Annotated in this window: 54 protein-coding genes and 1 tRNA gene (2 of these 55 only partly in view); 26 read left to right on the top strand and 29 right to left on the bottom strand. The window is 70.6% G+C overall.

Going from position 1 to position 54,846, the window contains the following annotated elements; translation table 11 throughout:
• From ACKUB9_RS12290 to ACKUB9_RS12280, 3 genes are all read right to left on the bottom strand, one after another.
• Positions 1–1,135, bottom strand: the 5' portion of a protein-coding gene (locus ACKUB9_RS12290; RefSeq protein ID WP_407522279.1) for an alkyl/aryl-sulfatase. 860 nt of this gene lie to the left of the window's left edge; only the first 1,135 of its 1,995 coding nucleotides appear in the window; its start codon is at positions 1,133–1,135; its stop codon lies beyond the left edge, outside the window.
• A 96-nt stretch (positions 1,136–1,231) separates the two neighbouring features.
• Positions 1,232–2,734: an aldehyde dehydrogenase family protein gene (locus ACKUB9_RS12285; protein WP_407522277.1), complete on the bottom strand. Its 1,503-nt coding sequence runs from the start codon at positions 2,732–2,734 to the stop codon at positions 1,232–1,234.
• Positions 2,735–2,821: 87 nt separating this feature from the next.
• Positions 2,822–3,769 carry a helix-turn-helix domain-containing protein gene (locus ACKUB9_RS12280; RefSeq protein ID WP_407522274.1) on the bottom strand — a complete coding sequence of 316 codons (948 nt, stop codon included), beginning with the start codon at positions 3,767–3,769 and terminating at the stop codon, positions 2,822–2,824.
• Positions 3,770–4,120: 351 nt separating this feature from the next.
• On the opposite strand from ACKUB9_RS12280, the gene ACKUB9_RS12275 reads away from it, so the two are divergent.
• A complete protein-coding gene (locus ACKUB9_RS12275; protein ID WP_407522272.1) occupies positions 4,121–4,408 on the top strand; it encodes an MTH1187 family thiamine-binding protein in 288 nt (95 codons plus the stop codon).
• Positions 4,409–4,414: 6 nt separating this feature from the next.
• Here ACKUB9_RS12275 and ACKUB9_RS12270 read toward each other — a convergent pair whose 3' ends face one another.
• A complete protein-coding gene (locus ACKUB9_RS12270) occupies positions 4,415–6,370 on the bottom strand; it encodes a sensor histidine kinase (protein WP_407522270.1) in 1,956 nt (651 codons plus the stop codon).
• Positions 6,371–6,554: 184 nt separating this feature from the next.
• Here ACKUB9_RS12270 and motA point away from each other — a divergent pair, with 184 nt between their 5' ends.
• The 8 genes from motA to ACKUB9_RS12230 all read left to right on the top strand — a co-directional run bounded on the left by motA (position 6,555) and on the right by ACKUB9_RS12230 (position 11,983).
• On the top strand, positions 6,555–7,427 hold the full coding sequence (gene motA / locus ACKUB9_RS12265) for a flagellar motor stator protein MotA (RefSeq protein WP_407522268.1): 873 nt from the start codon (positions 6,555–6,557) through the stop codon (positions 7,425–7,427).
• A 1-nt stretch (position 7,428) separates the two neighbouring features.
• A complete protein-coding gene (locus ACKUB9_RS12260) occupies positions 7,429–8,346 on the top strand; it encodes a flagellar motor switch protein FliM (protein ID WP_407522266.1) in 918 nt (305 codons plus the stop codon).
• On the top strand, positions 8,327–8,623 hold the full coding sequence (locus ACKUB9_RS12255) for a hypothetical protein (protein ID WP_407522264.1): 297 nt from the start codon (positions 8,327–8,329) through the stop codon (positions 8,621–8,623). Before ACKUB9_RS12260 ends, ACKUB9_RS12255 begins: the two co-directional genes overlap by 20 nt.
• Positions 8,624–8,657: 34 nt before the next feature.
• A complete protein-coding gene (gene fliN, locus ACKUB9_RS12250; RefSeq protein ID WP_407522262.1) occupies positions 8,658–9,035 on the top strand; it encodes a flagellar motor switch protein FliN in 378 nt (125 codons plus the stop codon).
• Positions 9,036–9,051: 16 nt separating this feature from the next.
• Positions 9,052–10,086, top strand: coding sequence for a flagellar motor switch protein FliG (locus ACKUB9_RS12245; RefSeq protein ID WP_407522260.1), 1,035 nt, complete (start codon positions 9,052–9,054; stop codon positions 10,084–10,086).
• Between the two features lie 56 nt (positions 10,087–10,142).
• Positions 10,143–11,207, top strand: a complete 1,065-nt coding sequence (flhB, locus tag ACKUB9_RS12240) for a flagellar biosynthesis protein FlhB (protein ID WP_407522258.1) — start codon at positions 10,143–10,145, stop codon at positions 11,205–11,207.
• Positions 11,204–11,650 carry a BspJ family T4SS effector nucleomodulin gene (locus ACKUB9_RS12235; RefSeq protein WP_407522256.1) on the top strand — a complete coding sequence of 149 codons (447 nt, stop codon included), beginning with the start codon at positions 11,204–11,206 and terminating at the stop codon, positions 11,648–11,650. Before flhB ends, ACKUB9_RS12235 begins: the two co-directional genes overlap by 4 nt.
• 105 nt (positions 11,651–11,755) lie before the next feature.
• Positions 11,756–11,983 (top strand): hypothetical protein, encoded by a 228-nt coding sequence (locus ACKUB9_RS12230; protein WP_407522254.1) that lies wholly within the window; start codon positions 11,756–11,758, stop codon positions 11,981–11,983.
• On the opposite strand, the gene ACKUB9_RS12225 is transcribed toward ACKUB9_RS12230, so the two are convergent.
• Positions 11,958–12,365, bottom strand: a complete 408-nt coding sequence (locus tag ACKUB9_RS12225) for a response regulator (RefSeq protein ID WP_407522252.1) — start codon at positions 12,363–12,365, stop codon at positions 11,958–11,960. The genes ACKUB9_RS12230 and ACKUB9_RS12225 overlap by 26 nt on opposite strands.
• A gap of 378 nt (positions 12,366–12,743) precedes the next feature.
• On the opposite strand from ACKUB9_RS12225, the gene ACKUB9_RS12220 reads away from it, so the two are divergent.
• Positions 12,744–12,833: transfer RNA gene (locus ACKUB9_RS12220), tRNA-Ser, on the top strand.
• 364 nt (positions 12,834–13,197) lie between these two features.
• On the opposite strand, the gene ACKUB9_RS12215 is transcribed toward ACKUB9_RS12220, so the two are convergent.
• The 3 genes from ACKUB9_RS12215 to ACKUB9_RS12205 form a co-directional block, all read right to left on the bottom strand.
• Positions 13,198–14,022, bottom strand: coding sequence for a Bax inhibitor-1/YccA family protein (locus tag ACKUB9_RS12215; protein ID WP_407522250.1), 825 nt, complete (start codon positions 14,020–14,022; stop codon positions 13,198–13,200).
• 201 nt (positions 14,023–14,223) lie between these two features.
• Positions 14,224–16,812, bottom strand: a complete 2,589-nt coding sequence (locus ACKUB9_RS12210; RefSeq protein ID WP_407522248.1) for an ABC transporter permease — start codon at positions 16,810–16,812, stop codon at positions 14,224–14,226.
• 10 nt (positions 16,813–16,822) lie between these two features.
• A complete protein-coding gene (locus ACKUB9_RS12205) occupies positions 16,823–17,530 on the bottom strand; it encodes an ABC transporter ATP-binding protein (RefSeq protein ID WP_407522437.1) in 708 nt (235 codons plus the stop codon).
• Between the two features lie 190 nt (positions 17,531–17,720).
• Here ACKUB9_RS12205 and ACKUB9_RS12200 point away from each other — a divergent pair, with 190 nt between their 5' ends.
• From ACKUB9_RS12200 to ACKUB9_RS12190, 3 genes are all read left to right on the top strand, one after another.
• Complete coding sequence (locus ACKUB9_RS12200; RefSeq protein WP_407522246.1) at positions 17,721–18,323, top strand: arylesterase; 603 nt, start codon at positions 17,721–17,723, stop codon at positions 18,321–18,323.
• 7 nt (positions 18,324–18,330) lie between these two features.
• A complete protein-coding gene (thpR, locus tag ACKUB9_RS12195; protein WP_407522244.1) occupies positions 18,331–18,870 on the top strand; it encodes an RNA 2',3'-cyclic phosphodiesterase in 540 nt (179 codons plus the stop codon).
• Between the two features lie 287 nt (positions 18,871–19,157).
• Positions 19,158–22,400, top strand: coding sequence for a PAS domain-containing protein (locus ACKUB9_RS12190; protein WP_407522242.1), 3,243 nt, complete (start codon positions 19,158–19,160; stop codon positions 22,398–22,400).
• A gap of 18 nt (positions 22,401–22,418) precedes the next feature.
• On the opposite strand, the gene coaA is transcribed toward ACKUB9_RS12190, so the two are convergent.
• The 13 genes from coaA to ACKUB9_RS12125 all read right to left on the bottom strand — a co-directional run bounded on the left by coaA (position 22,419) and on the right by ACKUB9_RS12125 (position 33,226).
• A complete protein-coding gene (gene coaA, locus ACKUB9_RS12185) occupies positions 22,419–23,408 on the bottom strand; it encodes a type I pantothenate kinase (RefSeq protein ID WP_407522435.1) in 990 nt (329 codons plus the stop codon).
• Positions 23,409–23,422: 14 nt separating this feature from the next.
• Positions 23,423–23,746, bottom strand: a complete 324-nt coding sequence (locus tag ACKUB9_RS12180) for a phosphoribosyl-ATP diphosphatase (RefSeq protein ID WP_407522240.1) — start codon at positions 23,744–23,746, stop codon at positions 23,423–23,425.
• Between the two features lie 61 nt (positions 23,747–23,807).
• Positions 23,808–24,599, bottom strand: a complete 792-nt coding sequence (gene hisF, locus ACKUB9_RS12175; RefSeq protein WP_407522238.1) for an imidazole glycerol phosphate synthase subunit HisF — start codon at positions 24,597–24,599, stop codon at positions 23,808–23,810.
• Between the two features lie 11 nt (positions 24,600–24,610).
• A complete protein-coding gene (locus tag ACKUB9_RS12170; RefSeq protein WP_407522236.1) occupies positions 24,611–25,072 on the bottom strand; it encodes a DUF29 domain-containing protein in 462 nt (153 codons plus the stop codon).
• A 27-nt stretch (positions 25,073–25,099) separates the two neighbouring features.
• Complete coding sequence (gene hisA, locus ACKUB9_RS12165; RefSeq protein WP_407522234.1) at positions 25,100–25,852, bottom strand: 1-(5-phosphoribosyl)-5-[(5-phosphoribosylamino)methylideneamino]imidazole-4-carboxamide isomerase; 753 nt, start codon at positions 25,850–25,852, stop codon at positions 25,100–25,102.
• Positions 25,853–25,891: 39 nt separating this feature from the next.
• Positions 25,892–26,554, bottom strand: coding sequence for an imidazole glycerol phosphate synthase subunit HisH (gene hisH, locus ACKUB9_RS12160; RefSeq protein WP_407522232.1), 663 nt, complete (start codon positions 26,552–26,554; stop codon positions 25,892–25,894).
• Positions 26,555–26,579: 25 nt separating this feature from the next.
• Positions 26,580–27,068, bottom strand: a complete 489-nt coding sequence (locus tag ACKUB9_RS12155) for a DUF2628 domain-containing protein (RefSeq protein WP_407522230.1) — start codon at positions 27,066–27,068, stop codon at positions 26,580–26,582.
• A 135-nt stretch (positions 27,069–27,203) separates the two neighbouring features.
• Positions 27,204–27,806 (bottom strand): imidazoleglycerol-phosphate dehydratase HisB, encoded by a 603-nt coding sequence (gene hisB, locus ACKUB9_RS12150; protein WP_407522228.1) that lies wholly within the window; start codon positions 27,804–27,806, stop codon positions 27,204–27,206.
• 76 nt (positions 27,807–27,882) lie between these two features.
• Complete coding sequence (locus ACKUB9_RS12145) at positions 27,883–28,752, bottom strand: S-methyl-5'-thioadenosine phosphorylase (RefSeq protein ID WP_407522226.1); 870 nt, start codon at positions 28,750–28,752, stop codon at positions 27,883–27,885.
• A 72-nt stretch (positions 28,753–28,824) separates the two neighbouring features.
• Positions 28,825–29,718, bottom strand: a complete 894-nt coding sequence (locus ACKUB9_RS12140; RefSeq protein ID WP_407522224.1) for a cytochrome c1 — start codon at positions 29,716–29,718, stop codon at positions 28,825–28,827.
• 104 nt (positions 29,719–29,822) lie between these two features.
• Positions 29,823–31,109 carry a cytochrome b gene (locus ACKUB9_RS12135; RefSeq protein ID WP_407522222.1) on the bottom strand — a complete coding sequence of 429 codons (1,287 nt, stop codon included), beginning with the start codon at positions 31,107–31,109 and terminating at the stop codon, positions 29,823–29,825.
• 31 nt (positions 31,110–31,140) lie between these two features.
• Positions 31,141–31,704 (bottom strand): ubiquinol-cytochrome c reductase iron-sulfur subunit, encoded by a 564-nt coding sequence (petA, locus tag ACKUB9_RS12130; protein ID WP_407522220.1) that lies wholly within the window; start codon positions 31,702–31,704, stop codon positions 31,141–31,143.
• A gap of 235 nt (positions 31,705–31,939) precedes the next feature.
• On the bottom strand, positions 31,940–33,226 hold the full coding sequence (locus ACKUB9_RS12125; protein ID WP_407522218.1) for an MFS transporter: 1,287 nt from the start codon (positions 33,224–33,226) through the stop codon (positions 31,940–31,942).
• A 301-nt stretch (positions 33,227–33,527) separates the two neighbouring features.
• Between ACKUB9_RS12125 and ribH the strand changes: the two genes are divergently transcribed.
• The 4 genes from ribH (at position 33,528) to ACKUB9_RS12105 (ending at position 37,918) form a co-directional block, all read left to right on the top strand.
• Positions 33,528–34,085, top strand: coding sequence for a 6,7-dimethyl-8-ribityllumazine synthase (gene ribH / locus ACKUB9_RS12120; RefSeq protein ID WP_407522216.1), 558 nt, complete (start codon positions 33,528–33,530; stop codon positions 34,083–34,085).
• Positions 34,082–34,552, top strand: a complete 471-nt coding sequence (gene nusB, locus ACKUB9_RS12115) for a transcription antitermination factor NusB (protein ID WP_407522214.1) — start codon at positions 34,082–34,084, stop codon at positions 34,550–34,552. Before ribH ends, nusB begins: the two co-directional genes overlap by 4 nt.
• Before the next feature lie 6 nt (positions 34,553–34,558).
• The gene (gene thiL / locus ACKUB9_RS12110; RefSeq protein ID WP_407522212.1) at positions 34,559–35,557 is read left to right on the top strand and encodes a thiamine-phosphate kinase; all 999 of its coding nucleotides are present in this window, start codon (positions 34,559–34,561) and stop codon (positions 35,555–35,557) included.
• Positions 35,558–35,776: 219 nt separating this feature from the next.
• Positions 35,777–37,918 (top strand): sodium-translocating pyrophosphatase, encoded by a 2,142-nt coding sequence (locus ACKUB9_RS12105; protein WP_407522210.1) that lies wholly within the window; start codon positions 35,777–35,779, stop codon positions 37,916–37,918.
• A 177-nt stretch (positions 37,919–38,095) separates the two neighbouring features.
• Here ACKUB9_RS12105 and ACKUB9_RS12100 read toward each other — a convergent pair whose 3' ends face one another.
• From ACKUB9_RS12100 to ACKUB9_RS12070, 7 genes are all read right to left on the bottom strand, one after another.
• Entirely contained in the window at positions 38,096–38,509 is a 414-nt protein-coding gene (locus ACKUB9_RS12100) for a nucleotidyltransferase domain-containing protein (protein WP_407522208.1), read from the bottom strand.
• Between the two features lie 99 nt (positions 38,510–38,608).
• Positions 38,609–39,253 (bottom strand): riboflavin synthase, encoded by a 645-nt coding sequence (locus tag ACKUB9_RS12095; RefSeq protein ID WP_407522205.1) that lies wholly within the window; start codon positions 39,251–39,253, stop codon positions 38,609–38,611.
• Positions 39,254–39,255: 2 nt separating this feature from the next.
• A complete protein-coding gene (ribD, locus tag ACKUB9_RS12090) occupies positions 39,256–40,329 on the bottom strand; it encodes a bifunctional diaminohydroxyphosphoribosylaminopyrimidine deaminase/5-amino-6-(5-phosphoribosylamino)uracil reductase RibD (RefSeq protein WP_407522433.1) in 1,074 nt (357 codons plus the stop codon).
• A 26-nt stretch (positions 40,330–40,355) separates the two neighbouring features.
• Positions 40,356–40,946, bottom strand: a complete 591-nt coding sequence (nrdR, locus tag ACKUB9_RS12085; RefSeq protein WP_407522203.1) for a transcriptional regulator NrdR — start codon at positions 40,944–40,946, stop codon at positions 40,356–40,358.
• Between the two features lie 114 nt (positions 40,947–41,060).
• On the bottom strand, positions 41,061–42,362 hold the full coding sequence (gene glyA, locus ACKUB9_RS12080; RefSeq protein ID WP_407522201.1) for a serine hydroxymethyltransferase: 1,302 nt from the start codon (positions 42,360–42,362) through the stop codon (positions 41,061–41,063).
• 289 nt (positions 42,363–42,651) lie between these two features.
• Positions 42,652–42,873: a SlyX family protein gene (locus ACKUB9_RS12075; protein ID WP_407522199.1), complete on the bottom strand. Its 222-nt coding sequence runs from the start codon at positions 42,871–42,873 to the stop codon at positions 42,652–42,654.
• Positions 42,874–42,950: 77 nt separating this feature from the next.
• Positions 42,951–44,228 carry a L,D-transpeptidase family protein gene (locus tag ACKUB9_RS12070; RefSeq protein ID WP_407522197.1) on the bottom strand — a complete coding sequence of 426 codons (1,278 nt, stop codon included), beginning with the start codon at positions 44,226–44,228 and terminating at the stop codon, positions 42,951–42,953.
• 326 nt (positions 44,229–44,554) lie between these two features.
• Here ACKUB9_RS12070 and ACKUB9_RS12065 point away from each other — a divergent pair, with 326 nt between their 5' ends.
• The 8 genes from ACKUB9_RS12065 (at position 44,555) to ACKUB9_RS12030 (ending at position 53,244) form a co-directional block, all read left to right on the top strand.
• A complete protein-coding gene (locus ACKUB9_RS12065) occupies positions 44,555–44,914 on the top strand; it encodes a hypothetical protein (protein WP_407522195.1) in 360 nt (119 codons plus the stop codon).
• Positions 44,915–44,974: 60 nt separating this feature from the next.
• Complete coding sequence (locus ACKUB9_RS12060; protein ID WP_407522193.1) at positions 44,975–45,952, top strand: copper chaperone PCu(A)C domain-containing protein; 978 nt, start codon at positions 44,975–44,977, stop codon at positions 45,950–45,952.
• Positions 45,953–46,123: 171 nt separating this feature from the next.
• Positions 46,124–48,214: a TonB-dependent receptor family protein gene (locus ACKUB9_RS12055; protein ID WP_407522191.1), complete on the top strand. Its 2,091-nt coding sequence runs from the start codon at positions 46,124–46,126 to the stop codon at positions 48,212–48,214.
• A gap of 49 nt (positions 48,215–48,263) precedes the next feature.
• Positions 48,264–48,530 carry a hypothetical protein gene (locus ACKUB9_RS12050; RefSeq protein ID WP_407522189.1) on the top strand — a complete coding sequence of 89 codons (267 nt, stop codon included), beginning with the start codon at positions 48,264–48,266 and terminating at the stop codon, positions 48,528–48,530.
• Between the two features lie 70 nt (positions 48,531–48,600).
• Entirely contained in the window at positions 48,601–49,881 is a 1,281-nt protein-coding gene (locus ACKUB9_RS12045) for an O-acetylhomoserine aminocarboxypropyltransferase (RefSeq protein ID WP_407522187.1), read from the top strand.
• A gap of 282 nt (positions 49,882–50,163) precedes the next feature.
• A complete protein-coding gene (locus ACKUB9_RS12040) occupies positions 50,164–51,405 on the top strand; it encodes a sensor histidine kinase (protein ID WP_407522185.1) in 1,242 nt (413 codons plus the stop codon).
• Positions 51,406–51,521: 116 nt separating this feature from the next.
• Entirely contained in the window at positions 51,522–51,929 is a 408-nt protein-coding gene (locus ACKUB9_RS12035) for a response regulator (RefSeq protein WP_407522183.1), read from the top strand.
• Positions 51,930–51,945: 16 nt separating this feature from the next.
• Positions 51,946–53,244 (top strand): O-acetylhomoserine aminocarboxypropyltransferase/cysteine synthase family protein, encoded by a 1,299-nt coding sequence (locus ACKUB9_RS12030; protein WP_407522181.1) that lies wholly within the window; start codon positions 51,946–51,948, stop codon positions 53,242–53,244.
• A gap of 61 nt (positions 53,245–53,305) precedes the next feature.
• On the opposite strand, the gene ACKUB9_RS12025 is transcribed toward ACKUB9_RS12030, so the two are convergent.
• On the bottom strand, positions 53,306–54,061 hold the full coding sequence (locus ACKUB9_RS12025) for an RNA methyltransferase (RefSeq protein WP_407522179.1): 756 nt from the start codon (positions 54,059–54,061) through the stop codon (positions 53,306–53,308).
• Positions 54,062–54,545: 484 nt separating this feature from the next.
• Between ACKUB9_RS12025 and ACKUB9_RS12020 the strand changes: the two genes are divergently transcribed.
• Positions 54,546–54,846 carry the 5' end (the start) of an NADP-dependent isocitrate dehydrogenase gene (locus ACKUB9_RS12020; RefSeq protein ID WP_407522177.1) on the top strand. Its footprint extends 914 nt past the window's final position, so 301 of the gene's 1,215 nt are visible here — the first part of the coding sequence; its start codon is at positions 54,546–54,548; its stop codon lies off the right edge, out of view.

Genomic DNA, 54,846 nt, shown 5'->3' with positions numbered 1-54,846 from the left:
GATCATGGATGAATTTGTAAAGATCCCTCTGCTTCGACAGAAAATTCTTGATGCGTGGGCTGCTCCAGACCGGCCAGGTATGTGAAGCAATCAAGACCTCCGCCTTGTCGCCGTAGGCCTGAAGGGCCGTATTGAGATTCTTGGCCCAAATATTGCTATCCCGAATTTCAGCGCCTCTCAGCGTATAAACATTATGAAGAAGCTGAGTGGCGATCTCAGCCATGTCCAAGACTTTGAACTGCGGAAAATACATGATCATTTCTGCGGGTGCTTCCGTACCCGGCGTGAGCATGAAGTCAATTTCAACGCCATCGATCACTCGGTGCTCGAAAGGCTGAACGATCGAGTCGGTGGGCGGAATAAGTGTGATGACGCTGCGTGAGAGATCTTTGCCGAGGCCGCTATCAACAAGACCTTTCTCGTTGCGCGGCAAAAAGAATCCGAACTGATACTGCAGGCGTCGCGCCTGTGCGTTCCCGGCGAGGATGTTTTCGCTGACAGCTGGCTCAAGAAAATCTCGCGGAGCGATGATCTTCACCTTGCCCGATTTCACGTCGTCCTCGGAAACCAGCCCGCGAACGCCGCCATAGTGATCGGGGTGGCTATGCGTATAGATGATCGTGTGAATGGGTTTCCGAGGCCGCTGACTGAAGTAGAACTCGATGGCGTTGCGCGCCGCTTCAGCCGTGAACAATGTGTCAATAATGATAAGTCCCGTGTCTCCTTCAATCACAGTCATGTTGGCCAAATCAAAGCCGCGGATTTGATAGATTTTATCCGTGACTTTAAACAGGCCAAAAATCGCATTCAGCCTTGAAAGACGCCATAAGCTCGGATTGACAGAATCAGGAGCGGTGGGCGATGCGGTAAAATCGAAGATTTTGCTACTATAAATGACACGACCGTCCGGTGCTTTGACGAGAACTTCTTGTGGAGCCGCAACGAAGCCCCGACGCGCTTCCTCGAAGCTGCTCTCATCGTGGAATGGCAGCTGCTGGAAGAGGGAGGCATTCGACTGCTTCGTGGCAGCTTCCGCGTTGCTCGGCATGCGAGTCTGTGCCTGAGCGGCGTGGCCGGACAGCGCCAGCGCGAGGGCGAGCGGGGCGGCACGGCGGGTCACGGTCGAGTATGGCACGGTGTTCCTCCACAATGAAAATTTTAGTTCGTGCCGTGAAGAATAGCGCGAATACGATGAAGCGCTAAAAGGCACGGAATTTCTCATGGCGCGATGTTATGTATATCGCATGATGATGGTCTTGTTCTCAAGATATGCATCCAAAGCGGCGCGCCCATGCTCCTTGCCAATGCCCGATTGCTTGTATCCTCCGAAGGGAACGTTCACATCCAACGTATTATGTGTATTAATCCAAACAGTTCCGGCCTTCAGGGCGGTGGAGACGGATAGCGCCCTCGAGAGATCGTTGGTCCAAACCGAAGCGGCCAGGCCGTATCGCGTGTCGTTAGCCAAGCGGATTGCTTCGTCGGCGTCGTCGAATGGGATGGCCACCACCACGGGTCCGAACACTTCCTCACGGACCAGCTCGGCCTCAGGTGCCAAGCCTCGGAAGATGGTCGGGGCTACGTAGAAGCCCTCGTCCGGAACCGGCCGCGTTCCGGCCACGCGCACGCCGCCGTCCCTGACGGCGCGATCGATGAAGTTTGTCACTCGCTCGCGATGGCGCCCGGACAGCAGGGGTTGGACCTGTGCTGAGGCCTCTCGTCCGGAACCGAGTGTCAGTGCATCGGTCACAGCGGCAATCGAGCCGAGGGTCCGTTCAAAAACCGAACGTTCGATCAGAAGGCGTGACGCCGAGGTGCAAACTTGCCCGCTGTTGAAGAACATGCCAAGCCCCGCCATCAGCGGTGCCGAATTCTCGTCGGCATCCGCGAAGACGATCATTGGCGATTTTCCGCCGAGTTCGAGGGTGAACCGCGCCATGCGATCGACGGCAGCGTGGCCGACGAGCTTGCCGACCTCGGTCGAGCCAGTAAAGGTCAGTTTGTCGATACCGGGATGATTGACGAGGGCCGATCCCGTCGTCCCGCCCCTTCCAGTCACGATGTTGACGACGCCGCTGGGAATTCCGATTTCATCGACAAGGCGAGCGAATCGAAGCAAGGATAGAGGGGTTTCTTCTGCGGGTTTGATGATGATTGTGCAGCCGCACGCAAGTGCCGGTGCAAGCTTCCAAACCGCGATGAGAAGTGGAAAATTCCAAGGTACGATCGCACCGACGACGCCCACAGGTTCGCGTACCGTCATGGCGAAGTGGCGGCTGCCGGGAGGAACCGGGATCGATGTTGCGAGCGTCGAACCCTCGATCTTCGTGGCCCAGCCTGCATAGTATCGCAGCCAATCGATGCACCCGGCAATCTCGACGTTGCGAGCCACTGTGACCGACTTGCCGCTTTCCAAGCTGACGACCTCGGCCAGCAGATCCGCATCACGCTCGACTGCGGCAGCGAGGTCGAGGAGCATCTTTTCACGGTCGGCTGGTCGAATGCGCGCCCAGGGGCCCTCTAGCGCCCGTCGTGCGGCCGTGACCGCAGCATCGACGATAGTCGCATCGCATTCGGGCAGTTGGGCGATAATCCGGCCGTTGGATGGGTCCTCGACGGTGAAATAGTCTGCCGTGCTGGTGGCTGTGAACTTACCGCCAATGTATGCATTGTGTGGCTCGGCCAGGAAAGCCAACGTTGCATTGCCAACAGCTGAGTCTGGCTGAGCGGACATGTGCGTTCCCTGAGTCGTTTTCGTCCCTGGGACTGGCTTACTCGCTCCTTCTGGCCGACGTCAGCCTCAATCCGGCTGCAGGCAGGGTCAGTCAAGTGAAAGTGCAGCGTCGGACAAATGCGCGGCGCGGTATGCGCTCGGGGTCATTCCGAACCGCTGTTTGAAAAGGCGTGAGAAATGGGCAGCCGAGCTGAAACCTGTCGTGAAAGCTATCTCTGACATTGACAGGGAGGTTGCGACAAGGCCTGCGCGGGCTTTGGACAGGCGCATCTCCTGAACGTAGCGTTCCGGTGTGGTTCCTTCTGCCTCGAAGGCGCGATAAACATAGCGAACGGAGCAGCCCATGCGGTGAGCGATATCTGCAACGGAAACAGCGCCTTCTATGTGATTATCGAGATGTGCTTTAATGCGCGCAAGCAGAAGGTCGAGTGACGTCTGCGGAGGTGCATCTCCTCCCTCTTCGGCGAGAGCCGCGATAAGCCGCTCCAGCACTCCGCCGACGATGACTTCCGCGGAGCCTGCAAGTGTTTCGTGTTCTCGATCGACGGCTGCGAGATATGTCTCCACCACGCCTGTTAGGCCCCGTGTGCCCGCATTGAGCAAGCGGGGTTGGCTGAGCCTGCGAAGAGCCCGCGGCGAGAACGCGCTACGCTCGATCTGAACAACGATTTGCCGTACTGCTGTCATGTTCGCGACCGCGTAAGCACGAGTTGGATCATAGAGAACCGAAGCCCCAGACCCGAGATCCCGACTTACACCGCCTTGCCGCAGCGTAGAGCGCCCTTCCAATTGAACGATAAGCTTGACAGCGTCAGGATCGAAACTCCGAGCTGAGACCCGCCGTCCCGATATGATATTCGCACTTGCCTCGAAACGAGACAGGCGGCAGCCACCGAGGACGCTCGTCCTGAGCTGTGCGTAGCAGCCGGCCTGAGCCAAAAACCGCTGGCGGATGCGGCCGAATACGTCCGTACAGAGCGTGCGGAACCCTTCGATGCCTGCCCCTCCGATCGAGGTGACGAATGGGGTGCCCACGGCGCACCTCCTGGTTTCTCTCCCGGGCCGATCCATTAGCATGAGGGGACCGAGCCGCGAAAGCATCCGCCTCTCACGGCGGAAGGCCGAGCCCGGGCCTATCTCTGGAAGAGATGTCGCTTGGCGGTTGCAGGAGCGCCCGCCCGTGCGTCGATGCCCCGGGCGGCGACGCGGTCGATGGGCGGCATCTTGGGGTCGGGGCGACTCTGGCAGCCCGCATCGGCCGAGCCGAGAGCCTCCGCCATGGACGACGGCCTTGCGCGGCGGTGCCTCTGGCCGGACAGTCCGGGCCGCCGGGATGCACGCGCATTCCAGAAGGACGCGAATCCGCTCGCGCGCCGGGGAGGAACCATGAAAGTCGTCGCCGACCTGTGCATCGTGCCGATGGGCGTGGGCCCGTCGGTCTCGCCCTACGTGAAGGAGATCAAGGCGATCATCGACGCGAGCCCGCTCAACGCGGAGATGCATGCCAACGGCACCAACATCGAGGGGGAGCTCGCCGACATCTGCCGCCTCGCCGAGGCGTGCGAGGCGCGCCTGCACGAACTCGGCGTGCAGCGCGTCTTCTTCACCATGACCTTCTCGTCCCGCCGGGACAAGGAGCAGGCGATGGCCGACAAGCTGCGCGCCGTGCAGTAGGCGGCGTCAGGCGGCGCGGGACGGGGCGCCCGCCTCCAGGGGGGCGACGAGCGGCAGGGTCAGCACGAAGCGGCTGCCCTCCCCCGGCGCGGAGGCGAGCGTGATGCGGCCTCCGAGCTGGTGGGTGACGATGTTGAAGGCGAGGTGCAGGCCGAGCCCGGTGCCGCCGCTGTCGCGCCGCGTGGTGAAGAACGGCTCGAAGGCGCGCCGCGCCACCTCCTCGGACATCCCCACCCCGTCGTCGCTGACGGTGATCACGACCCGGTCGCCGCCCGAAGGCGCGGTGGAGAGCACGATGCTGCCCCCCTGGCGGTCGCGGAAGCCGTGGCGCACGGCGTTGAGGAAGAGGTTGGTGAGCACCTGCCCGAGCGGCCCGGGAAAGCTGTCCATCACGATCCCGGGGGCGAGGTCGAGGTCGAGCGCCACGCGGGCGCCGCGCAGCTCCGGGCGCAGGCTGGCGGCGATCTGCTCGCAGGTCTGGCCGAGGTCGAACTGGCGCCGGTTGTCCTGGCTGCGGTCCACCGCGACCTGCTTGAAGGATTCCACGAGGTCGCCCGCGCGCAGCAGGTTGGCGACGAGCTGCTTGCTCGCCTCGCGCACGGCCGCGATGAAGTCGAGGAGCTGGGAGCGGCGCAATTGCCCCGCCTCCAGGTCCGCGCTCACCGCCGCGCAGCGCTGGCTCAGCGTCGAGGCGACCGTGAGGCTGATGCCCACCGGGTTGTTGACCTCGTGCGCCACCCCGGCGACGAGGCCGCCCAGCGCCGCGAGCTTTTCCGCCTCGATCAGGCTCTCCTGCGCCTCGCGCAGGTCGCGCAGGGTCGCCTCCGCCTGCTCCTTGGCCCGGCGCAGCTCCTCCTCGGCCCGCAGCCGGGCGATGGCGTTGGCGCGAAACACCTCCACGGCCGCCGCCATGTCGCCGATCTCGTCGCGCATCTCGGCGCCCGGCACGCGCCGGTCGTAATCGCCCGCCGCGATCCCCCGCATGGCGCCGCTCAGGCCCCGCAGCGGGTCGCTGATGCTCTTCGACACCGCCGTGCCGACCACCGCCACCAGGATCACGAAGGCGAGCGCCACCCCGCCGAGCTTGAGGGCCGCGGCCTCCAGCGTGCGGTCGAAGCGGGCCTGGGCGGCGTGCTCCACCGCGCGCACATGCGTCGCCATGCCCTCGATCGCGCCGGTCATCGCGTCGGCATTGGCGTCGATCTCCTCCCGCAGCAGGCGCGCCTGGGTCGCGACCTCGGCCGCGAGCGCGTCGACGCCGCGGCCGAAGGCGTCGGCGCGCGCGTCGAGGGCCGTGAGGGCCTTGCGCTGCACCTCGGTCGCGGCGAGGTCGAGCATCACCGGGACGGTCCGGCGGATCGCCGCGGCGGCGCGGCGCATCTCGTCGGCCGCCTCCGCCGAGGCGGCGACCTGGAAGGCGTTGGCGGCCAGCATCATCGCGTGGAAGGATTCGCGCGATTTGGCCAGCGGCGGCCAGATCTGCGAGGGCTGGGCACCCGACCCCTCGATCACCGCGTAGAGGCCCGACATCTCCCGGGCGGGCTGGGCCATGCCGGTCTCGTAGGTGTCCCAGATCCGCGCGCGGGTGTCGCGCAGGGCCGAGAAGCCGTCGATGAAGCGCTCCGTCACCTCGCGCAGCCGCTCGGCCGGCGCGGCGATCAGGGGATCGAGCCGCGCCTGCACGCGCAGCCGGCCGATCAGCGTGTCGCGCAGGTCGCCGATGCGGGCGAGCACGTCGGGGTGGGCCTGCCCGATGTAGCGGTGGATCAGGGTCTGCAGCCGCTCGGTGTCGCGGTCGAGCTGGTCGAGGAAGCGCTCGGTCTGCCGGACCTGGCGCAGATCCGCCCAGGCCCGCGCGAGCACCTGCGCCCCGTCCCAGATCAGCAGGATGAGCACGACCGCCAGGGCGGAGTTGAGCGCCGCGATCGCCAGGATGCGCCAGCGGATGGGCCAGGCCCGCATGGTGCGCTGCAAATACCGCCCCTTCATCCGCAGGGTCTTCCCCGTCTCGCCCGCTGCGTTTGTCCCGGGAGCCGCGCCGCTTGTCAAAGCCGGGCGGCGCGGATCCTCAGCCCCGCGCAAGCCTGCCGCCCTAATCGGCAGGGCGGGCGGTTCGCCGGACGGCCATCATCGGGAGGCTGCGACAGTGGGCGTACTCATCGGCTTGGTCATCGCGGTCGGCTCCATGCTCGGCGGCTTCGTGGCGATGGGCGGCCACCTCGAGGTGATCTGGCAGCCCTGGGAGTTCGTGATCATCGGCGGCATGGCGGTCGGCACCTTCGTGATCGCCAACCCGATGAAGACGGTGGTGGATTCGGGCAAGGGCATCGTCGAGGCCCTCACCGACCGGGTGCCCAAGCGCAAGGACTACCTCGCGCTCCTCGGCCTGCTCCACGCCCTGATGCGCGAACTGAAGGCCAAGCCCCGCAACGAGGTCGAGCCGCATCTCGACGACCCGGCCAATTCCGAGATCTTCAAGGCCTATCCGGACATCGCCAGGAACCAGGAGCTGGTGATGTTCATCTGCGACTACGCCCGCCTGATCCTGATCGGCAACGCGCGTCCGCACGAGATCGAGGCGCTGATGGACGAGGAGATCGGCACTCACAAGCGCGACGCGCTCAAGCCCTACGCCTCGCTCACCACGGTCGCGGAGGCGCTCCCCGCGCTCGGCATCGTGGCCGCCGTGCTCGGCATCGTGAAGGCGATGGGCGCCCTCGACCAGTCGCCGCAGATCCTCGGCGGCCTGATCGGCGCGGCGCTGGTGGGCACGTTCGTGGGCATCTTCCTGTCCTACGGCATCCTCGCGCCGCTCGCCATCAAGGTGAAGACCACGCGCGACAAGCAGTCCCGCGTCTACGTCATCGTCAAGCAGAGCCTGCTCGCCTACATGAACGGCGCCCTGCCGCAGATCGCCATCGAGCACGGCCGCAAGGGCATCTCCTCGGCCGACCGGCCGACCATCGACGAGGTCGAGACCGCCGCGGTCGGCGGCGGCGCCCAGCGCGAGGCGGCCTGACATGCCCGCCCCCGACGTCCGCAAGAGCCTGCTCGACGGAGGCGGCCTGTCCCTCGACAGGATGCCGATGCTGAGCATCATCTTCGACCGCCTGGCGACGGCCTGCGCCGACAACCTGAAGCACCTCGCGGTCTCGCCGATCTTCTACTCGCTCTCCAGCGTCGAGACCGAGGCCTTCGGCGACCTCCTCGAACCCTACGAGGCGAACGCCGTCGCGGGCATCTTCTACTCCCCGCAATGGGACAGCCACATCCTGGTCGGGCTCGACCGCGACTTCGTCTTCACGATGGTCGAGGTGCTGCTCGGGGCCGACGGCTCCGAGCCGCCGGTCGAGGACGCGCGCAATTTCTCCAGCATCGAACTGCGCGTCGCCCAGATGACGCTGGAGCAGATCGGCAAGGCGCTCGAATCCTCCTTCGCCCTCGTCTCCCAGACGACGCTGAAGCTGGAGCGGACCGAGACGCGGATGGACTTCGCGATCATCGGCCGGCGCTCGAACAAGGCGGTGGCGGCGAAGTTCCTGCTCCAGGCGCTCAACCGCGGCGGGGAGATGTTCCTTATCATCCCGCAATCGGTGCTCAACCCGATGCGCCAGAGCCTCTCGAAGGTGCTGACCGGCGAATCCACCGTCCGCGACCCGCGCTGGGAGCGCCAGATCGCCGCCGAGGTGAAGAAGACCGAGGTGACGCTGCGCGCGGTGCTGGAGGAGCGCACCCTGACGCTCGGCGAGATCGCCGACCTCAAGATCGGGCAGGTGCTGCCCCTCGACGCGACGCCGAAGAGCCGCGTCAAGCTCGAAGGCAAGGACCAGCCGCTGTTCTGGTGCGAGATCGGCCAGGCGAACGGCGCCTACGTGCTGCGGGTCGACGAGGTCATCAACCAGGAGAAGGAGTTCATGGATGCCGTCCTCGCTCGTTGACGCCGTCCTGCTCGGCGCCCTGGTGCTCACGAGCGCCTGCGTGCTGCCGATGTACCTCAAGCTCAAGCGCCTCGACCGCATCCAGGCCGAGTACGGCCGGGCCTTCGCGCAGACGAGCGACGCCCTGCGCCACGCGGGCGAGACGATGCGCAGCTTCGCGGGCGAGGGCCGCGAGATCCTCGTCGCCCTCGAAGCCAAGATCGACGAGGCCCGCGCCACCCTGGCGGACCTCGAAGCCGGCCGCCGCGCGCTGGCGTCCCGCGAGCCGCGCGCCTGACCTCCCCTGATCCGAGATCCCGCGAGACCGTCCGATGAGCCGGAACCCCTTCGACGACGCGCCCGACCTGTCGGCGGCCCATGCCGACGCGCTGTTCGGGAACGCGGCGTCTCCCGCCCCGCAGGACGAGCCGACGATCGGCTCGGGCCGCAACCTCGATTCGGTCCTGCGCATCCCGGTGCTGATCCAGGTGGTGCTGGGCTCGGCCACCATGCCGGTCGCCAACCTGATGAAGCTCGGGCGCGGGGCGGTGGTGCCTCTCGATCACCGGGTCGGCGAGCCCGTCGACATCATGGTGAACGGCCGCGTCATCGCCCGTGGCGAGGTGGTGGTGGTCGAGGAGGACAACTCGCGCTTCGGTGTGTCGCTGACCGAGATCGTCGGCCCGGCGGGCGCCGACGCGCACGGCTGAGAGCGGAGCAGGCGGGATGAGCGTTCCGGTCCCGGCGCCGCGCGGCGGCCTTCCGCGCCTGCGCGCGGTCGACGAGGTGGCGACGCTCCTGCTCGCCATGGGCAAGCCCGCCGCGGGCCGCCTGCTGAAGTACTTCGACGAGGACGAGATCAAGCTCATCACCCGCTCGGCGGTGAAGCTCGGGCCGGTCAGCCCCGCCCTCCTCGACAGCCTCGTGGACGCCTTCGTGTCGGAGTTCTCGCACGGGGCGAACCTGCTCGGCACCGTGCACGAGGTCGAGAAACTCCTCAGCGGCCTGCTGCCCCCGGAGCAGATCGCCGAGATCCTGGCCGAGGTGCGCGGCAACAACAGCAAGCGCTCGGTCTGGGAGCGGCTGTCGGGCGTCTCCGAGACGGTGCTGGCGAGCTACCTCGTCAAGGAGCACCCCCAGACCGCCGCCCTGATCCTGTCGAAGATCAAGCCCTCGACGGCCGCCAAGGTGATGGGGCACCTGCCCCAGCCCCTGCGCAACGGCCTGATGCGGCGGATGCTGGCCTTCAAGCCGATCGTCGACGACACGCTGCGCGCCATCGAGAAGGTCATCAACGACGACCTGATGGTGAACTTCGCCCGCAACGCCGGGGCCGACACGCACGGCAAGATCGCCGACATCATCAACAAGATGGAGCGCGAGCAGATGGACGACGTGCTGTCGAACCTGACCGAATCGCGTCCGAAATCCGCCGAGATCCTCAAGGGCCTGCTGTTCACCTTCGAGGACATCGTCAAGCTCGCGCCCCGCGCGCGCACCACCCTGTTCGATGCGGTGCCGAACGACCGCCTCGTCCTGGCCCTCAAGGGCACGCCCGCGGAGTTCCGCGAGACGATCCTGGGCGCGCTGTCGGCGCGCGTGCGCCGCATGATCGAGCACGAGCTGAACGGCGGCGAGCCGGCCGCGCAGCGCGACGTGCTGGACGCGCGCCGCGCCATCACCGACCTCGCCCTCGACATGGCCGGGCGCGGCGAGATCGAACTCAATGCCGGGGACAGCGATGAGACCTTCGTGCGCTGACGCGCGCGCCCGCGCGCGCCCGGCCCTGACCGTGCCGCTCGCCCGGGCGGCCGCGCATGGCTGAGGAGGTCGATCACGAGAGCAAGACCGAGGCCGCCACCGAACGGCGGATCCGGGACGCGATCGAGAAGGGCGACGTGCCGTTCTCGCGCGAGGCGCCGATCCTCGCCTCGGTCGTCGGGCTCCTGATCGTCCTCACGCTGTTCGTGCGCGGGCGCGCGGCGGACCTGGCGCGGGATCTCGCGCCCCTGTTCGACCATCCGCGCGGCTTCGCGCTGGAGAACGGGCAGGACGCGATGCTGCTGCTGCAGGGGGTGGCGGTGGCCACCGGGCGCTTCCTGCTCCCCGTCGTGCTGGTCCTGGCGGTCTGCGGGCTCTCGGCCTCGGTGTTTCAGAACCTGCCGCGGTTCGTGGGCGAGCGCATCCGCCCGCAATGGTCGCGGGTCTCGCCGCTCGCCGGCTGGAAGCGGGTCTTCGGGCGCCAGGGCCAGGTCGAGTTCCTGAAAGCGCTCTTTAAGTTCCTCGCGATCAGTGTGGTTTCCCTGCTGCTGCTGCGCTCAGAGCAGCACAAGGTCGTGAACGCCATGTCCGTCGATCCCAGCCAGGTTCCGGAACTCATCCTGACGCTGGCGATCCGCCTCGTCTCCGCGGTCTGCATCGCCACGATCGTGCTGGTCGCCGCCGATCTGATCTGGGCGCGCCTGCGCTGGCAGCGGTCGCTGCGGATGTCGCGCCAGGAGATCAAGGACGAGCACAAGCAGATCGAGGGCGACCCCATGGTCAAGGCCCGCCTGCGCTCGCTCGCCCAGGACCGCACCCGCAAGCGCATGCTGGCCGCGGTGCCCCGCGCCACCGTGGTGATCGCCAACCCGACGCACTTCGCCGTGGCGCTGCGCTACGAGCGCGACGAGAGCCCCGCCCCCCTGGTGGTCGCCAAGGGGCAGGACCTCATCGCCCTCAAGATCCGCGAGATCGCCGAGGCCAACGGCATCCCGGTGATCGAAGACAAGCCTCTGGCAAGATCGCTGTACGACGCTGTCGAAGTCGACCGGACGATCCCGGCGGAGTTCTACCGCGCCGTGGCTCAGATCCTGTTCTACCTGTTCGCGAGGTCGCGATGATGGCGTACGCCCACGAGCCGACGGCCGGGTTCCCGGCGCCCGCCGACCTGCTGGCCGCGGCCGAGCATGTGTTCGCGAGCGAGATCCGCGACTTCATCGCCGAGTTCTGCCTGCTCGACGGCAGCGTGCTGATCGGCTGGGTGCGCGACGACCGGCACGCCAACATCGCCGACCTCGTCTCCTCCTCGGCCGAGCTCTTCTTCAAGGAAGCGACCCTCACCTACGGCGCCGCGGCCGACGTGAGCTTCTCCTGGGGCCGCTCGCCCACGGTGGTCCTCGACATGGAGTTCGGCACCGAGGCCGTGACGGTCTTCTTCAAGCTCGTCCTCGACGGGCTCTACGTCGGGGTCGCCATCGACCGGATCCTCGGCGCGACCGAGCCCTCCCTCGACCTCGACCGCTTCGCCGTCGCGCTCTCGACCGCCCGGGTCGGGCGGGCCTGAGGCGGATCGCGGTAACCCGCGATTCACCCTGACCGGCCCCGGGCTGGACCGCCCCGGCCCCGGCGGCGTTGAGTGGGCGATCCGTCCCCGCGCCGAGGAGCCATCATGCAGGACTTGTCCCGCGCCACGCCCGTGACGATCCGGCTGGGGCCGCGCACGATCACCGGCACCGTCCGGGCGGTCGGCGAGGCGCTGCACTGGCCCGCGGCGGCCGACGCGCCCTCGCGCCGGCTGCGCCACGTGGTGCTCGATCTCGGAGAGGCGGGCGCCCCGGTCGAGCTCTGGCTGGCCGAGGAGGATCCCGCCCTCAGCCCTCCCCCATCACGGTCTTGAGCAGGTCGAGGATGTCGTCGCCGCGGCAGGGCCGGGCGATGAACTGCGCGCCCGGCGGCATCCGGGCGGGATCGGGCTGGGCGCGGCCCGACACGATCACGGTCGGCAGGCCCGGGCGCAGATGGGCGGCCGTGCGGGCGAGGTCGAACCCGTCCGTCTTGCCCGACAGCTCCACGTCCGTGATGAGCGCGACGATGTCGCGGCGGGTCTCCAGCAGGCTCACGGCCCGCTCGGCCGAGGCGGATTGCAGCGCCTCGAAGCCCGCCGCATCGAGGACGTCGCTCAGATCCATGATGGTCAGCGCCTCGTCCTCGACCACCAGCACGACGGGTCGCTCGCCCACTCCGCCTCCGGTCTCATTCCCCACGATGACGTCCTCCATACGCGCGGCCCGTCCGGGTGCCGCCCGAGGGGCGAACCATGCGGAGGGCTGGACTGATCTTGCGCCGATCCCCGGCCCCGAGCCGTGCGCCGGCCGATGATCGAAACGAGAAACGGCCGGCTCCGGTTTCCTCGGAGCGCCGCCGTGCCGCCGCCGAAGCGGACGACCTTGCCGACCCAGTTTGGGCAGACCCGCCGGGTTGTCCACCCCGCGCAAGGCCTGCGGCCTCCCCCTGACGGGACCTCTGCGGCCTTCCTGCCACAGGCCCGCGCCCGGCCGCGCCGCGGCCCGCGCGGTTGCGCTTGCGCCCGGCCCCGCGCCCCGCTAGAGGACGGCCTCCCCCCGATGCGGCCGCGACGCCGCGTCGGCGACGGGTCCGGAGAGGTGGCCGAGTGGTTGAAGGCGCACGCCTGGAACGCGTGTATACGGGCAACCGTATCGAGGGTTCGAATCCCTCTCTCTCCGCCATCTGACTCCGAACGGCCGTTCCACTCGCTCAGACCGATAGCCGGATCGCTGCCCGTTCGAGATCGCGGCGCGCCGGCGACGCGCCGGTGAGTGGTGAGCGACTGTTCCATCCCGGTCCAAGCCGACATCCCGCGCCGTCGTCGCTCCCGGATCCTGGCACAACCCCATCCTCCGCCCGCAGGACATTCCGGAACGGTGAGGCCGGACCGATCGAGAGCGCGGACAGCAGGGCACGATCGCCAGCGGAACCGGAGCGCGCCGCCCGGCACGGTAGAACTGGCCGCCAGTGGTGCCGCCCAACGAAAAACCCCGGCCGCGGGGGCGGCCGGGGTTCCGATCGAGACTCGCGGTGAGCCTCACCGGGTTACTCGTTGCGCTGGCCCACCAGCGACAGCAGGAACTGGAACATGTTGATGAAGTCCAGGTACAGCGTCAGCGCGCCGAACACGGACACCTTGGCGGCGGCCTCCTGGTCGAGGTTGCCGTACAGGTACATCTCCTTGAGCTTCTGCGTGTCGTAGGCGGTGAGGCCCGCGAAGATCAGCACGCCGATCACCGAGATGGCGAATTGCAGCGCGCTCGACGCCAGGAAGATGTTCACCAGGCTCGCGATGACGAGGCCGATCAGGCCCATCACCAGGAACGAGCCCATCCCCGACAGGCTGCGCGAGGTGGTGTAGCCGTAGAGGCTGAGGCCACCGAACGCAGCCGCGGTGATGAAGAACACCTGCACCACGCTCGCGCCGGTGTAGCGCAGGAGCAGCGTGGAGAGCGAGGCGCCCATCACCGCCGCGAAGGCCAGGAAGGTCGTGCGCGCGCTGGCGGCCGACATCCGGTCCATGCGGAAGGAGAACACGAAGATGAAGGCGAGCGGCGCGAGCGCCACCACCCACATCAGGGGCGTGGTGTAGAGCGTGGCGCCGAACTGCGTCAGGTACGACCCGCCAAGGCGGATGACCTGGCCGGCGGAATTGCGCGCCGCCTCGGCCTGGACGGCGGTCGTGGCGAGCTTGTTGACGCCGAGCGCGACCAGCGCCGAGACGGCGAGGCCGAGCACCATGTTGTTGTAGACGCCGAGCATGAAGGCGCGCAGGCCCTGGTCGACCTCGACTTGGCCGCGGGCGTAGCCCGTGGGGGCTCCGTAACCGCTCGCGCCGCCCTGCCGGAACGGGCTGTTTTCGAATGCCATGGGAGATTCCTTCGGAAGCTCTCTAGCGTGGGGGTTCCTGTGCGAGGCTCACGCGACCCTCGGACGCCGCAACGGCAGCGTCATGGCGGGAATATGAGAGCCTGGGCGCGCGGGCACAAGGCCCGGCCGCGGCAAAGCCGGGCCGGAAGATCGTTCCGTCGCAAGGTCCATCCGCCGCAGGCTGTACGCGGGATTAAATCCTCACAGATTTCGTAGGTAGGGCGCCGGCTTCTGACCGAGGATCCTCCACGTCCCCGCGAGGCCGAGTCCCACCGCGACCAGAACCGCCAGCACGGCCGCCAGCACCGCCCCCGAGAGGTCGAGCACGAAATCGACCCGCATGACCTTGGTGACGATGACCCAGGCGGCGAGCGCGCCCGCGCCGAGGCCGAAGAGCGCGGTGGCGAGGCCGAGCACGCCGTATTCGAGCGTGTAGGCCCCGAGCAGCCGGGCGCGGGTGGCGCCCAGCGTCTTGAGCACCACGGCGTCGTAGAGCCGCGCGCGGTGGCCGGCCGCCAGCGCGCCCGCGAGCACGAACAGGCTCGTGACCAGCGCCACCCCGCTCGCGCCCCGGATGGCGAAGACGAGCTTGCCCACGATGTCGTTCACCGCGTCGAGGGCGTCCTTCACCCGCACGCTGGTGACCGACGGAAAGGCTCGGGCGGCCTCGCGCAGGATCCGGGCCTCCAGGGCGGGGTCCGGTCCCTCGGGCAGGGTCAGCGTCGCGAGGTCGGCGTGCGGCGCCCCCCGGAAGGTGCCGGGGGAAAAAACCATCACGAAGTTGATGCCGAGCGAGCGCCACTCGACGTGGCGCAGGTTGGCGATCCTCACGGTGAGCGAGCGCCCCAGCACGTTGACCGTCACCGTGTCGCCGACCTTGAGGCCGAGCGCCCGGCCGAGCTGGTCGTCGAAGGAGACGAGCGGGGTCCTGGCCTCCTCGGGCGTCCACCACGTCCCTTGGGTGATCCGCGAGCCGTCCGGCAGGTCCTCCGCGTAGGTGATGCCGCGGTCGCCGTCGAGCACCCAGGCGGCCTCCTCGGGCGCCTTGATCTCGCTCGCCGGCACGCCGTTGAGCGCGGTGAGCCGCCCGCGCATCATCGGCACGCGCTCGATCTTGGCGCGCGGCGCGGCCGCGCCGAGGAACTGGTCGAAGGCCGCCGCGTCCCGGCTCGGGATGTCGAGGAAGAAGAGGCTTGGCGCGCGGGCCGGCAGCGAGCGGGTGAGCGTGCGCGTCAGGCTGGCGTCGATCAGGCTCAGCGTCACGAGGAGCGTGATGCCGAGTCCGAGCGAGAGCACGATCGAGGGCGTGAGCGCGCCCGGCCGGTGCAGGTTGGCGAGCGCGAGGCGGGGCGCCGTACGGGCGGGCCGCGGCAGGCGCCGGGCGAGCGCCATCAGGCCGAGGCCCACCCCGCGCAGCAGCGCGAAGGCGAGGCCGGCCGCGAGCACGAAGACCAGCGCCACCTTCCGGTCGAAGGCGGTCAGCAGCGCGAGGCCGACGAGGCCCGCGAGCGCGAGGCCGAGCACCGCGAGGTAGCGCGGCCGAGGCCAGCGCCGGACCGGATCGACCGCGTCGCGAAACAGCCCCGAGACGGCGACGTCGTGGGCGCGCCCGAGCGGCCCGATCGCGAAGGCGAGCGCCGTGAGGAGGCCGTAGAGCGCCGCGACCGCGAGTTCGCCCGGCGCGAGGCGCGGGCTCAGCGGCACCGGCAGCACCGACCCGAAGGCCGCCTCGATCCCGAAGGGCAGCGCCGCCCCGGCGAGAAGGCCGAGCGCGATGCCGAGGCCGGCGATCAGCATCACCTGGGTGAGGTAGAGCCCGACCACTTGGCCCCCCGGCGCGCCGAGGCTCTTGAGGGTCGCGATCGAGGGCCGCTTGCGCTCGACGAAGGCCCGCACGGCATTCGCCACGCCCACGCCCCCGACCATCAGGGCGGTGAGGCCGACGAGGGTGAGGAACTGCGTGAAGCGCTCGACGCTGCGCGAGAAGCGCGGGTCGGCGTTGAGGCGCGAGCGCACCTCCCATCCGGCCTCGGGCAGCGTGCGGCGGGCCTGCGCCATCACCTGCTCGATGCGCGCGTCCGACGGGTCGGCGAGTTGCACCCGGTAGATCCAGCGGTTGAGGCTGCCGGGCTGGATCAGCCCGGAGGCCCGCAGCGCCCCCTCGGAGGTGAGCAGGCGCGGGCCGAAGCCGATGCCGTTGGCGATCTTGTCGGGCTCGTTGGTGAGCACGGCCCGCAGCACGATCGTGGCGGACCCGACCGTGATCCTGTCGCCCACCTTGAGGTCGAGCCGGGCGAACAAGGCCGGATCGGCCGCCGCCCCGAAGGCGCCGTCGCGCTCGGCGAGGAGATCCTGCATCGGCAGGGCCGGTTCGGTGCCGAGCTCGCCCAGCACCGGGTAATCCGCTCCCACCGCCTTCAGCTCGACCAGGGCGGCGCCCTTCTCGCCCGCCACCGCCATCGCGCGGGTGAAGGCCACCACCGAGACCCGCCCCTGCCCGGCGAGGAAGTCCCGCTCGGCCGGCGCGGCCTCGCGGTGGATCAGGCTGAAGGCGAGGTCGCCGCCCAGGATGCGCCGCCCCTCGCGGGCGAGCCCCTCGGTGAGCGAGCGCGAGATCGAGGAGACGCCCGCGATCGCCGTGACGCCGATGGCGATGCAGGCGAGGAAGACCGCGAAGCCGCGCAGGCCCCCGCGCAGTTCGCGCAGGGCCAGGCGCAGCGTCAGCGGCAGGCGGAACCCGCGGGCGGGGCGCCGGCCGGGGCCGCTCAGGGGGGGCAGGCTGCCGTGCATGATCCGTCCCTCAGGCCAGGGCCGCCGCCTCGATCAGCCCCGAGCGGAGCCGGACCGTGCGGTCGCACAGGCGCGCGAGGCCGGGATCGTGGGTGACGAGGACCAGCGTCGCGCCGCGGTCGCGCTTGAGAGCGAAGAGGAGGTCGACGATCTGGCCGCCGGTCGCCTCGTCGAGGTTGCCGGTGGGCTCGTCGGCGACGAGGATCGCCGGGTCGGGGGCCACCGCGCGGGCGATGGCCACGCGCTGCTGCTCGCCGCCCGAGAGCTGCGCCGGGTAGTGGTGGAGCCGGTGCCCGAGGCCGACCGCGGCGAGTTCCCGCTCCGCCCGCTCGTGCGCGTCCGGCAGGTCGGCGAGTTCGAGCGGGAGCGCCACGTTCTCCAGCGCCGTCATGGTCGGCACGAGGTGGAAGGACTGGAAGACGATGCCGATGCGCCGGCCGCGGAAGCGCGCCAGCGCATCCTCGTCGAGGCCCGCGAGGTCGGTGCCGTCCACCACCACCCGGCCCGCATCGGGGCGCTCCAGTCCGGCCATGGTCATCAGAAGCGTCGATTTGCCCGAGCCCGAGGGGCCGACGAGCCCCACCGCCTCGCCGGCCGCGACCGCGAGCGAGATGCCCTTCAGGATGTGCACCCGCGCCGCCCCGCGCCCTAGGCTGAGGTCGACGCCGTCGAGGGCGATGGCAGGGGTGGGGGCCGCTGCGGTGGCCTTGTCGGTCATGGGCATGAGGCCGATCTGTGGGGCGTCGGGTAACGCGCCGGAGGTGGACGAGGTGGGACGCAAGCACGATCGCGGGACCACCCGCCCGTCCGATATGGTCGGCCGGCGCCCGCTCCGCCAGGATTCCGGCCAGGATCTAGCCCGCCTCCGTGGCCGCCTCGCGACGATCCTGTGTCTGTGTGTTTCCGTGATGATGCTGGTCTCCCACCCCTCCGCCGCCGCCGAGCGGGCGCTGCGCCTCGTGGCGTTGGGCGACAGCCTCACGGCCGGCTACGGCCTGCCGGCCGGGGCGGCCTTCCCGGGCGTGCTGGAGCGCGCCCTGAAGGAGAAGGGCTTCGCTGTGGCGATCATCAACGCGGGCGTGTCGGGCGACACCGCGACCGGCGGGCTCGACCGGGTGGACTGGTCGGTGCCCGAGGGGACCGACGGGGTCATCCTCGAACTCGGGGCCAACGACATGCTGCGCGGCACCGACCCGGCCGTGACCGAAAAGGCGCTGGAGGGCATCATCACCCGCCTGAAGGAGCGCGGCATCGCGGTGATGCTCGCCGGCATGAAGGCCGCGCGCAATCTCGGTCCCGACTACGTGGCGCGCTTCGACGCCATCCACCCGCGGCTCGCCGAGCGCCACGGCCTCGTGCTGTATCCCTTCTTCCTGGAGGGGGTGGCCACCGATCCGGCCCTCTCGCTGCCGGACGGGCTGCACCCGACCGCAAAGGGCGTCGAGCGGATCGTCGCGGGCATCCTGCCCGCCGTCGAGACCTTCCTGACGCGCCTGCGCAAGGCCCCGTGAATCCGCCATGCCGCGCCTCTTCACCGGCCTCGAAGTGCCTCCGGACGTCGCGGAGGCCCTCTCGCGCCGCCGCGGCGGCCTGCCGGGCGCGCGTTGGATCGAGGCCGCGGACTACCACATCACCCTGCGCTTCATCGGCGACGTGGACGGCGGCGTGGCCGAGGAGATCACGCAGGCCCTCGCCGAGACCCGCCCGCGTCCGCCCCTCGCGCTGACCCTCGACGCGCTCGCGAGCTTCGGCGGCGAACGGCCGCATGCCCTCTACGCCCGGGTGGTGCCGAGCCCCGACCTCGACGACCTCCGGGGCGAGCAGGAGCGCCTGCTGCGCCGCATCGGCCTGGCCCCCGACACGAGGCGCTTCACGCCGCACGTGACCCTGGCGCGGCTGCGCCGGGAGGCGACGCCCGCCCTGGTGGCGCAGTACCTCTCCGAGCAGGCGCCGTTCGCGGCCGTGACCTTCCAGGCGGAGCGGGTGGCGCTCTACTCGGCGCGGGTCTCGGTCGGCGGCGGACCCTACGTGGTCGAGGCCGCCTATCCCCTGTCGTGAGATCGCGGCGCCCTTGCGCGCCGGCGCGGCGGCACGACAGTCATCCCCCGACCGACTTTCCTCGGACGGGCTTGTTTCCCTCCAGGTGGCCTCTCCGGTCGTATCGTCGCCCGGCCTGACGCAATGAATCTGACGCTCATGACGCCAAATGAGCAAAAATCTCTCACGTCTATCCTTGAAAAAGCCTGCGGATACGGCGGTTATCGCCTAGGCGGTCGGGAACCATGCGTTAAAACTTGTCACTTACCGAGAGGAAGTGAGTCGCTTCGAGCCCGGCCGGATATCCGGTGCCGTGGAACGCGGGCGACGAGAGCGGTGCCGGGGCAGGCATGGTCGATCCTGATCACGATCGCGGCGCGGGCCATGTCCCGGCCGAATTGAGGGCTCTCAACGCCACGCTCGCGAGCGCCGTCTTCGCGCCCGACGGCCGCATCCTGCGGGCCAACAACCGGCTCCTGCGCTGGTTCGGCTACGAACTGGGCGAGATCGTCCGCCGATCGCACGCGGATCTGTGCCATCCCGACGACCGGGACCGCGAGGAGGCCGGCCGCTTCTGGGCGGCGCTGCTCGGCGGCCGCCGCTGCACGGTGTCGTGCCGGCGCCTGCGGGCCGACGGCACCGAGATCTGGCTGCGCGCGAGCTACGCGCCGCTCGCCGGACCGGACGGCATCGTCGAGGAGATCGTGATGCTCGCGTCCGACATCACCGGCGCGCAGCGGGAGGAGGCGGCCGATCGCGTGCAGATCGCGGCGATCAACGCCTCGCAGGCGGTGATCCACTTCTCCCTCGACGGCACGATCCTCGACGCGAATCCCCTGTTCCTGACGGTGACGGGCTACGCGCGCGGCGAGGTGGTGGGCCGGCATCACCGGATGTTCCTCGATCCCGCCGAGAGCGAGAGCGCCGCCTACCGGGCCTTCTGGGCCCGCCTTGCGCAAGGGGAGTACCAGGCCGGCGAGTTCAGGCGCCTGGCCAGGGACGGGCGCGAGATCTGGCTCCAGGCGACCTACACGCCGGTGCTCGATCCGGCCGGCCGGCCGTTCAAGGTGATCAAGTTCGCCACCGACGTCACGGCCGAGCGCCTGCGCCAGGCGGCCTACCAGTGGCAGGTCGCCGCGATCCACAAGTCCCACTGCATCCTGACGCTCGACATGCACGGCGTCATCGTGGAGGCCAACGACCGCTTCCTGGAGGCCATGGGCTACCGGATGGAGGAGATCGAGGGGCGCCATCACCGGATCCTCGTCGAGCCCTCCGCCGCGCATGGCGCGGACTACGCCGCGTTCTGGCGGGCGCTGACGCAGGGCCGCCCTCGCGCCGGGGACTACCGGTGCGTCGGCCGCGGCGGCCGGGAGGTCTGGCTGCAGGCCAGCTACAATCCGATCTTCGACATGAGCGGGCGGCCGATCCGGATCATGGCCTACGCGGTCCCGATCACCGACGAGAAGCTGCGGCAGGCCGAGCAGCAGGGGCAGATCGCCGCCATCCACAAGGCGCAGTGCGTGATCGCCTTCTCGCTCGACGGAACGATCCTCGATGCCAACGACAACTTCCTGCGCGCGACGGGCTACCGGCTCGCCGACCTGCGCGGGCGCCACCACAGCCTGTTCGTCGAGCCGGACCATGCCGGCAGCGCCGCGTACGGGACGTTCTGGGAGAACCTCGCGGCCGGGCAGTATCAGGCGGGCGAGTTCAAGCGCCTCGCCAAGGACGGACGCGAGATCTGGCTGCAGGCCAGCTACAACCCGATCCTCGACATGAACGGGCGGCCGACCAAGATCGTCACCTACGCCACCGACGTGACGCGGGAAAAACTGCGGCAGGCCGACCACGAAGCCCAGATCGCGGCGATCCGCAAGTCGCAAGGGGTGGTGCTGCTCGGGCTCGACGGGACGATCCTCGATGTCAATGCCGGCTTCCTGGCCACGCTCGGCTATCGTCTCGACGAGATCTGCGGCCGGCATCACCGGGTGCTGGTCGAGCCGGCCCTGGCGGGCAGCGCGGCCTACGCGGCGTTCTGGGACACCCTGCGCGCGGGCGCCTACGTGAGCGGCATGTACAAGCGCCTGGGGCGGGACGGGCGCGAGATCTGGATCCGGGCTTCCTACAACCCGATCCTCGACCCCGAGGGCCGGCCCACCAAGGTGATCAAGTTCGCCACCGACGTGACCGCGGACGTCGCCATGGCGGAAGCCTACGAGGACGCGAAGCGCCAGGCCCAGCACGACGCCGCCACGGCGCTCCCCAACCGGGTGCGGCTCGCGAGCTTCCTCGCCGCGATGCTCGCCCCGCCGGCGGCACGCCTCGCCGTGCTCTACCTCGATCTCGACCGCTTCAAGCCCGTCAACGACACCTACGGCCACCCTGTCGGCGACCGCGTCCTCGGTGAGATCGCCGACCGGCTGCGGCGGATGCTGCGCCCCGACCAGATCGTGGCGCGGGTCGGCGGCGACGAGTTCGTGGTGGCCGCCCCCGATCTCGCCGACCACGAGATCGAGGCCTTCTGCCAGCACATCCTCGGGCTCGTGGCGCAGCCGGTGCGGTGCGAGGACACCGAGATCCGGGTGGACGTCTCGATCGGCGTCGCGGTGTCGCCGCTCGACGGCACGACGCCGGACGATCTCCTGCGCAGCGCCGACACCGCGCTCCTGCGCGCCAAGCAGGAGGGCCGGGGCACCTACGGCTTCTTCGCCGCCGAGATGAACGACCGGCTCGTCGCCCACCGGGCGCTCACGGACGACATGCGGCGCGGGCTCGCGGCCGGCGAGTTCTTCCTCGAGTATCAGCCGCGGTTCGACACGCGCCGGCAGACGATACGGAGCGTGGAGGCGCTCGTGCGCTGGTCCCACCCGGAGCGCGGGCGCATCGGCCCGGCCGAGTTCATCCCCCTGGCCGAGCGCAGCGGCCTGATCGTGGCCCTCGGCGGCTGGGTCATGCGCACCGCCTGCGCGGCCGCGGCGGCGTGGCCCGGCATCGGCGTGTCGGTGAACGTGTCGCCGATCCAGTTCCGCGACGACGGCCTGGTGGACGTCGTCGCGCAGGCCCTCGCGGCGGCCAGTCTCGCCCCGGAGCGGCTGGAGATCGAGATCACCGAGGGCGTGCTCCTGGAGGATGCCGACCGCGCGCGCCGCCTGCTCGACGGGCTCAAGGCGCTCGGCGTCAAGCTCGCGATGGACGATTTCGGCACCGGCTATTCCAGCCTGATCTACCTGCGCAGCTTCCCCTTCGACGCCATCAAGATCGACCGCCGGTTCGTCGCAGACATCGAGCGCCACGAGAGCGGGCGGGCCGTGGTGCAGGCCATCCTCGCCTTGGGGCGCGCGCTCGGCCTCTCGGTGACGGCGGAGGGCGTCGAGACGATCGGCCAACTCACGGCGCTGACGGTCGACCAATGCAACGAGGTGCAGGGCTTCCTGCTCGCCAAGCCGATGCCGGCCGGCCACATCTCGGCGATGCTGTCGCAGGCGGGCGCGAAGCCGGCGAACGGCGCGGCCGGCCAGGGACCGCAACCGCCGGTGCGGGCGGCCTGACCCGCCCGCGCCCGCCCGTCACAGCCGCCGCAGGGCCACGCTCTCGATGCGGTGGCTCGCGCCCTTGGCCAGAATCAGGCTCGCGCGCTGGCGCGTCGGCACGATATTTTCGCGCAGGTTCGCGAGGTTGATGCGCGACCACAGCCCGTCCGCGATGGCGATGGCCTCGTCCTCGTTCACCTCGGCGTATTTGCGGAAGTAGGAGAGCGGATCGCGGAAGGCGGTGTGGCGCAGGCGCAGGAAGCGGTTGACGTACCAGCGGTGCAGGTCGTCCTCGTGCGCGTCGAGATAGACCGAAAAATCGAAATAGTCGGAGACGAACGGGATCGCGGTGCCGTCGCGCGGCAGGCGCGCGGGCTGCAGCACGTTGAGCCCCTCGACGATCAGGATGTCGGGGCGGTCCACCACCGTGGTCTCGCCCGGCACCACGTCGTAGACGAGGTGGGAGTAGAGCGGGGCCGCCACGTGGCGCTTGCCCGCCTTGATGTCGGCGAGGAAGCGCAGCAGCGTCGGGGTGTCGTAGCTCTCGGGAAAGCCCTTGCGCTCCATCAGGCCGAGGCGCGCGAGTTCGGCGTTCGGCAAAAGGAACCCGTCCGTGGTGACGAGGTCCACCTTCGGGGTGTTGGGCCAGCGCGCGAGCAGCGCCTTCAGCACGCGGGCGGTGGTGGACTTGCCCACCGCCACCGAGCCCGCGACGCCGATGATGTAGGGCACCTTGCCCTCGCGCTCGGCGAGCAGGAAGCGCTGCGTCGCCTTGAACAGCCCCTGCGTCGCCGCGACGTAGAGCGAGAGCAGCCGCGACAGCGGCAGGTAGATGGCGACGACCTCCTCGAGCGAGATCGGGTCGTTGAGGGATTGGAGGCGCAGCACCTCGTCGGCGGTCAGCGTCAGCGGCGTGTCGGCGCGCAGGTGCGCCCATTCCTCGCGGGAGAAAACCCGGTAGGGCGACAGGTGATCGGTGGCCTCGTCGAGGCTCGCCGCCAGTTCCGCCTGCGGCCGGGTCGGCAGCGCCGGGCGCTCGTTCACGGCTTCCTCCGCCCGGCCTTCTCGGCGAGCCCGCCCTGGGCCGTGCGCCGCTCCAGCTCCGCCATCACGTCCTCCAGCGCCACCCCGCTTCCCGCCAGCACCACCAGGAGATGATAGAGCACATCGGCGGCTTCCGACACGAGGCCGGCGCGGTCGCCCTGCACGGCGGCGATGGCAGCCTCCACGGCCTCCTCGCCGAGCTTCTTGGCCGGCTTGCCCGGACCGGCGGCGATCAGCTTGGCCGTGTAGGATTCCTCCGGCGAGGCCGCGGCGCGGGTTCGCACGATCCGGTCGAGGTCGGCGAGGCTGAAACGGGTCATGGCGTCCGGGCGGGCCGAGGAGGGATGCTGCACCGAGCCTTGGGCGCCCGGCCGCTCCGGGTCAAGCACCGGGTGATCGCGGATCCAGCCGCATCGCGAGGCCGGCCGCCGCCATGTGCGCCTTGGCCTCGCCCACCGTCGCTTCGCCGAAGTGGAAGATGGAGGCGGCGAGCACCGCGCTCGCGTGGCCCTGCGCCACCCCGGCCACGAGGTCGTCGAGCCCGCCGACGCCGCCGGAGGCGATCACCGGCACCGTGACCGCATCGGCGATGGCCCGGGTGAGGCCGAGATCGTAGCCCGATCGCATCCCGTCCCGGTCCATCGAGGTGACGAGGAGTTCCCCCGCCCCGCGCGCCGTCACGGTGCGGGCGAAATCGACCGCGTCGAGGCCGGTGGCCCGGCGCCCGCCATGGGTGAAGATCTCCCAACGCGGCGTCTCGCCCTCGGCCGAGACGCGCTTGGCGTCGATCGCCACGACGACGCACTGGCTGCCGAACTTTTCCGCGGCCTGCGCCACGAAATCCGGGTTGCTCACCGCCGCGGTGTTGATCGAGGCCTTGTCGGCCCCGGCCAGCAGCAGCGCCCGGATGTCCTCGACGGTCCGCACGCCCCCTCCCACCGTGAGGGGCATGAAGCAGGCCTCCGCCGTGCGGCTCACCACGTCGAGCAGGATGCCGCGGGCCTCGTGGCTCGCCGTGATGTCGAGGAAGCAGAGTTCGTCCGCCCCGGCCGCGTCGTAGGCCTTGGCCGCCTCGACGGGATCGCCCGCATCGCGCAGGGCCAGGAACTGGACGCCCTTGACGACGCGGCCGTCCTTGACGTCGAGGCAGGGGATGACGCGGGTCTTGAGCACGGGGCCGGCCCCTATTCGAAGCTGTAGGGCCGCGACATCGTCTCGTCCCGCGTGAAGGGGTTCGTTTCGGGGAAGGTCGCTGCGGACAGTCCTGTTTCGGCGATCGCTTCCAGGCGCGCGTACTCGTAGGCGCTCGCGAGTGCCTCGTCGATCCGCGGCTTCAAGCCGGGATTGGCTGCGATCACGGCGGCGGCGTGCTTTCGATGGATGGTAATGGAAACGGCCCAACTGCGGCTACGCAGATTCGGCTGGTGCTCCCACTTCAACATGTGCAGCAGGACGAGCCGGTAGAAGCTCGAGAGCCGGGTGAATTCGCCGCGGCCCAAGCACTCAATCTCCTCGGCGAGGTTCTCGCGGTCGAGCGCGGTCAGGTCGCCGGCGCGCAGCAACGCGGCCTGCTGCATGGTCCAGGTATAGAAGTCATCGTCGTAGGCCGCGCGGCGAGGCGCGGCGAGCGTCGTTGCAGCCGTCATCGGAGATATCCTCGCGCCGCCATCCTATCACGGCGCGGTGCCGCGCGCCTCCGCGGCCCGCCGGATCGCCGCCAGCGCCTCCTTGGGGTCGATGCGCCCGTCGTAGAGGGCGCGGCCCGTGATGGCGCCGGCCAGCAGCGCGCAGTCGGGCTCCAGGAGCCGGTGAACGTCCGCGATCGAGGCGAGGCCGCCGGAGGCGATCACCGGGATGCTCACGGCCTCGGCCAATGCCAGCGTCATCGGGATGTTGAGGCCCTTGAGGATCCCGTCCCGGGCGATGTCGGTGTAGATGAGCGCCGCCACGCCCGCATCCTCGAAGCGCCGGCCCAGCTCCTCCGCCGTCACGGTCGAGGTCTTGGCCCAGCCCTCCACGGCGACCCGCCCGTCCTTGGCGTCGATGCCCACGGCGATCTGCCCGGGAAAGCGCCGGGCGGCCTCGCGCACGAAGGCCGGGTCGCGCACCGCCGCGGTGCCGATGATGACGCGGCTGACGCCCTTGGCGAGCCAGCCCTCGACGGTGCGCATCTCCCGGATGCCGCCGCCGAGCTGCACCGGGATCGTCACCGCGGCCAGGATCGCGTCCACCGCCGCCGCGTTCATCGGCGCGCCCGCGAAGGCTCCGTCGAGGTCGACCACGTGAAGCCAGGCGAACCCCTGTTCGGCGAAGGTCGCGGCCTGCGCCGCCGGATCGTCGCTGAAGACGATCGCCTGCGCCATGTCGCCCTGCACGAGGCGCACGCAGCGCCCCTCCTTGAGATCGATGGCCGGGAACAGGATCACGAAGCGTCACCGCGAGGCTGAGAGGTGGGTCGGGTGGAATCAGGGCTGCCAGCGGAGGAAGTTCGCGATCAGCGCGAGGCCGAGCCGCTGGCTCTTCTCGGGATGGAACTGGGTGCCCGCGACGGTGCCGCGGCAGACCAGAGCGGTGACCGGGCCGCCGTAATCGCTCGTCGCCACGACGTCGCCGGGATCCCGGGGCGCCAGCGCGTAGCTGTGCACGAAGTAGGCGTGCAGCCCGCCCTCCCCGGTCGGGATGCCGGCCAAGAGCGGCGTCTCGCGATGGGCGTCGAGCGTGTTCCAGCCCATGTGCGGCACCTTGAGGGCCGGATCCGCGGGCCGGATCGGCGCCACGTCGCCCGGGATCCAGTCGAGGCCCGCCGTGGTCTCGTGTTCGAGGCCGCGCGAGGCGAGGAGCTGCATGCCGACGCAGATGCCGAGGAAGGGCCGCCCGCGCCGCTGCGCGGCCTCGGTCATCGCCTCGACCATGCCCGGCACGGCGTCGAGGCCGCGGCGGCAATCCGCGAAGGCGCCGACGCCCGGCAGCACCACGCGCTCGGCCGAGGCGACCGCCTCCGGGTCGGAGGTGACGGCGATGCGTGTTTGGTCGAGCCCCGCCTCGCGCGCGGCGCGCTCGAACGCCTTGGCGGCCGAGTGGAGGTTGCCCGAGCCGTAATCGATGATCGCGACGGTGCCGGCGCTCACGCCCGCGTCTCCTCTGGCTGGCCCGTCACCGGCGGAGATCCGCCTCGGGGAAGAGCCCGAGGGCCGGGCTTCCCGCGCGGGAATAGGGCGGCGCCGTCCGCGGGGCCGGGACCGGAGCCGGCGGTTCCCGCTCGGCGACCCAGCGGCGCACCAGCTTCACCTCGGCCTCCTTGATGTCCGCGGCCGTCACCGCATCGCGGATCGGCCGGCCCCGGCGCGCGTAGGTCCAGCGGCGCAGCGACGAGGCCTCCAGGCCGATCAGCCACGAGAGCAGCAGCGCGATGACGAAGCCCGCCAGCGGCGACAGGTTCAGGACGAGCCCGGCCACCCAGGCGCCGACCTCGACGGCGAGCACGAGCAGCCCCGCGAGCCAGAGCCGGTGCCAGAAGAACCACAGGGCCGTGAACCAGAAGGCCGGCCAGATGAAGCGGTCGGGCACCAGCTTGGCGCGGTCGAGGGCTTCCGGGCTGCCCGGATCGTCCGCATCGGCCATGTGCAGCGTGTAGGTCGGCATCGAACGCTCTCCCCGGCGGGCGCGCCAAGCAGGTTCCGCGAATAGCCGCCGGTTCTGCGACGAAAACCTGCGGCACGGCAAATATCAGGGCGGATCGGTCTCGGCACGCCGATGCCGGTCCGCCCGGGGCTGTCCTCAGAGCGAGCCCTTGGTCGAGGGCACCCGGTCCCCCTCGCGGGGGTCGATGGCGACCGCGTGGCGCAAGGCGCGCGCCAAGCCCTTGTAGCAGCTCTCGGCGATGTGGTGCTGGTTGTCGCCGTAGAGGGTCTCCACGTGGAGCGTGATCCCGGCGTTGATGGCGAAGGCCTGGAACCACTCGCGCACCAGCTCGGTGTCGAAGGTACCGATTTTTTCGCGGGCGAAGCCGGTGCGGAAGACCAGGAAGGGCCTCCCCGAGATGTCGACGGCGACGCGGGTGAGCGCCTCGTCCATAGGCAGGTGCAGGTCGGCGTAGCGGCGGATGCCGCGCTTGGCGCCGAGCGCCTGCGCGAAGGCCTGCCCCAGCGCGATGCCGGCATCCTCGGTGGTGTGGTGCTGGTCGACGTGCAGGTCGCCCGTGACCGTGACGTCGAGGTCGAACAGGGCGTGCCGGGCGAGCAACTCCAGCATGTGGTCGAGGAAGCCGACGCCCGTGCTGATCGCGGCCCGGCCGGTGCCGTCGAGGTCGATCGCGACGCTGACGTCGGTCTCGGCCGTCCGTCGGCTGACGCGGCCGGTGCGGGAGGGGGTGTCGGTCATCGATCCTGATCGCGGCGTGGAACGGGCTGCCTTGTAACCGGGCAGCCCGGCCCGACGCCAGGGGGTCACGCGCGGATCACAGCACCCGCCCGGCGACCGCGTCGAGCTTGGCCATCAGGGCGGGATCGCGGTGCTCGGGCGGCGTGATGATCGCCCCGTCGAGCGCCCGGTCGGAGCGCGCCGGGCAGGGCTCGTGCTCCTCGGGCAAGTCGCGGGCGAGGCGGCTCACCAATTGCGCGGCCCGGGCGGCGTTGGCCCGCGCCACGGCGATCACGGTCGAGACCTCGACGGCATCGTGATCGGGATGCCAGCAATCGAAATCCGTCACCATGGCGATGGTCGCGTAGGTGATCTCGGCCTCGCGGGCGAGCTTGGCCTCCGGCATGTTGGTCATGCCGATCACGTCGTAGCCCTGGCTCTTGTAGGTCAGCGACTCGGCGTAGCTGGAGAATTGCGGCCCCTCCATGCAGACGTAGGTGCCGTTCTTGCGCACCGGAATCTCCTCCGCCTGCGCCGCCGCCAGGATGCGGGCCTGGAGCGCGGGGCCGACCGGGTGGGCCATCGAGACATGGGCGACGCAGCCGTCGCCGAAGAAGGACGAGGCACGGCCGTGGGTGCGGTCGACGAACTGGTCCACCAGCACGAACAGGCCCGGATAGAGCTCCTGGCGGAACGAGCCGCAGGCGGAGAGCGACACGAGGTCGGTGACGCCCGCCCGCTTCAGCACGTCGATGTTCGCCCTGTAATTGATGCCGGAGGGCGAGAGGCGGTGGCCGCGGCCGTGTCGGGGCAGAAAGACCACGCGCGTCTCGCCGATGCGGCCGATGCGCAGCGCGTCCGAGGGCTCGCCCCAGGGCGAGGCGACCTGCTCCTCGCGCACGTCCTCCAGGCCCGGCAGGTCGTAGACGCCGGATCCGCCGATCACCCCCAGCACGGCCTTGGTCATGACGATCTCCTTCGTCCCCGCGCAAAAGAAAAGAGGCCCCTCCCGGGGCCTCTCGCCGTCTCCATTCCGGTTTCAGCTCGTCTTGTGCAGCTCGGGCTGCAGCCCGTGCGTCTCGCCGCCGACGTCCGACCAGACCTTCTTCTTCACGTAGTAGAGCAGGCCGGCCAGCACGAGCAGGAAGATGATGGCGCGCAGGCCGAGTTCCTTGCGGGCGAGCATGTGCGGCTCGGCGGTCCACATCAGGAAGGCGGTGACGTCGCGCGAGTACTGGTCGACCGTCTCGGGCACCACCGGCTGGCCGTCGGCGCCCTTCGCGTAGGTCACCTGCCCGTCGCTCAGGGGCTTGGGCATCGCGATCACGTGGCCCGGATAGTACTCGTTGTAGTGCCCGCCCTCCGGCACCTGGAAGCCCTCGGGGGGCGTCTCCTTGTAGCCGTTGAGGAGCGCGTGGAGGTAGTCGGGACCCTGCTCGGTGTAGCCGACGAAGGGCAGCCAATCGATCACGAACCACAGGCCGCCGCGGCCGAAGGTGCGGGCCTTGGCCATCAGCGACAGATCCGGCGGCGCCTTGCCGCCGTTGGCCGCCGCGGCCGCCTGATCGTTGGGGAACGGCGAGGGCCACTTGTCGGCCGGGCGGCCGGGCCGCTCGAACATCTCGCCCTGGTCGTTCGGGCCGTCCTTGACCTTGTACTCCGCCGCCAACGCCTTGACCTGCGAGGCCGAGAAGTGCGGACCGCCCTCCTCCGCGAGGTTGCGGAAGCGGACGTAGTGCAGGCTGTGGCAGCTGGAGCAGACCTCGCGGTAGACCTGGAAGCCCCGCTGCAGCTGCGCTTGGTCAAAGGTGCCGAACACGCCCGAGAAGGTCCACTTCTCGCGGTGCGGCGTGGGGCCTCCCTCGTCCGCGAAGGCGGCCGTGCCGGCCAGGATCGCGGCCGCGAGGCCGGCCACGAGAGCACGCGTTCTCATCATTCCCTCGATGCCCCTCTTCGGCGTCGTCATCGGCGTCTTGTCCGGGCAGCTTGTAGCGGCGTGGAGACGGCGGGGCCGCGCCGGACGCGGCCCCGGGTGGATCAGCCCTTGGTCGGCGGGGCGGCGGCGGCGCCAGCCGGCATGCCGGAGGCCCCCACCTGCTTGCCGGGCCCGGTGACGCTCTCCAGGATCGAGCCCGGGAGGGGCTTGGGCGTCTCGAACAGCCCGACGATCGGCATCACCAGCAGGAAGTGGGCGAAGTAGTAGATCGTGGCGAGGCGCGCCGCGATCACGTAGCCGCCCTCCGGCGGCTTGCCGCCGAGCCAGCCGAGCAGGAAGCAGCAGGCGATGAACACCCAGAAGAACTGCCGGTAGATCGGGCGGTAGTTCGCCGAGCGGACCCGCGAGGTGTCGAGCCAGGGCGCGAAGGCCAGGATGATCACCGCGCCGAACATCAGGATCACGCCGCCGAGCTTGTCCGGCACCGCGCGCAGGATCGCGTAGAACGGCAGGAAGTACCATTCGGGCACGATGTGCGCGGGCGTCACGCCGGGGTTGGCCGGGATGTAGTTGTCCGCGTGGCCGAGATAGTTCGGCTGCAGGAAGATCCAGTAGGCGAAGAAGGCGAAGAACACCACCACCGCGAACACGTCCTTGATGGTCGCGTAGGGGGTGAACGGCACCGCGTCCTTGCCGGACTTGATCGGGATACCGGCCGGGTTGTTCTGGCCCGTGACGTGCAGCGCCCAGACGTGCAGGACGACGACGCCGGCGATCATGAACGGCAGCAGGTAGTGCAGCGAGAAGAAGCGGTTGATGGTCGGATTGCCGACCGAGTAGCCGCCCCAGAGCAGGGTCTGGATCGTGTCGCCGACGATCGGGATCGCCGCCAGGATGTTGGTGATGACGGTGGCGCCCCAGAACGACATCTGGCCCCAGGGCAGCGTGTAGCCGAGGAACGCGGTCGCCATCATCAAGAGGTAGATGATGACGCCGAGGATGTAGAGCACCTCGCGCGGGGCCTTATAGGACCCGTAGTAGAGGTTGCGGAACATGTGCACGTAGACCGCGATGAAGAACATCGAGGCGCCGTTGGCGTGCATGTAGCGCAGGAGCCAGCCGTAATTCACGTCGCGCATGATGTGCTCGACGGAATCGAAGGCCTGGGTGGCCGAGGGCTGGTAGTGCATGGCCAGCCAGACGCCGGTGACGATCTGGGAGGCCAGCATCACGATCAGGATCGCGCCGAACGTCCAGAAGTAGTTCAGGTTGCGCGGGACCGGGAAGGCGATGAACGACGAGTGGACGAGGCCGATGATCGGCAACCGGGACTCGAACCACTTGGCGATGCCGCTCTTGGGGACGTAAGTCGTGGCGTGTGCGCTCATGAGGACAGCCCGTTATTCTGGATGTGAGGGTTCAGGCCGTGGCGCCTTCGCCGATGCGCACCTTGGCGTCGCCCTGGAAGGCGTAGGGCGGGAGCGGCAGGTTGATCGGGGCCGGTCCGCGGGTCACCCGTCCGACGGCGTCGAACATCGAGCCGTGGCAGGGGCAGCCCCAGCCCGGATGTCCGCCCTGGTTGGCGATCGGCACGCAGCCCAGATGGGTGCAGTTGCCGTAGGCCACGAGCCACTGGTCGTGGCCCTCCTTGACCCGGGCGTAGAAGGGCGCCGGGTCGATCATCTGGGCGGGCTGGGCCGCCTTCATATCGGCGATTTCCTTCTGGGTGAGGCGCCGCACGAAGATCAGCTTGCCGCGCCAAAAAACGTTGATGATCTGGCCCTCGGTGATCGGCCCGAGGTCGACGTCGATCGGCGCGCCCGCCGCCACCGTCTCGGCATCCGGTGCCATCGAGGCGACGAAGGGCCAGGCGAGCGCGGCGGCGCCGACCACGGCGCCCGCGCCGGTGGCGAGGTAGAGGAAGTCCCGGCGGGTCGTCCCGTGCGGATGCGCGGCGTCGGAGGGGGCGACGGTCGTGGCCAAGTTCCGGCTCTCCCGAGAAACAACGAAGGCGAAGCCCGCGGCCGACCGTTCGGCCATGCGCGGACCACAATCCTGGGGCTGGGTTCGGGGGTGAAACCCCCGGTTTCGGCGGACCGAAGCACCACCCCGAGCGCGCGTGCAATGCGACCGGGCGTCGCCCGCGCGGCCGCTCTCTGCCACGGCCCGGGCCGCGGCGCCAGCATGCCGCGGCCCTTCTGCCCGCTTTTTGCCCCGCTCAAGGGGCCGTACGGGGCGCGGGCGCCCTCGCGTGGCCGAGACGCAGCACCACCGCGATGCCCACGAGGCCCGCGGCCGAGATGGCGATGAGGCCCCAGGAAAAATCGCCGGTCCAGTCCTTGATGGCGCCGACCGCGTAGGGTGCGACGAAGCCAGAGAGATTGCCGATCGAGTTCACCACCGCGATGGCGCCAGCCGCCGCCGCGCCCGTGAGGGTCTCGGTGGGGAGCGTCCAGACGATCGGCAGCGCCGCGAAGATGCCGAAGGCGGCGACCGAGAACAGCGCCATCTTGAGCATGGGGTCGCCCACGAGGGCCGCGGCGATCGTCCCCAGGGAGGCGAGCGCCAGCGCGGTCGCGAGGTGCCAGCGCCGCTCGCGCTTGGCGTCCGAGCGCTTGCCCCAGTAGAGCAGGCCCACCGTGCCGGCCGTGTAGGGGATCAGCGTGACGAGGCCGGTCTGGAAGTTGGTGAGGCCGAACGCCTTGACGATCTGCGGCAGGAAGAAGCTGAAGCCGTAGAGCAGCGCCACGGCGCCGAAATAGATCACCGCGATGGCGAGCACCCGCGGCTCGAAGATCGCCTGCGAGAGGGGCTGGTGGCTGCCGCGCCCGCGCATCGCCTCCTCCTCGGCCATCCGCCGCTCCAGCCACTCGCGCTCGTCGGGGGCGAGCCAGGTCGCGTCCGCGGGCCGGTCGGTGAGATAGAAGAAGGTGACGAAGGACAGGATCACGGCCGGCGCCGCCTCGATCAGGTAGAGCCACTGCCAGCCCTTGAGGCCGAAAAGCCCGTCGAGTTCGAGCAGTGCGCCCGAGATCGGGGCGCCGATCAGGCTGGAGAGCGGGATCGCCACCATGAAGGCGCTGACGATGCGCGCCCGGTAGGCGGCGGGGAACCACAGGGTGAGGTAGAAGATGATGCCCGGGAAGAACCCGGCCTCCGCCGCACCGAGCAGGAGCCGCATCACGTAGAAGCTCGTCTCGCCGCCGATGAAGGCCATGCCGCCGGAGATGAGCCCCCAGGAGAGCATGATGCGGGCGATCCAGCGCCGCGCGCCGAACCGCTCCAGGAAGAGGTTCGAGGGCACCTCGAACAGGAAGTAGGTGAGGAAGAACAGCCCGGAGCCGAGCCCGTAGGCGGTGGCCGAGAGGCCCAGGTCCTTGTTCATCGTCAGCGCCGCGAAGCCGACGTTCACCCGGTCGAGATAGGCGACGAAGTAGCAGACGATCAGGAACGGGATCAGCCGCCGGCTGACGCGCCGGATCGTGCGGGTTTCGAGGTCGGTCATCGGCGTCGTTCCTCCCGGCCGGGGTCTGGCGGCCGGGATCTGGCGGCCCGGCTCGCGCGCCCCTTGGCCGGGCGCGCGCGGTTTGGCAAGGGCGGTTCGGCCGGGACGGTGGCGCTAGGGCAGTTGCGCGAGGGCGGCTGTGACGGGCGATCGCGAAGGCGGTCCGGCGACGAGCGCGCCAGGCCAGTCACCCGCTTGTTCGCCGGGACGCTTCGGTCTAGTGCTCCCCCCTCCCCGGGCCGCGCGTCGCAACGATGAGGGCGCCGGCGCGTTCGACCCTTCGCAATCGATCGAGACCGAGATGGTGAGCCCACGCCGTGACAGCGGGAGCGAGCGCCCGTCGCTCAAGGACGCCCGCATCCTGGTCGTCGAAGCCCGCTACTACGACGACATCGCCGACGAACTCCTGCGCGGCGCCCTCGACGCCATCGCGGCCGCCGAGGCCGAGGCCGAGGTCGTGACGGTGCCCGGCGCGCTGGAGATCCCCCAGACGGTGGCGATCCTGGTCGAGGCCGCCGCGCGGGCGCGCAAGCCCTTCGACGCGGTGGTGGCGCTCGGCTGCGTGATCCGCGGCGAGACCGGCCATTACGACATCGTCGCGGGCGAGAGCGCGCGGGCGCTCATGGACCTCTCGGTGGTGCTGCGCCTGCCGCTCGGCAACGGCATCCTGACGGTCGAGACCGAGGCCCAGGCGCAGGCCCGCGCCCGCGTCGCCGAGATGAACAAGGGCGGGGGCGCCGCCGAGGCGGCCCTGGCGGTGCTGGGCCTCAAGCGCGCGCGGGACGCGGTGCGGGCCGAGCGCACCATCGGCTTCACGCCGCCCCGCCCCACCCGAGACGAAGGAGACACGTCGAGATGAAACCGGCCGAGCGCAGCGGCGCCCGCCTGGCCGTCGTGCAGGCGCTCTACGAGATGGAGATTTCCGGCAAGGGCGTCATCGACGCGCTCGCTGAGTTCGAGGCCTTTTGGATCGGGCAGGTGGTCGACGGGGTCGAGCACCCGCCGGCCGAGACCGCCTTCTTCCGCGACCTGCTGCGCGGGGCGGTGGAGGAGCAGCGGGCGATCGACCAGGCCCTCGACGGCGCCCTCTCGGCTGGCTGGCCCCTGCGCCGGGTCGAGGCGGTGCTGCGGGCGATCCTGCGCGCGGGCGCCTACGAGGTGATCTACCGCCGCGACGTGCCGGTGCGGGTGGCGATCTCGGAATACGTCGACGTCGCCCACAGCTTCTACGGCGGCGAGGAGCCGGGTCTCGTCAACGCCGTGCTCGACAAGGTGGCGCGGGCGGCCCGGGCCGAGGAACTCGACGGCGCGGCCCGCGAGGGCTGACGCCCGGTGCCCGCCCTCCCCCGCCCGAGCGAGGACGAGCTGATCGCCCGCTACTTCGCCCCGCTCGCGGGGCCGGGCGGGCTCGGGCTGCGGGACGATGCGGCGGTGCTGACGCCGACCCCCGGGCACGACCTCGTGCTCACCGCCGACGCGATCGTGGCGGGCGTCCACTACTTCCCCGACGACCCTCCCGCCTCGGTCGCCATCAAGGCGCTCGGCGTGAACCTGTCGGACCTCGCCGCCAAGGGCGCGGCGCCGCGGGGGTTCCTGCTCACCCTGGCCCTCAGCGACGGGTGGGACGAGGGCTGGCTCGCCGCCTTCTGCGCCGGCCTGGGCGAGGCCGCGTCCCGCCACGGCTGCCCGCTCCTCGGCGGCGACACGGTGCGGGCCGCCGGGCCGACGCTCCTGAGCATCACGGCTTTGGGCGAGGTGCCGGCCGGCCGGATGGTGCGCCGGTTCACCGCGCAGGCGGGCGACCACCTCCTCGTCTCGGGCAGCATCGGCGACGCGGCCCTGGGATTGCGGCTGCGCCGCGAGCCGGACGCCCCCTGGGCCGCCGCGATCGGCGAGGCGCATCGCCGCCACCTCGCGGACCGCTACCTGCATCCCCGCCCCCGGCTGGCCCTGGCGCCCGCGCTCGCAGCCCATGCCCGCGCCGGCATGGACGTGTCGGACGGCCTCGCAGGCGATCTCGCCAAGATGCTGCGCGCCTCGGGCTGCAGCGCCGAGGTCGAGGTCGCGGCGGTGCCGCTCTCGGCAGCCGTCGCGGCGGCGGTGGCGGAGGCGCCCGATCTCCTCGCGACCGCGCTCACCGGCGGCGACGATTACGAGATCCTCTGCGCCGTGCCGCCGGCCGCGGTCGCGGCGCTGACGGCGTGCGCCGCCGAGGGCGGCGTGCCGCTCACCCGCATCGGCACCGTGACGGCGGACCGCGGGACGCCGCGCTTCCGTGATCGCGATGGATCCCCGATCCGCTTCGGCCGGGCCTCCTTCAGCCACTTCTAGGCAAGACTTTCGTCGGGGCGGGGCGATTTTTTCCCGTGTTGCCCTGCGGATGACCCGTTCGCGCCGTTTGCGCTCGCCCGTGAAGTTTGGCACTCAAGGTCGGCAGGCCGGCGCGATCGCGCGACCGGCGCTTCTGGGGAGGGAGACCCGCAACGGGGGGCCGCTCGCCACCGTGGCCGTCGACACTTGCGGGTCAAGCCCGGCATCAAGGACGGTAGAATGACCGCACTCCTGCTCATCATCGTGGGCGGCCTCTGCGCCGTTGCCTACGGTATCTTCACGATCAACGACGTCATGCGGCGCGACGCCGGCACCCAGCGTATGCAGGAGATCGCGGGCGCGATCGCCGAGGGTGCGCAGGCCTATCTGCGGCGCCAGTACCTCACCATCGCGGTCGTCGGCATCCTGCTGTTCGCCCTGCTCGCCTATTTCCTCGGCCTCAAGGTGGGGATCGGCTTCCTCATCGGCGCGGTGCTGTCGGGCGCGGCCGGCTTCATCGGCATGAACGTCTCGGTGCGGGCGAACGTGCGCACCGCGCAGGCCGCCACGCAGTCGCTCGGCGGGGGCCTCGACGTCGCCTTCAAGTCGGGGGCGGTCACCGGCATGCTGGTGGCGGGCTTGGCCCTCCTCGGCGTCGCGCTCTACTACACCTACCTCACGCGCTACGCCGGGCTGGCGCCCGCGAGCCGCGACGTCATCGACGCGCTGGTGGCGCTCGGCTTCGGCGCCTCCCTGATCTCGATCTTCGCGCGTCTCGGCGGCGGCATCTTCACCAAGGGCGCCGACGTCGGCGGCGACCTCGTCGGCAAGGTCGAGGCCGGCATCCCGGAGGACGATCCGCGCAACCCCGCCACCATCGCGGACAATGTCGGCGACAACGTCGGCGACTGCGCCGGCATGGCGGCGGACCTGTTCGAGACCTACGCGGTGACGCTCGTCGCCACGATGGTGCTCGCCGCGATCTTCTTCAACGGCCAGACGGCGGTCGAGGGGCGCAACGTGCTGGAGACGATGCTGCTCTACCCGATGGCGATCGGGGCGGCCTGCATCGTCACCTCCATCATCGGCACCTTCTTCGTGCGGCTGGGCGCCAACCAGTCGATCATGGGCGCCCTCTACAAGGGCCTGATCGGGGCCGGCATCCTCTCCATCGGCGCGATCGCGGCGATCAACTTCGTGATGTTCGGCGGCTTCGCGACGCGCTTCACCACCAACACCGGCGCGACCTTCACCTCGCTCAACCTCTTCCTGTGCGCGGTGATCGGCCTCGTGATCACCGCGCTCATCGTCGTCATCACCGAGTACTACACCGGCACGAACTTCCGCCCGGTGAAGTCGATCGCGCAATCCTCGGTCACCGGCCACGGCACCAACGTGATCCAGGGGCTGGCGATCTCGCTCGAATCGACCGCCCTGCCGGCCCTCGTGATCGTCGGCGGCATCATCGCCACCTACTCGCTCGCGGGCCTGTTCGGCATCGCCATCGCGGTCACCGCGATGCTGGCGCTCGCGGGCGTGGTGGTGGCGCTCGACGCCTTCGGCCCGGTCACCGACAACGCGGGCGGCATCGCCGAGATGGCGGGGCTGCCCAAGGAGGTGCGCAAGTCGACCGACGCGCTCGACGCCGTGGGCAACACCACCAAGGCCGTCACCAAGGGCTACGCCATCGGCTCGGCGGGCCTCGGCGCGCTGGTGCTCTTCGCCGCCTACACCTCGGATCTCGACTACTTCATCAAGAACTCCGAGCAATACACCTACTTCCGGGGCGTCACCGTCGATTTCTCCCTCTCCAACCCCTACGTGGTGGTGGGGCTGCTGCTCGGGGGCCTGATCCCGTACCTGTTTGGCGGCATCGCCATGACGGCGGTGGGCCGCGCGGCCGGCGCGGTGGTCGAGGAGGTGCGCCGCCAGTTCCGCGAGAAACCCGGCATCATGAAGGGCACCGACCGGCCGGATTACGGCCGCGCCGTCGACATGCTGACCCGGGCGGCGATCAAGGAGATGGTGATCCCCTCGCTGCTCCCGGTGCTCTCGCCGGTGGCGCTGTACTTCGCGATCTACCTCATCGCCGGCAAGGGGCAGGCCTTCGCGGCGGTGGGCGCGATGCTGCTCGGCGTGATCCTGACCGGCCTCTACGTGGCGATCTCGATGACCTCCGGCGGCGGCGCCTGGGACAACGCCAAGAAGTACATCGAGGACGGCCACCACGGCGGCAAGGGCTCCGACGCCCACAAGGCGGCGGTGACCGGCGACACCGTCGGCGATCCCTACAAGGACACCGCTGGCCCGGCCGTGAACCCGGCGATCAAGATCACCAACATCATCGCGCTCCTGCTGCTGGCGATCCTCGCCCACAGCTGACCGTGGGGCGGGCTTCCATGGCCCGCCCTCTCGCTCCACACTCCAGCATCGAGCCGGATCGACATGAAGCGGGGCCGTTCCGCGCAGCGGGGCGGCCCTTGCTGCCTGCACCCGTGCAGCAGGTTCGCATCCTTCAAGTCCCGGTCCGCCAACCGGAGGGTGTTGGCGATGTGAAGGCTAGTGGGTTCCGATCCGGACGGCATGGTCCATGATCTCTCGCGTCCTCGAATTGGCGACCGCGGCGTCCCGCAGGAACTCCGTCTTGAAGGAGCAGAGCACGTCGGCGAACACGCCGCTGCCCTGCTGCGTCTCGTATCCGAGGAGTGGGTCCAGCATCCGTTCGTCGGCATCGTCGGGCAGCAGGACGAGCACGTCCCAGTCGCTGTCCTGTTTGGCCGTGCCGCGGGCGCGGCTCCCGAACAGCAGAACCGCCTCGGGCCGGTAGACCGCCTTGATCCGCTCCAAGAGCGTCCCGAGTTCCGGGAACTCCGCCGTCCTGGGAATGAGCTGCGAGAGAGACGTCGGCTCGACCATGGCGCGTCCACGCTTCGTCGGCCTCAAGAGATAGTGGTCGGCACGTCCGAGCGCCATCCCTGGCACCCGGGAGCGCGCCGAGGGACGGGGATGCCGCCGTCGCGGCGGGCTTGGTTCGGAAGCGCCGCCTTCCCGGCCGCCTGACAGGCGCGGGACCTATCGCGCCGTCAGCGCCGCGTGCGCCTCCGTCAGCCGGGCCGCGTAGCGGGCGATCAGGTCGACCTCCAGGTTGATCCGGTCGCCGACCCGCCGCTCGCCCCAGGTGGTCACCGCCAGCGTGTGCGGGATCAGCAGCACCGTGAAGGTGTCGCCCTCGACCCCGTTCACCGTGAGCGATGTCCCGTCGAGGCAGACCGATCCCTTCTCGGCGATGAAGCGCGAGAGGGCCGCCGGCGCGCGCAGCACGAAGCGGTCGCTCGGCGCCCATTGGTCGCCCTCCTGGCCCGTCACCGCCTCGCGCGCCACGATCTCGGCGAGCCCGTCCACGTGGCCGGTGACGAGGTGGCCGCCGAGTTCGTCGCCGAGCCTCAAGGAACGCTCCAGGTTGACCCGTGTGCCCGGCACCCAGGTCCCCACGCTGGTGCGCGCGAGCGTCTCGGCGGCGGCATCCACCGTGAAGCGGCAGCCGCTGCCGTGCGGCTCCACCGCCACCGCGGTGAGGCAGGGGCCGCCGCAGGCGATCGAGGCGCCGAGCGCGATCGAGGCCGGATCGTAGGCGGATGCGATGGTGATGCGGCGCAGGCGCTCGCCGCCGTCCACGGCGGTCACGCGTCCGACATCCGTCACGAGGCCGGTGAACATGGTCAGCTCCGCTCGTAGGCCGTGAAGAGGTCCGGGCCGACCCGCTCCTCGCCCGCGGGCCGCAGCCCGTTCGAGGCGAGCAGGGCGGCGAGGTGCGGCCCGACGGCCGGCAGGCCCGGCATCCCGAGGGGCCGCGCCCCGGTGATGAGGAGGCAGGCATCGATCAGGCCGTCGCGCGCCAGCGCGTCGGCCAGGGTCGGCCCGCCCTCGCAAAAGATCCGGGTGAGGCCGTGCCGGGCCAGAGCCGCGAGGGCCGCCGGCAGGGCGAGCCGCCCGGCACCGGGGAGGCGCCGCACCTCGGCGCCGGCCGCCGCCAGACTCCGCTCGGCGGCCTCGGGCGCATCCTCGGCGGCCAGGATCAGCGTCGGCACGCGCCGGTCGCCCAGGAGGCGCGCCGAGGGCGGGGTGCGCAGCTGCGAATCGAGGACGACGCGCAGCGGCGAGCGGCCTTCAAGGCCCGGGAGGCGCACGGTGAGTTCGGGGTCGTCAGCGATGAGCGTGCCGACGCCGACCATGATGGCGTCCGCGTGCGCGCGCAGCAGGTGGACCCGCGCGTTCGCGAGCGGGCCGGTGATCAGGAGCCGGTCCGGCCCGCCGGCCGCGAAGCCGTCCGAGGTGCGGGCGAGCTTGAGCTGAAGCGCCGGGCGGTTCTCGATCACGCGGGCGACATGGCCGCGATGATCGCGCCGGGCCTCCTCGCCCAGCACGCCGACCGTGACGGCGATGCCCGCCGCCCGCAGCCGGGCGTGGCCGCGTCCCGCGACCCGCGGGTCGGGGTCGTCCATGGCGCTCACCACCCGGGCGATGCCGGCGGCGATGACCGCGTCGGCGCAGGGCGCGGTGCGGCCGTGGTGCGAGCAGGGTTCCAGGGTGACGTAGAGAGTGGCGCCCCGGGCCGCCGGACCCGCCTCGGCCAGCGCGATGCGCTCCGCATGCGGGCGCCCGCCCGGCTGCGTCACGCCCTGCGCCACGATGCGCTCCGCGCCCGGCGGCCCCGCGACGATTACCGCCCCGACGGACGGGTTCGGCCACGTGCGCCCGAGATGACGCCGCCCGAGGGCGAGCGCCAGCCGCATGGAGCGCCGGTCGGCGTCGGACGCGCTCACGCCCGCGACCGGGCGCGCCGCGCCGGCGCCTCCCCGCCCCTGCCCGCCCCCTCGGCGCTCACCGTCCCGGCGCCCGCCGGCGGATCGGCATCGATCTGCTGGTCGGCACCGATCTGCTGATCGGCACCGACCTGTTGGTCGGCGTTGAGACGCCCGAGCAGTTCCTCGAAGTCGCGGGCCTCGCGGAAATTCTTGTAGACCGAGGCGAAGCGCACGTAGGCGACGTCGTCGAGGCCTTTCAGCCCCTCCATGACGAGTTCGCCGATGGCCTCGCTCGTCACCTCCGGCTCGCCCGCGCTCTCCAGCTGCCGGGTGATGCCGCTCACCAGCCGCTCGACCCGCTCCGGATCGGCCGAGCGCTTGCGCAGGGCCACGTCGACAGAGCGCTGCAGCTTGTCGCGGTCGAACGGCACCTTGCGGCCGGACCGCTTCACGACGGTGAGTTCGCGCAACTGGACGCGCTCGAAGGTGGTGAAGCGCCCGCCGCAATCCGGGCAGATCCGGCGCCGCCGGATGGCCGAGGCATCGTCGCTCGGCCGCGAATCCTTCACCTGCGTGTCGAGGCCGCCGCAGTAGGGGCACCGCATCGGCCGCCCAACCTCTCCAAGGCGCCCCGCCCCCGCCCGGGCGGCCACGCGCGATCAAACGGAAACGGCCGGGCTCGCTCGCACGAGCCCGGCCGTTCCAAGGCGTGTAATCGATCAGCCGTAGATGGGGAAGCGGTCGGTCAGCGCACGGACCTCCTGCCCGACCTTCTCCTCGGCGGCGGGATCGCCGGCCTCGCCGTTGCGGGCGACGCCGTCGAGCACCGTGACGATGAGCTCCCCGACCTTCTTGAACTCGGCCACGCCGAAGCCGCGCGAGGTGGCGGCCGGGGTGCCCAGGCGGATGCCGGAGGTCACGGTGGGCTTCTGCGGGTCGAACGGCACGCCGTTCTTGTTGCAGGTGATGCCGGCCCGCGAGAGCGCGGCCTCGGCGGCCTTGCCGGTGACGCTCTTGGCCCGCAGGTCCACCAGCATCAGGTGGTTGTCGGTGCCGCCCGTGGTGATGTCGAAGCCGCCCGAGATGATCGTGTCGGCCAGCGCGCGGGCGTTCTCCACCACCTGCTTGGCGTAGATCTTGAACTCGGGCTTGAGCGCCTCGCCGAAGGCCACCGCCTTGCCGGCGATGACGTGCATCAGCGGACCGCCCTGGAGGCCGGGGAACACCGCCGAGTTGATCTTCTTGGCCAGCGCCTCGTCGTTCGTCAGCACCATGCCGCCGCGCGGGCCGCGCAGGGTCTTGTGCGTCGTCGTGGTGACCACGTGGGCGTGGGGGAACGGCGAGGGATGCACGCCGCCCGCCACCAGACCCGCGAAGTGGGCCATGTCGACGAAGAACACCGCGCCGACGCTGTCGGCGATCTCGCGGAACTTGGCGAAGTCCCAGTGGCGCGGATAGCCCGAGCCGCCCGCGATGATGACCTTGGGCCGGTGCTCCTCGGCGAGCTTGGCGACCTGCTCCATGTCGAGGCGCTGGTCCTCGCGCCGCACCGTGTAGGAGACCGGCTTGAACCACTTGCCCGACACGTTCGGGGGCGCCCCGTGGGTGAGGTGGCCGCCGGCCGCGAGGTCGAGGCCCAGGAAGGTGTCGCCGGGCTGCATGGTGGCCATGAACACGGCCTGGTTCGCCTGGGAGCCGGAATTCGGCTGCACGTTGGCGAACTCGCAGCCGAACAGGCGCTTGGCCCGGTCGATGGCGAGGTTCTCGGCCACGTCCACGAACTGGCAGCCGCCGTAGTAGCGCCGGCCCGGATAGCCTTCCGCGTACTTGTTGGTGAGAACCGAGCCCTGCGCCTCCAGCACCGCCCGCGACACGATGTTCTCGGAGGCGATCAACTCGATCTCGTGCTGCTGCCGGCCCAGCTCTTGATCGACCGCGCGGGCGAGTTCGGGATCGACGTCGGCCAGCGGGGCCGAGAAGAACGAGTTCGACAGGGAAGACTTGGCGGTGCCCGCGCTCATGTTGACCTCGACGGTTGAGAGTTTCGTCCCACGGACGGCTTGTTGTCGGTCAGGCCTTCCGCCGGCCGGTTTTTACACGCGGCCGGAAGACCGGCCAACGCGGCGCACCGCCTCGCCGCAAGAGCGCCTGGACGGTTCCAGGCGCGCGGGAGAATGGCGGCGCGGATGAGCTGGAGCGGCGGACGCCCGAAACGTGCCGATCGTGGTACTGCCTCAACCCGTTTTAAGTCAAGGAAGCCAAGAGATAGAAAAACTTAATGGCCCTGCAGAAAAACTTGCGCCGCCCGGATCAGTAATGGGGCGGAGGCGGCTCGGGCGCGGCGGAGGCCGGGCGCTCGGCCATCTCCCGCAGGCGCTCGCTCAGGGCGGCGACCTGCCGCGTCAGCCCGTCGATGCGCGCCCATTGCTCGGCGACGGTGCGGCTGAGCTCCTCGATCGTGCGCTCCTGATGGGTGAGGCGGATCTCGACCTCGTCGAGGCGGGGAGCGGGCGGGGACGCGTCGTCGGGCATGGGAGCGGATCGCCGAAAAGGGAACGGCCCGGGGGTCGCCCGGGCCGCGTCAGACGGGGTGCGAGGAGAACGCGCGATCAGTTGGTCTGATCGTCCTCGTCGGGGTTGAAGTTGCGCGGGCCCTGCGCGGCGGCGGTCATCGCGGCGGTGGGAGCGCCCACGCCGTCGCGCTTGTAGATGTCGTCGCGGAACTGCACGAGGCCGTCCGGCGTGGACCACGCGGTGATGTAGGTCCAGTAGACCGGGATCGGCGCCACCGGGCGGGCATCGACGCGCTGGCCGCCCTGGATGATGGCCTCGATCGTCTCCGGGTTGCCGTTCGGGGTGCCCTGGAGGATCCAGGCGACGTAGTCGCGCACGTTCTGGACGCGCACGCAGCCCGAGGACACGAAGCGGAAATCGTCGCCGAAGATGCCCTTGGCCGGCGTGTCGTGCATGTAGACGCCGTGCGGGTTCGGAATGTTGATCCGCACGAAGCCCATCGAGTTGAGGTCGACGCCCGGATCCTGGCGGAAGCGGTAGCGGGTCGCCTCGTCGGAGCGCCAGTTGACCTGGGAGGGCGGGATCTCGCGGTCGCCGTCGAAGATGCGGATCTTGTTGTCCGTCAGGTACGACGGCTCCTTCTGCATCTTCGGGATCAGGTCCTTCTTGATGATCGAGGCCGGCACGGTCCAGTAGGGGTTGAAGTTCACCTCCTGGATCTTGGCGTTCATGACCGGCGACTGCCGGTCGATCTTGCCGACGCCGGCGGCGTGACGGGTGGCGACGTGATCGCCCTCCACCGTCTCGACCAGCGCCGCCGGGATGTTGACGATGACGTAGCGCCCCCCGAGGTTGCCCGAGTAGGAGCGCAGGCGCACCGCGTTGAGTTCGAGCTGGCGCAGCCGCACGTCGGCCGGCACGTTCATGGCCTGCACGGTCGTGATGTTCATCGACCCGGTCTGGTTGAGGCCGTGCCGGGCCTGGAAGCGGCGCACCCCCGCCTCGACGTAGGAATCGTAGACCGGCGAGGAGCCGGCGGCCGGGTCGAGGTCGCCCGACGCGATCAGGCGCTGGCGCAGCGCCGCCACCGTCGGGCTCTTGGCGCCGAGGCGCAGGCGCTCGGAGCCGGAGACGGATTGCCAGCCGCCGCGGCCCACGATGTCGCGGTAGCGCTCGAGCATCTGCTCGGTGGCGGCCAGCGTCTGGGGCGAGAGGATCGGCGTGTTCGAGCGCTGGACCCGCATCGTGGAGGCGGAATCGTAGTTCTGCGCCCATTCGGCCTGGGGCAGGCCGCGCTCCTCGGCCGCGGCCGGGAGGGCGGCGGCCAGCAGCGCCAGGCCGAGCGAACCGCGGAGGGAAGCGCGTGTCAGCATGGGAGGCAAGCTCGTGATCCTGAGGTGAACCTTGGGGCGTGACCCTCGGGTAAGGCGGGGTCCCGTGGGGAAGGAGGGGGATCGCAGGCAGGGTGCCGGGTCGGGGAGCCCGGCCGGCATTCCTGCGCGACCGTGTCGGAGTGGCGTTAAGAACCCATGAGGAGCGGGCCAGAATGTGGCGGGCCGGCCAAGCGCTGCCGCGTGCCGCCGGATAGGTGTGGACTGCGTCCCCGCGGCCACAATCCCCTGCGGATGCAGGCGTCTCCCCCGCCTGCGACCGTCGCGACCGTGGCGGAACGAGGGCGGCTTGCGGTAACACCTCCGTCATGAGGACGGAGCGGCATGGGAAGCGGTCGGAGCGCCTGCGCGCGCTCGCGGCTCTGCTCGCGCTCTACGGGCTCGTGCTCCAGGCCTTCCTGGCCGGCCTGAGCCCGGTCCCGGCCGCCGCGGCGGCCGGGATCATCTGCGCCACGCACCTCCCCGGCGAGGAGGCGCCCGCCCCTCACGCGGCGCATCCGTGCTGCACCGTCTCCTGCCCGGGCCTGCCGCTGCTGGCCCCGCCCGCCGCGCAGGCGGCGTGGCCCGCCCGCACCGTGCTGCGCGTCGCGTGGGCCCGGCACCCTGCCCTGCCGGCCCGCGGCCCGCCGCAGCGCGCCGCCACTGCCCGAGGTCCCCCGTCCGCCTGAGCGCCCGCGCGGCCCGTTTGGGCCGCGTCCCCCTTGCCTCATGCGAACGGACCCGACCCCATGCGTTCTCTCCTCACGGGCGCCCTCTGCGCGGCCGCCCTCTCGTCCCCCGCTCTCGCCCATGCCGTGCTGGAGCGCGGCGAGGCGAGCCCGAACCAGTCCTACCGCGCCGTCGTGCAGATCGGCCACGGCTGCCAGGGCCAGCCCACCACCCGCGTCACCGTGACGGTGCCGGAGGGGGTGATCGCCGCCAAGCCGATGCCGAAGCCGGGCTGGACCCTCGCGACGGTGAAGGGCCCCTACGCCCGCGCCTACCCGCACTATCACGGCGAACTGCGCGAGGGCGTGCGGGAGATCAGCTGGAGCGGCGGCAGCCTGCCCGACGACCAGTTCGACGAGTTCGTGTTTCAGGCCCGGGTCACGGACGCCTTCGCGCCTGGCGAGACGGTCTACTTCCCGGTGCGCCAGGACTGCCCGGAAGGCAGCCACGCCTGGAGCGAGATCCCGGCGGCCGGGCAGAGTGCGCGGAGCCTGAAGTCCCCGGCGCCGGGCGTGCGGATCGTCGCCGCCGCACAGGCCGCGCCCACGACTGCCCCCGCGGCGGTCGTCAAGGCGGGTGACCTTGCCATCGCGCAGCCCTGGATGCGCGCCACGCCGGGCGGCGCCAAGGTGGCGGGGGGCTATCTGCGCATCACCAACGGCGGCAGCGCCCCCGACCGGCTGGTCAGCGCCGCGATCCCGCTCGCGGGCCGCGGCGAGGTGCACGAGATGTCCAACACCGGCGGCGTGATGCGCATGGCCCCGCTGGAGGCCGGGCTGACGATCAAGCCCGGCGAGACCGTCGAGCTGAAGCCCGGCGGCTACCACCTGATGTTCCTCGACCTGAAGGAGCCGGTGAAGGCGGGCGCGACGGTCGAGGGCACGCTCACCTTCGAGCGGGCCGGCACCGTGCCGGTGCGCTTCGCGGTCGGGGCGATCGGGGCGGCGGGACCGGGCGGGACGTCGGCCCCCGCCGCGGACGGGCACCACCACCACTGAGGCGACCGCCGCATGAGGCGCGGGTGTCTCCTCTCCCCGCACGCGGGGAGAGGTGATGTGCACGTGCCGACATGTGCACCCGCAAGCCCGTCCGACTGGGACGCCCCGCGCCCCGCCGCCTGATCCCGACACAGGCTCCGCCGGCCCCGAAGCGGAGCGAAAGGCGTCGCCATGCCTCATCGTCCCTCACGCGCCGGGCTCGCGGGCCTCCTGCTCGCGGCAAGCCTCGCACCCGCCCGCGCCCAGTCCGCCGACACCGTCGCCCTGTCCCAGATCGACGTCGCCGGAGCCGGCGGCTCCCTGACCGTGCCGTCCGTGCCGGAGCAGCGCCGGATCCTCGAACGCACGGTCGGCGCGGTCGCCTTCGTGGATGGCGAGGCGATCCAGAACCGCTACGCCAACACCCTGCGCGACGTGCTCAAGGACGTGCCCGGCGTCTACGTGCAGGAGCGCTACGGCCAGGAGCTGCGCCTCTCGGTGCGGGGCTCGGGCATCGCCCGCGGCTTCCACCTGCGGGGTCTCGAACTGCTGCAGGACGGCATCCCCCTCAACCTCGCGGACGGCAGCGGCGACTTCTACCAAGTCGATCCGCTCGCCCTGCGGTCGGTGGAGGTCTACAAGGGCGGCAATGCGCTCGCGTTCGGCGCCACGACGCTGGGCGGCGCCATCAACTTCGTGACGCCGACCGCCCACACGGCCCTCGCGCCCACCATCCTCCGTCTCGACGGCGGCAGCTTCAACACCATCCGCGAGAATTTCCAGGTCTCGCGCATCGCCGGGCCGGTCGATCTGCTGATCAACGGCACGATCACCAACTCGGACGGCTACCGGATCCACGACACCCAGCGCACCCGGAATTTCAACGCCAATCTCGGTTACGTTCTGGCGCCGGGCGTCGAGACGCGCTTCTACGCCGGCATCTACCTCACCGACCAGAAGCTCCCCGGAGCGCTGAGCCTGGGCGAGGCGCTGCGTGATCCGACACGGGCGAACCCGGCCGCGCTCAGCGGCAACCAGTCCCGCAAGGTCGAGACCGAGCGGATCGCCAACCGCACGTCCTTCCTGCTCGACGTGGGGAAGCTCGACATCGATTCCTGGGCCATCCACAAGTCGCTCTACCACCCGATCTTCCAAGTCATCGATCAGGACGGCTGGACCTACGGCGTCTCACCCCACTGGGCCGGCACCTTCGAGGTCGGGGGTTTCCGCAACGAGACGCTGCTCGGCCTGCGGGCCTATGCGGGCCAGAATTCCGCCCTGCAATTCCTCAACGCGGCAGGTTCCCGCGGGGCGCAGACCCGCAACGCGCTCCAGAGCGCATCGAACGTCGAGGCCTTCGGCGAGAACCGGTTCTGGATCCTGCCCGACGTGGCGCTGATGACCGGCGCCAAGCTCTTCTCGGCCAACCGCACCTACAGCGACAAGGGCGGCCTGCCCCTCAACCCGGCGGTGCAGTTTGCCAACCGCACCTACGAGGGCGTGAACCCGAAGCTCGGCCTGCTCTGGCAGGTGCGTCCCGACCTGCAGGTCTTCGGGGACGTCACCCGCTCGGCCGACGTGCCGGACTTTTCCGACCTCGTGCAGCAGAACCTCGCCGGCAGCACCTTCGTGCCGCTGCGCGCCCAGCGTGCCTGGACGGCGGAGGTCGGCGCCCGCGGGCGGATCGGCGATCTCAGCCTCGACCTCACGCTCTACCGGGCGGATCTGCGCGACGAACTCATCAACTTCAGCCCGAATGCGGGGCTCGGCATCCCGGCCGCGACCTTCAACGCGCCGCGCACCCGCCACCAGGGCGTCGAGGCGGCGGCGAGCCTCGATCTCGCCCGCGACCTCATCGTCGGCGGCGACGCGCTGACGCTGACGCAGATCTGGACCCGCAACGACTTCCGCTTCGTGGCGGACCCGGTCTTCGGCGACAACCGGATCGCCGGCATTCCGCCCGACGTGCTGCGCACGGTTCTCGCCTACACGCGGCCCGGCTTCTCCCTCGCGCCCGCCCTCGACTGGGTCCCGCGTGGCCCCTTCTCCGACCACGCCAACACCCAGCGGGTGCCGGGCTACGCGCTGCTGGGCGTGCAGGCCGCCCTCGACCTGGCGCCCGGCGTCACACTGTTCGTGGATGCGCGCAATCTCACGGACAAGCGCACCATCTCCGACGTCGCCGTGGTGACGAACGCCGCAGCCTTCGGCCCGGCGGGGCCGGTGGCGTTCTATCCGGGCTCCGGGCGCAGCGTGTTCGCGGGCGTGCGGGGGGCGTTCTGAACCTTCCGGAAGCGCCGCCGTTGTCCAGAGGATTCGGAGGAGTTCCGTCATGATCCGATCCCTGCTTCTCGCCTCCCTCCTCGTCGGCACGCTCGCGGGCGCCGCGCAGGCGCAGGGGATCCCCGGCGGCATGCAGCGCGGCGCCCGCGAGGGCGACCGGGTCGCCGGCCCGATCGGCGGCATCGTGGGCGGCGCGGTCGGAGGCGCGGTGGGCGGCGTCAACGGCGTCCTCGGCATCGATCCGGGTCCGCGCGCCTACCGCAGCGGCCTGCCGGGGCGGCGCCACACCCATCAGCGGCGCCACCGGCACCGCTGAGCCGCGCCCACTTGACCCCTGCGGCAGGCGGGTCCTAGAGCACGGGCGTCCCCTTTCGCGGAGTCGCCCGATGACCGACCGCCTGCCCGGCTTCAACACCCTTGCGATCCATGCCGGGGCGGCGCCGGACGCCGCCACGGGCGCCCGGGCGACGCCGATCTACCAGACGACCTCGTTCGTGTTCGACGACGTCGACCACGCGGCCTCGCTGTTCGGGCTGCAGGCCTTCGGCAACATCTACACCCGCATCGGCAACCCGACGAACGCCGTGCTGGAGGAGCGCGTCGCGGCCCTCGAAGGCGGCACCGCCGCGCTCGCCGTGGCCTCGGGCCACGCCGCCGAGTTCCTGGTGATGCACGCCCTGCTCCAGCCGGGCGACGAGTTCATCGCGGCCAACAAGCTCTACGGCGGCTCGATCAACCAGTTCAACCACTCCTACAAGAACTTCGGCTGGAACGTGGTCTGGGCCGACACCGACGATCCGGCCTCGTTCGAGGCGGCCATCACGCCGCGCACCAAGGCGATCTTCGTCGAATCGATCGCCAATCCGGGCGGCGTCATCACCGATCTCGCGGCGATCGCCGCCATCGCCAAGCGCCACACCATCCCGCTCATCGTCGACAACACGATGGCGACCCCGTACCTGATCCGGCCCTTCGAGCACGGGGCCGACATCGTGGTGCACTCCGCCACCAAGTTCCTGGGCGGGCACGGCAACTCGATCGGCGGGCTCATCGTCGACGGCGGCACCTTCCCGTGGGCGGGCGACGACCGCTACCCGATGCTCTCCAAGCCGCGGCCCGAATACGGCGGCATGGTCTTGTCCGAGACCTTCGGCAATTTCGGCTTCGCCATCGCCGTGCGGGTGCTCGGCCTGCGCGACCTCGGTCCGGCGCTCTCGCCCTTCAACGCGTTCCTGATCCTCAACGGCATCGAGACCCTGCCGCTGCGCATGCAGCGCCACTCCGACAACGCCCTCACGGTGGCCGAGCACCTCGCGCGCCACGCGGCGGTGTCGTGGGTGAGCTATCCGGGCCTGGAGACCGACCGCTACCACGCCCTGCACAAGCGGTACTGCCCGCTCGGCGCGGGCGCGGTCTTCACCTTCGGCTTGACGGGCGGCTACGAGGCGGGCGTGCGGCTGGTGTCGAACCTGAAGCTTTTTTCGCACCTCGCGAATATCGGCGATACGCGCTCGCTGGTGATCCACCCGGCCTCCACCACCCACCGCCAGCTCAGCGACGAGCAGAAGGTGCGGGCGGGCGCGGGCCCCGAGGTGGTGCGCCTGTCGGTCGGCATCGAGGATCCGGGCGACCTGATCGCGGACCTCGACCAGGCCCTCGCGGGCTGATCCGGCGAAGTCCGGCCCGGACCGGGATTGTCCCAAGTTAAAGTCGGGACGAAGTATAGCCGCGCCATTGCGGCCCGCTATGTACCTGTGATTTACTCGCCCGCATCGCGTCGGATGGCCGGTTCAGCGGCCTGACGGCGCTGCCGGACGTGATCGTCCGGGTGCTCGTCGGATCGGTCTCGAACGCCCGTCAGGCGCAAGGTCCCGCTCGTGCGGGGCCGCTCGCCGCCCGTGCGGATCGTGCCGCCGCCGGGCGCATGAGCTCGGGGCGTCTGCGCTGCGATGACACGGATAGAGGCGCTGCTGCACTCCTCCCCTCCGCCGGGCGACGTGGCGTCGGCCGCGGAGGCGTCCGCGCGTCTGGCGGAGGCCGAGGCCGTGGCGGCGGAGGCCCGCGCCGTCGCGGCCCTCGCGCAGATGCGCGCCGAGATCGCCTGCGCGGAGGCCGCGCGCCTGCGCGCCGCCGCCAGCGACCAGGGGCGCGCCCTCGCCGAGGGCGAGATCCGCCTCGCCTCCATGGAGGAGCTGAACGGCCGCCTGCGGTCCAGCGAGGCCTTCACCAGCCGTCTGCTCGCGGCGAGCCGCGACTGCATCGAGGTCCTGTCCCTCGACGGCACGGTGCTGTGGCTGAGCGAGGGCAGCGCCGCCGTGCTCGAAGCCGGCTCCGCCGGCCGCGTCCTCGGCAGCGACTGGCGGGCCGCGTGGCCGGAGCCCGCCGACCGCGTCGCCGCCGACCTCGCGCTCGCGGCCGCCCGCGCCGGCCGCACCGGCCGGTTCCGGGCCGCCTCCCCCACCCTAGGCGGGACGCCGCGCTGGTGGGACGTGGTGCTCACGCCGATCCCGGGCGACGCGGGCGCGGTGGAGCGCGTGCTCGCGGTGGCCCGCGACGTGACCGACGCCCATCACGCCGAGGAGCAGCAGGCCCTGCTCATGCAGGAACTCGCCCACCGGGTGAAAAACATCCTGGCGATGGTGCAGGCGGTCGCGACCCAGACCCTGCGCGGCGCGGCCTCCCTGGAAGAGGCCGCGACGGCCTTCGGGGCGCGCCTCATCGCCCTCTCCCACGCGCACGACATCCTGATCCAGGGCTCCTGGGCGGCGGCCGACCTGCGGAACGTGGTGGAGGGCGCGGCCGACCTGCATGGCGGGCGGGCGCCCGACCGCTTCCGGATCGAGGGGCCGGCGGTCCGCCTCGGACCCCGTTCGGCCCTCGCCCTGTCCCTGATCCTGCACGAACTCGCCACCAATGCCGCGAAGTACGGTGCGCTGTCGCGGGCCGAGGGGCGGGTGAGCGTCGCGTGGCGCATCGTCGCCGAGGCGGACGAGCCCTGGCTTTTTCTGCGTTGGGAGGAGGCCGGCGGTCCGCCGGTCGTCGCACCCACGCGCAGCGGCTTCGGCTCGCGGCTGATCGAGCGCACCCTGGTACACAGCCTCGGCGGGAGTGCCAGCCTGACCTACCCGGCCGCGGGCGTGGTCTTCTCCCTGTCGGCCCCTCTGCGGGCCGTGCAAGAATCGTCGGCTTGAGCGTCGGCCTGAGCGTCGGCCTGACGCACCGGCACGTCGTCGCTCCGGCCACGCTTGACCCTGGGAGTGTCGGCCCATAGGCAGCAACCACCTGCCGACGTCAGCCGTGGCGACCGATGACATCATCCCCCGACCGATCCGAGTCTCCCACGGACGAGGCGCCCGTGGTGCTCCTCGTCGAGGATGACGGCCTCCTGCTGATGGAGGCGTCCGACACGCTGGCCGAGGCCGGGTTCCAGGTGGTGGAGGCCCCGCATGCCGACCGCGCCCTGCAGGTGCTGGAGAGCGACCGCGAGGTCGATGCCCTGATGACCGATGTCGATATGCCGCTGGGCTCCATCGACGGCCTGGCGCTCGCCCGCCTCGTCGCCCGCCGCTGGCCGTGGATTCCCGTGCTGGTGGTGTCCGGCATGGGCACCCCGGGACCGAACGACATGCCGGACGGGGCCTTGTTCATCCCCAAGCCCTACGCGCCCTCCGACCTCGTCCAGACCCTTCACGACCGCGTGCGCCGCGCCGCCTGATTCCGGAAATACGCCGATGCCCCCGTTCGATCCCGCCCGCCTCGCCTTCGCCACCCGGGCGGTCCATGCCGGCGCCGCCCCCGATGCCGCGACCGGCGCCCGCGCGCAGCCGATCTACTTCACCAACGGCTTCGTGTTCGAGTCGAACGAGCAGGCCGCCGACATCTTCGCCATGCGGGCGACCGGTTTTTCCTATTCCCGCGGCTCGAACCCCACGGTGGCGGCGCTGGAGCGCCGCGTCGCCGCGCTGGAGGGCGCCAAGGCCGCGGTCGCCGTCGCGTCCGGCCAGTCGGCCGTGCTCCTCGTCCTCCTCACGCTGATGCAGGCGGGGGACGCCTACGTCTCCTCGGCGCGCCTGTTCGGCGGCTCGCTCGGGCTGATGCGGCGGCTGGAGACCCGCTACGGCCTCACGCCCCAGTTCACCCGCGGCCTGACGCCGGAGGATTTCGAGGGCGCCATCACGGAAAAAACCCGGGCGATCGTCTGCGAGTCGATCGTGAACCCCTGCGGCACCGTGATCGACATCGCGGGCGTCGCCGCGGTGGCGCGGCGCCACAACCTGCCGCTCATCGTCGACAACACGCTGGCCTCCCCGGCCCTGATCCGGCCGATCGAGCACGGGGCGGACATCGTCGTCCACTCGACCTCGAAGTTCCTGTCGGGCTCCGGCACGGTGATCGGCGGCATCATCTGCGATGCCGGCCGCTTCGACTGGGCGGCCACCGGCCGCTACAACCTGATCAACGAGCCCTGGCCGGATTACGACGACCTCGTGGTCTCGGAGCGCTTCCCCGAGACGGCCTTCGCCACCGCCTGCCGGCTGTTCGGCCTGCGCGACCTCGGCCCCGGCCTGTCGCCGATGAACGCCTTCCTGACCCTCACCGGGATCGAGACCCTGCCGCTGCGCATGGAGCGGCACTGCGCCAACGCCAAGGCCGTCGCCGGCCACCTGCGGGCGCACCCGAAGGTGGAATGGGTGAGCTATCCGTCGCTGCCGGGCCACCCGGGCGAGGCGGTGGCCAATGCCTACGCGCCGCAGGGGGCCGGGTCGATCTTCACCTTCGCCCTCAAGGGCGGCGAGCAGGCCGCGCTCGACTTCATCACCGGCCTCGGCCTGATCTCCCACCTCGTCAACATCGGCGAGATCAAGTCCCTGGCGATCCATCCGGCCAGCACCACGCACCGCCAGCTGCGCGAGGCCGAGAAGGCGGCGGCCTGCGTCGGCCCGGAGACGGTGCGGCTCTCGATCGGCCTCGAATCCGTCGAGGATCTGATCGCCGACGTCGAGCAGTCCCTGGCCAAGCTCGCGGGCTGACGGCGCGTCCCGCGACCGACGCGGCGTCGGTCGGGGCGGAGCAGGCGCTAGGTCCGCGGCGTCACTCGTCGGCCGCGTCCCGGCTCAGCGCCCGCAGCGCCCCGCGCAGGCTGCGCACGTCCTGCTCGGTCATCTGCATGCGGTGCAGCATGTCGCGCAGGTTGCGCACCATCCCGCCGCGCTTCTCCGGCGGGAAGTAGCCGGCCCGGTCGAGGGCGCCCTCCAGGCTGCCGAACAGCGCCAGCAGTGCCTCGCGCGGCGCCGGGGGCGAGCGCATCTCCCCGTCGAAGGGCAGGTGCGCGAGGCCGGCGGCGCGGCGCCACTCGTAGGCGACGAGGAGCACGCTCTGCGCGAGGTTGAGCGAGGAATGCCTGGGATCGACCGGAAAGGTGATGATGGCATCCGCGAGCGAGACCTCGTCGTTCGACAGCCCCACCCGCTCGCGGCCGAACAGGATGCCGACCCGTTCCCCCGCCTGCTGGCGCAGGGCGGCGGCCCGCATCGCCTCGTCCGGCCCCAGCACCCGCTTCATCTGTCCGCGCTCGCGCGCCGTGGTCGCGAGCACGTGGTGGAGGTCGGCGATCGCCTCCGCCACGGTGGCGTGGAGCGTGGCGCCGTCGAGGACGTGCGTGGCGCCGGACGCCGTCTCGCGCACGCCCTTCTTGGGCCAGCCACCCTTGGGCGCCACGAGTCGCAGCTCCGACAGGCCGAAATTCGCCATCGCCCGCGCCGTCATGCCGATGTTCTCGGCGAGCTGCGGCTCGACCAGGATGACGACGGGGCGGAGCGGCGTCGGGACGGTCGCGGCGTCGGTCATGGGGGGCTTCGGCGTCGGTCTGGGGTGCGGATCGGTGTGCGCCGCTTCTAGAGCATTGTCCGACGAAGTGGTCACCGGTTCGTCGCAGAGAATGCGGCACGTTCAAGAGCCTGGAGCAGGATCGGCGCGCCTGCGCCACGCCCAGCCGCCGGGATCTCCTTGATCCCGCACCCGTTTTTCAGCCTTCGGGCTGGCCGGCGCAGTGGGCCGGGCGCCCCGTCCCGGGCCGTTTCGTCACCCAAGCGGAACCGTCACGCTCACGAAGCGTTACCATAACAGACCTCCTTCGCCCCGGCCCGAGCGGCCGGGGCCTTTTTTTGTCCGACGGGTCCCACCCGGCGCGATGTCGCCGGGGCGGCTTCCCCGTCATGGTGCACCGCGCTATGACCGCGCCTCGGCCGGCTTCGTCGGGCCGGGGCCTCGTGCGGCGAGGCTCCGGCCCGGCGGTCCGGCAGGCTCGCGGCTCACGGAAGGCTGTTCGGTCATGGCGAAGATCAAGGTGACGAATCCCGTCGTCGAACTCGACGGGGATGAGATGACGCGGATCATCTGGCAGTCCATCAAGGACAAGCTGATCCACCCGTATCTCGACATTCCCCTGGAGTACTACGATCTGGGCGTCGAGCACCGCGACGCGACGAACGACAAGGTGACCGTCGAGGCGGCCGAGGCGATCAAGCGGCACGGCGTCGGCGTGAAGTGCGCCACCATCACGCCAGACGAGGCCCGGGTGAAGGAGTTCAATCTCAAGGAGATGTGGAAGTCGCCGAACGGCACGATCCGCA

Source organism: Methylobacterium oryzisoli (genome assembly GCF_046557895.1).
GTDB classification, from domain to species: Bacteria; Pseudomonadota; Alphaproteobacteria; order Rhizobiales; family Beijerinckiaceae; genus Methylobacterium; species Methylobacterium oryzisoli.
The sequence above is the reverse complement of the archived record's forward strand: the minus strand, read 5'-3'. Positions and strand labels throughout refer to the sequence as shown.

What these genes read in the sequence shown, in the direction of transcription:
- ribH (WP_407522216.1), top strand. Translation starts at nt 33,528, where the DNA reads ATGGTGAGCCCACGCCGTGACAGCGGGAGCGAGCGCCCGTCGCTCAAG.
- glyA (WP_407522201.1), bottom strand. Translation starts at nt 42,362, where the DNA reads ATGAGCGCGGGCACCGCCAAGTCTTCCCTGTCGAACTCGTTCTTCTCG.
- ACKUB9_RS12210 (WP_407522248.1), bottom strand. Translation starts at nt 16,812, where the DNA reads ATGCACGGCAGCCTGCCCCCCCTGAGCGGCCCCGGCCGGCGCCCCGCC.
- nrdR (WP_407522203.1), bottom strand. Translation starts at nt 40,946, where the DNA reads ATGCGGTGCCCCTACTGCGGCGGCCTCGACACGCAGGTGAAGGATTCG.
- ACKUB9_RS12140 (WP_407522224.1), bottom strand. Translation starts at nt 29,718, where the DNA reads ATGAGAACGCGTGCTCTCGTGGCCGGCCTCGCGGCCGCGATCCTGGCC.
- ACKUB9_RS12070 (WP_407522197.1), bottom strand. Translation starts at nt 44,228, where the DNA reads ATGCTGACACGCGCTTCCCTCCGCGGTTCGCTCGGCCTGGCGCTGCTG.
- ACKUB9_RS12050 (WP_407522189.1), top strand. Translation starts at nt 48,264, where the DNA reads ATGATCCGATCCCTGCTTCTCGCCTCCCTCCTCGTCGGCACGCTCGCG.
- hisB (WP_407522228.1), bottom strand. Translation starts at nt 27,806, where the DNA reads ATGACCGACACCCCCTCCCGCACCGGCCGCGTCAGCCGACGGACGGCC.
- ACKUB9_RS12035 (WP_407522183.1), top strand. Translation starts at nt 51,522, where the DNA reads ATGACATCATCCCCCGACCGATCCGAGTCTCCCACGGACGAGGCGCCC.
- ACKUB9_RS12040 (WP_407522185.1), top strand. Translation starts at nt 50,164, where the DNA reads ATGACACGGATAGAGGCGCTGCTGCACTCCTCCCCTCCGCCGGGCGAC.
- ACKUB9_RS12255 (WP_407522264.1), top strand. Translation starts at nt 8,327, where the DNA reads ATGCCGTCCTCGCTCGTTGACGCCGTCCTGCTCGGCGCCCTGGTGCTC.
- ACKUB9_RS12065 (WP_407522195.1), top strand. Translation starts at nt 44,555, where the DNA reads ATGAGGACGGAGCGGCATGGGAAGCGGTCGGAGCGCCTGCGCGCGCTC.
- ACKUB9_RS12075 (WP_407522199.1), bottom strand. Translation starts at nt 42,873, where the DNA reads ATGCCCGACGACGCGTCCCCGCCCGCTCCCCGCCTCGACGAGGTCGAG.
- ACKUB9_RS12155 (WP_407522230.1), bottom strand. Translation starts at nt 27,068, where the DNA reads ATGCCGACCTACACGCTGCACATGGCCGATGCGGACGATCCGGGCAGC.
- ACKUB9_RS12285 (WP_407522277.1), bottom strand. Translation starts at nt 2,734, where the DNA reads ATGTCCGCTCAGCCAGACTCAGCTGTTGGCAATGCAACGTTGGCTTTC.
- ACKUB9_RS12135 (WP_407522222.1), bottom strand. Translation starts at nt 31,109, where the DNA reads ATGAGCGCACACGCCACGACTTACGTCCCCAAGAGCGGCATCGCCAAG.
- ACKUB9_RS12205 (WP_407522437.1), bottom strand. Translation starts at nt 17,530, where the DNA reads ATGACCGACAAGGCCACCGCAGCGGCCCCCACCCCTGCCATCGCCCTC.
- ACKUB9_RS12275 (WP_407522272.1), top strand. Translation starts at nt 4,121, where the DNA reads ATGAAAGTCGTCGCCGACCTGTGCATCGTGCCGATGGGCGTGGGCCCG.
- ACKUB9_RS12100 (WP_407522208.1), bottom strand. Translation starts at nt 38,509, where the DNA reads ATGGCGCTCGGACGTGCCGACCACTATCTCTTGAGGCCGACGAAGCGT.
- ACKUB9_RS12125 (WP_407522218.1), bottom strand. Translation starts at nt 33,226, where the DNA reads ATGACCGACCTCGAAACCCGCACGATCCGGCGCGTCAGCCGGCGGCTG.
- nusB (WP_407522214.1), top strand. Translation starts at nt 34,082, where the DNA reads ATGAAACCGGCCGAGCGCAGCGGCGCCCGCCTGGCCGTCGTGCAGGCG.
- ACKUB9_RS12245 (WP_407522260.1), top strand. Translation starts at nt 9,052, where the DNA reads ATGAGCGTTCCGGTCCCGGCGCCGCGCGGCGGCCTTCCGCGCCTGCGC.
- ribD (WP_407522433.1), bottom strand. Translation starts at nt 40,329, where the DNA reads ATGCGGCTGGCGCTCGCCCTCGGGCGGCGTCATCTCGGGCGCACGTGG.
- ACKUB9_RS12230 (WP_407522254.1), top strand. Translation starts at nt 11,756, where the DNA reads ATGCAGGACTTGTCCCGCGCCACGCCCGTGACGATCCGGCTGGGGCCG.
- ACKUB9_RS12215 (WP_407522250.1), bottom strand. Translation starts at nt 14,022, where the DNA reads ATGGCATTCGAAAACAGCCCGTTCCGGCAGGGCGGCGCGAGCGGTTAC.
- thpR (WP_407522244.1), top strand. Translation starts at nt 18,331, where the DNA reads ATGCCGCGCCTCTTCACCGGCCTCGAAGTGCCTCCGGACGTCGCGGAG.
- ACKUB9_RS12025 (WP_407522179.1), bottom strand. Translation starts at nt 54,061, where the DNA reads ATGACCGACGCCGCGACCGTCCCGACGCCGCTCCGCCCCGTCGTCATC.
- fliN (WP_407522262.1), top strand. Translation starts at nt 8,658, where the DNA reads ATGAGCCGGAACCCCTTCGACGACGCGCCCGACCTGTCGGCGGCCCAT.
- ACKUB9_RS12095 (WP_407522205.1), bottom strand. Translation starts at nt 39,253, where the DNA reads ATGTTCACCGGCCTCGTGACGGATGTCGGACGCGTGACCGCCGTGGAC.
- flhB (WP_407522258.1), top strand. Translation starts at nt 10,143, where the DNA reads ATGGCTGAGGAGGTCGATCACGAGAGCAAGACCGAGGCCGCCACCGAA.
- ACKUB9_RS12235 (WP_407522256.1), top strand. Translation starts at nt 11,204, where the DNA reads ATGATGGCGTACGCCCACGAGCCGACGGCCGGGTTCCCGGCGCCCGCC.
- ACKUB9_RS12270 (WP_407522270.1), bottom strand. Translation starts at nt 6,370, where the DNA reads ATGCGGGCCTGGCCCATCCGCTGGCGCATCCTGGCGATCGCGGCGCTC.
- ACKUB9_RS12055 (WP_407522191.1), top strand. Translation starts at nt 46,124, where the DNA reads ATGCCTCATCGTCCCTCACGCGCCGGGCTCGCGGGCCTCCTGCTCGCG.
- ACKUB9_RS12105 (WP_407522210.1), top strand. Translation starts at nt 35,777, where the DNA reads ATGACCGCACTCCTGCTCATCATCGTGGGCGGCCTCTGCGCCGTTGCC.
- ACKUB9_RS12170 (WP_407522236.1), bottom strand. Translation starts at nt 25,072, where the DNA reads ATGACGGCTGCAACGACGCTCGCCGCGCCTCGCCGCGCGGCCTACGAC.
- ACKUB9_RS12045 (WP_407522187.1), top strand. Translation starts at nt 48,601, where the DNA reads ATGACCGACCGCCTGCCCGGCTTCAACACCCTTGCGATCCATGCCGGG.
- ACKUB9_RS12145 (WP_407522226.1), bottom strand. Translation starts at nt 28,752, where the DNA reads ATGACCAAGGCCGTGCTGGGGGTGATCGGCGGATCCGGCGTCTACGAC.
- ACKUB9_RS12200 (WP_407522246.1), top strand. Translation starts at nt 17,721, where the DNA reads ATGATGCTGGTCTCCCACCCCTCCGCCGCCGCCGAGCGGGCGCTGCGC.
- ACKUB9_RS12225 (WP_407522252.1), bottom strand. Translation starts at nt 12,365, where the DNA reads ATGGAGGACGTCATCGTGGGGAATGAGACCGGAGGCGGAGTGGGCGAG.
- ACKUB9_RS12060 (WP_407522193.1), top strand. Translation starts at nt 44,975, where the DNA reads ATGCGTTCTCTCCTCACGGGCGCCCTCTGCGCGGCCGCCCTCTCGTCC.
- ACKUB9_RS12180 (WP_407522240.1), bottom strand. Translation starts at nt 23,746, where the DNA reads ATGACCCGTTTCAGCCTCGCCGACCTCGACCGGATCGTGCGAACCCGC.
- ACKUB9_RS12030 (WP_407522181.1), top strand. Translation starts at nt 51,946, where the DNA reads ATGCCCCCGTTCGATCCCGCCCGCCTCGCCTTCGCCACCCGGGCGGTC.
- ACKUB9_RS12260 (WP_407522266.1), top strand. Translation starts at nt 7,429, where the DNA reads ATGCCCGCCCCCGACGTCCGCAAGAGCCTGCTCGACGGAGGCGGCCTG.